The organism is Sphingopyxis sp., assembly GCF_050725615.1.
Lineage (GTDB): Bacteria > Pseudomonadota > Alphaproteobacteria > Sphingomonadales > Sphingomonadaceae > Sphingopyxis.
Genome location: NZ_JBOHHU010000001.1, coordinates 55,174 through 110,905, shown reverse-complemented (window position 1 = coordinate 110,905; position 55,732 = coordinate 55,174). Strand labels below are relative to the sequence as shown.

Below are 55,732 nucleotides of genomic sequence, written 5' to 3'. Positions count from 1 at the left end.
GCCAGCCCCGCCTTGTCGACCGCCCGGACCTGCTTGAGCCAGGGCTGGATCGGTTTGAGACCGAGCTTTTCGACGCGCGCACTGTCGAGGTAGGAACGATAGGCGCGGCCGATCATGCTTTTCTTGTCGCCCTTTGCCGCGTCGAGAATCTCGCGGGTGCGCGTCTGCGACAGGTCCTGCAGCGCTGTGAACATGCCGTAATTGGACTTGTCGTCGGGGATCACCGTCTTCGCGGCCCAGGCGCCATTGGCATAGGCATAAAAATCGTCGCCGGGCTGGACGGTCGTGTCCATGCCGGTCTGGTCGAAACCGAAATCGCCGATCTGCGGCTTGGCGGCGGGCTGTTCGGTGGTGGCCGGTGCGGCCGCCTTTTCCTTGGCGATCGCGGGCGTCGCGGCAAAAAGAAGGGCGCCAAGCGCCGCCGTCGCCAAAAGGCGCTTATGCTGTGTCAGACGAGTCATGATATTCCCCAGTGGTACAGGGCCCCGCGATGGACGCGGAGCGATCTTGCGATGGGAAAATCTATAGGCCGGCGCGCGGCGCGTTCAACCGACGGCCGTGTCGCTCGTCGATGCCTCAAGTCGTTTGTCGCGCGCGCGGTGCAATTTGCGGCGCCAGCGCAAGCGAATCCAATTGTCCCAGAAGATCGACGCGAGCACATAGCCCACCGCCGCGGTGACGACCGAAATCACGAACAGCCCGGCGAAGCCGCCGAGCAGCGCCGGCCCGGCATTTTCGGTCACCCACTTCCACCATTCGCCCAGCGACGCGCCCTCATCGTAAAGGATATAGAGGTCGGACATGCGGGTATGGAGCCCGAACAGCACATTGCCGAGCCAGACCGAGGCGGCGAGGATGAAGGGCGTGGTCAGCGGATTGGACAGAAAGGTCATCGCCGCGCCGATCGGAATATTGGCGCGGAACGGCAGCGCGAGCAGCGCCACCCCCAGGATCTGCACCCCCGGGATCAGGAAAAAAATACCGACGAATAGCCCGAGCGCGGTGCCGCGCCGCACCGAGGTGCGCGAGAAACGCCACAAATGGCTGTGCGCGACGCGGTGCGAGAAGGGCCGGACGAACCGGTTTTCGAGCAATTCCTCGCGCGTCGGCGAATTGCGGCGGATCCAGTTCATCACCGTTGCCTTGTCGCGCGATGCTTCGCGCGAACCGTCGCGAGGCGCGCCGCCGCTCATCCGCGGTCCTTCATCAGCCGCTGCTTGTCGCGCTTCCAGTCGCGTTCTTTGATCGACTCGCGCTTGTCATGCGCCTTCTTGCCCTTGGCGAGCGCCAGCTCGACCTTGGCGCGGCCACGGCTGTTGAAATAGACCGACAGCGGCACCAGCGTCATGCCCTGCCGCGCGACCCCGGCGTGCATCTTGTTGATCTCGCGCCAGTTCAGCAACAGTTTGCGCGGGCGCTTGGGCTCATGGTTCAACCGGTTGCCGTGGCTATATTCGGGGATGTTGGCGTTGATCAGCCACACTTCGCCGCCGGTCACCTCGGCATAGCTTTCGGCGATCGTGCCCTCGCCGAAGCGCAGCGCCTTCACTTCGGTCCCCTGCAGCGCGATGCCCGCCTCGAACACTTGCTCGATGGCATAGTCGAAGCGCGCGCGCCGGTTCTCGGCGACGATCTTTTTCTTGTCGAATTCGGCGGCGGACTGCGGACGGGCCATGACGAAAGCTTATATCACTCCAGCCGCGGACAGCGCGGCATCGACGGCCGTGCGCGATGCAGCGGACGCCGGGATGATAGGTAGGCGCACTTCGGGCGAAAACCAGTCGTGGAGACGCGACAGCGCATATTTTGCCGGCGCGGGCGAGCTGTCGCTGAACATCGCCTGGTGCAGGGCGAACAAGCGGTCGTGCAGCGCCAGCGCCTTGGTCCAGTCGCCCGCCGCGCAAGCGGCGGCGAAATCGGCGCACAGGCGGGGCGCCACGTTTGCGGTGACCGAGATACAGCCGAAACCGCCCAGCACAGCGTGCGGCAACCACAGATCGTCATTGCCGCTGAGCTGGCAGAAATCCCGGCCCGCCCCCGCGCGATGCTCGGTCACGCGCGCCAGGTCGCCGCTGGCGTCCTTGACCGCGACGACGCTCGGAATGTCGGCGAGCTTGCACATCGTCTCGGCGCTGATGTCGGCGACGGTGCGGCCGGGAACATTATAGACGACGATCGGCAGGTCGCTGGCATCGGCGAGCGCCTGATAATGAGCGAGGATGCCCGCCTGGCTCGGCTTGTTGTAATAGGGCGCGACGATCAGCGCGGCGGCGGCGCCAGCGGCCTGCGCGTGGCGCATATGGCGGATCGCGGTCGCGGTGTCGTTCGACCCGCAGCCGGCAATTACGGGAACCCGCCCCGCAGCAGCTTCGAGGCAGGTGTCGATGACCTGATAATGTTCCTCGAACCCCAGCGTCGGGCTCTCGCCCGTCGTCCCGCACGGCACCAGCGCGCTCGTCCCCTCGCCGACCTGCCAGTCGACGAGCCGTTTGAACGCCGGCGCGTCGAACGCACCGTCGCGAAATGGCGTCACCAAGGCGGGAATCGACCCGGAAAACATGCTCGGCTCCTTTACAAAGACTCCACGCGACCGATAGGTAAGGTCGGCGCGCCGCTATTGGACGCCTATTCAGCGCCCCGCAAGGAGTTTGCCGCTAGTATGGCCCTTATGATTTCGTTGCCTTCCGTTTCCCGCCTCGCGCTCGCGGCGGCGCTCTTCTTTCCCACGATCGCGCACGCCAGCGAGCTCACCCCCGAACAAATGGCCTGGTACCGGGCGCAAATGGGTCTCGCGACCGCCTCGGCATCGCCGCCGACGAGCACCAACTCGGTCGGCGACGCGGTTATGGAATGGCGGCGGCTGACCGCCAACACCGGCGCTTCCTTCGATCAGCTGTCGCGCTTCCTGCTGGCCAATCGCGGCTGGCCCGACGCCGACAAGATGCGCGTGCGCGCCGAAAAAGCGATCGCGATCGACAGCTATGACCCCGCGCGCACGCTCGCCTTTTTCCAGACCTATCCGCCGCAGACCGCCAGCGGCCACCTCCGCCTCGCGCTCGCGCTCAACGCATCGGGGCGCCGCGACGAAGCCAATGTCGCGGTACGCCGCGCCTGGACCAGCGGCACGCTCGACGAGGTCGAGACGAGCCGCGCGCTGTCCTTCTTTCCCGGCGCCCTGACGCTCGCCGACCATGACGCGCGCATGGACCGCCTGCTCTGGTCGGGCGCCACCGGCGCGGCCAGCCGCCAGCTCGCCTTCACCTCGCCCGAAAGGCGCGCGGTCTTCGCCGCGCGGCTCGCGATGCGCAGCAATGCCGTCGATGCCGCGCTTCAGGCCGCCGCGGTCGAAAGCGCCAATCCGTCGCTGGCGCGCACCGACGCGGGCTATATTGCCGACAAGGCGACCTGGCTGCGCAAGGCCAACCGCGTCGTCGAGGCTCGCGCGCTGCTCGCCGCCCCGCGCAGCCTCGCCAGCGCGCCGACCGATGCCGAGGAATGGCTCGAAACCCTGCTCACCAACGCGCGCGCCGCCGACAGCGCCGGCGACAAGCTGACCGCCTATAATATCGCGCGCCAGCTCGGCGACACCTTCCCCGCCGGCACCGTCATCCGCGAAACCCCGCTCAGCGTGCGCGACGATTATACCTCGCTCGCCTGGCTCGCCGGCCAGCTTGCCTTCCGCGACCTGCGGCGCCCGGGCGAAGCGGCGCAACTCTACCGCCTCTATGGCGAAGCCGCGCGTTCGGCACAGACGCGCACCAAGGGCTTTTACTGGGCCGGGCGCGCCGCGCTCGCAGCGGGCGATAGCGATTCCGCCAATGCGCAATTCGCCGATGCCGCCCAGCATTATGACCAATATTATGGGCAATTGTCGCTCGAACGGCTCGGCCGCGCGCAGCCGAAACCGACCCCGGTCCCGACGGTCCAGGTCAGCCAGGCCGAAAAGGTCAATTTCGACGACGACCGCCTCGTCCGCGCCGCGCGCGCGCTCGGCGAGATCGGCGCCTGGCGCGAACAGTCCCTGTTCCTGCGCGCGCTCGCTAACCGCGCCCGCTCGCCGTCCGACCATGTCCTTGCGGGCCAGCTCGCCTCGCAAATCGGTCGTCCCGACCTCGGCGTGATGATCGGCCGCAGCGCGCAGGCGAACAGCCTCGACGCGGTCGAGGTCTCGGGCTTCCCGACCGTCCGCGTGCCCGTCGGTCACGAAGGCAATTGGACCTTCATCCACGCGATTACCCGCCAGGAAAGCCAATTCGACCGCCAGGCGATCAGCCATGCCGGCGCGCGTGGCATGATGCAGCTGATGCCCGGCACCGCGCGCGAGGTCGCGGGCAAGATCGGCTTGTCCTATGACGCCGGCTCGCTGACCACCGACACCAATTACAACTTCACGCTCGGCTCGACCTATTTCCAGCAGATGCTCAGCTATTTCGGCGGCAGCTATCCGCTCGCGGTGGCGGCGTATAACGCCGGTCCGGGCAATGTGAACAAATGGCTGCGCGCCAATGGCGATCCCCGCAACGGGACGATCGAGATGGTCGACTGGATCGAAGCCATCCCGATCTTCGAGACGCGCAACTATGTCCAGCGTGTGCTCGAAAATGCCGTCGTTTATGACACGCTGCGCGACCGGCCACTGCCGAGCGCCCCGCTGAGCTTCTACCTCGGCAAGCGCACGCCGGGCTAATCCCGGTGGCGGGGGACAAGACGAACATCATCAGCCCCACGGGCTATGCCGCGCTGCGCGCCGAATATGACGCGCTGCTCGGCGACGAGCGGCCCAAGCTGGTCGAGGTGATCAGCTGGGCGGCGGGCAATGGCGACCGCAGCGAGAATGGCGACTATATCTATGGCCGCAAGCGGCTGCGCGAGATCGACCGGCGCCTGTCCTTCCTCGCCCGGCGGATGAAGGCGGCGCGCGTCGTCGATCCCGCTGCGCAGCCCGACAAGAGCCGCATCTGGTTCGGCGCCACCGCCGAGCTTGCCGACGACGATGACGTGCGGCGCACCGTTACGCTGGTCGGCGACGACGAGGCCGAAGCCGGCGACGGCCGGATCGGCTGGAACAGCCCGCTCGCCCGCGCGCTGCGCGGCGCCGGGGTCGGCGACTTGCGCATCGTGCAACTGCCTGCGGGACCCAAGGAATGGGAAATCATCGCGGTCCGCTACCCCGCCGCCTGACGCTCACTTGCCCAATATCTGATTCATCGATGCACGCAGATCGGACCGCAGGTCGGGGGCGTCAACGGCGCGCATCGCCCATTGCCGCGCCATCGCCGCATTGGCCTCGACCCCCTGCCCCGCCCGATAAGCGAGCGCGACGATCGCCATCGCATTGGCGCGCGCCGTCACGGTCGTCGGATCCTCCTCCGACAGCGTCGAACTGCGTGCGGCGATCGCGCAATCGCTGAACGACTCGGCGACCTGGAGGTTCAGATAGCCAAGCTCGCACAGCCAAAGATTGCCCTCGACATTGCCGCTCTGCGCGATCCCGCGCAGTCGGCCGATCATCTCGTCGCGTTTTGCCGGATTGATCGCGGCAAAGAACATGGCGGCGGGATGCCCTGCCTCGGCCGCCTCGACGAACAGGCGCTCGGCGCCGGCGCGATCGACTTTCCCGAACCCGCCGATCGACAATTGATAGGCAAGATGCGTCTTGGCCTTGGCATAGCCGCTCGCTGCGGCGGCCTGATAAAGGCGTTCCGCCTCGGCGCGATCGGGCGTTCCGGGCGCGCTGCCCATCAGATAATAACCATATTCCAGCTGCCCCGGCGCATAATCGGCAGCCGCCGACCGCTTCAGCCACTCACCCGCCGCCGGCATGTCGCGCGCCACGCCCACACCGAATTCCAGCATATAGCCCAGGATATGCTGCGCCGCGGGGTCGCCGTCCTTTGCCAGCGCCACGATATCGCTCGCCGGGCGCCTTGCCAGCAGCTTGGCCACGATGACGGGCTCGTCCTCGACCGCAAGTTGCGCAAGCGGCAGGTCGAGCGGTGCGATCGGTGCCGGCGCGCCGCGCGTCCGGGCCGCTGCAACCGGCGCGGCGGGCACCGGGGCCAGCGCGGGCGGGGCCGCGACGAATGCCGCGTCGAGTTTCTTCGGTTCGACCAGATAGAGCCCGCCGAGCTTGCGGCCGTAATGAAAGGGTTCCTGTTCGCCGCGCGCCATGCCTTCGGTCAGTTCGGGGACCTCGCTCTCGATTGCGCCGAACATCGCGGTCAGCGGCACCGGCATCGCCAGATAGCGCCCGGCCGCCGCCGCAAAGGGGCTGAGCCGCGACCCGACCGGCGCGTCGTCATAGGCCGGAGCGCCGATCGCCGTCGAATAAAGCACCGCGCCGCGCGGCAGCGACAACAGCCCGATCGGCCCGACCCCACCCTCGGTCGCCACCGCCGGCTGGTCGGCGAGGCGCACGACCGGGTCGGCGGTGCGGCACGCGTCGACCAGGAACAGCGCCACCGCGCCCTCGGGGATGACCTTTTCGGCGACGGTTTCGAGCGAGACGAAGCGGAGATCGAGGTCGCTGCGCCGCGTCATCGGCGGCGCGTCGGTCGGCACCACATAATTTTTCTGCGCATATTGGAAGCCGTGGCCCGCGTAATAGACAACCACCGTTCCGGCCCCAGCCGTCTCGGCGGCGAAGCGGTCGAGTGCGGTCAGCAGCGCCTTCTGCTCGGCGTCGGCGACCACCCGCACCGCATAGCCGGCATCGGTCAGCGTCGAACAGATATGCGCGACGTCGTTGCGGCTGTTGGCGAGCGCCGCCCAGCTATATCCGTCATAGGCGCTGTTGCCGATCAGCAAGGCGACGCGGTCGCCGCGAAGCGGCGCCGTCCCGCATGCGCCGGGCGTCTGTGCCGCCGCCGCCGGAATCAGTCCGCCGAGCAGCAGCAAAAACAGCGCGGCCATCGCGCCCAGCCATGTCGTCCGCGTCATCTGTCTTGCCCCCGCGCTCGAACCATTATTCGCCGCGACCCGTGTCGACGATAGGACCGCACAATGGGGGAGCAAAGAGAAAACGCCCGCCTGTGTCCCGCATCACCGACACGGGCTGGACCTCCGGCTAATCGCTGATAATCAGAGGCGGGTCGAAGGAGAGGCGGTCATGCGAAGTCTGGCGATTGCCGCCGCGCTGTTGCTGTCCGGCGCCGCGCACGCCGCGCCGCAGCCGCCGATCAGCGACGACGTGATCCTCGAGGGCGTTCAGCTCGGCGAGGAAATCGAAAGCCGCGTCGATGGCGACCTCAACGGCGACGGCGATCCCGACACGGCCTTCGTGATCGCCAGCCCCGACTCGCGCGACCTCTATGTCGTGCTCAGCTATCGCACCGAGGTCGATATCGGCCATCAGCCCGGCGGCCAGTTGAAACTGCCCGCCGACGGGCTCGGGCCGGCCGGACTGACGATCAAAAAAGGCGTGCTGGTGATCGAGGATCTGTCGGGGGGCACTACCGCGCTGTCGGCGACCTATCGCTATCGCGCTGACAAGGCCGAGCCCAGGATGCGGCTGATCGGGCTCGACGCGACGGTGTATAGCCGCACCTATGCGCATGAGGGCAATGCGATGAGCTGGAACCTGGTCACCGGCGATGTCGAGACCAAAGTGCTGAGACTGACCGGCGAAGGCGAGGATGCCGGTTATGAGGACGCCTTCGTCCGGCGCTTCAAACGGCCAAACAAACCCATCTATATGAACGACACGCCCGATGCCGAAGAGCAGCTGATCGCTTTTACGAAAGCGAAATGAGCCACCATCGGCTTATTTGAGCAGCGCCGGCACGATCCATGCGATCGACATCACGACAACCGCAGCGATCAGCGAAAAGGCCAGCACATAGCGGACATTATGGCCTTTGACCCCGCCGCTGGCTTCCTCGTCGGTCACTTCGACATGCTCATCGACGACTTTCATGGTGCGTCTCCTTTTCCGGTCCGCCTGATACGCGGGCCTCCCAGGCGCGGTTCCCGCGCCGGCGATGGGGAGAGAGTGCCAGAGGGTCTGTAAGCCGGGTTCTGTCCACCCCGTTTGACCGGGGATAGGCGATCATTCCTCTAGGCGTGCGGTTACCCGAACGCTCAAGCAGTCAACCCGGACGGCGGGACCGGAACCGGTCCTGAGTTGCCTCGTGCCATCCCTATTCGACCTTGCTCCCGGTGGGGTTTGCCGTGCCGCGTCCGTTACCGTCCGCGCGGTGCGCTCTTACCGCACCCTTTCACCTTTCGCCGGGCCGAAGCCCTGGGCGGTCTCTTCTCTGTGGCACTTTCCCTAAGCCCTTCCGGAGAAGGACCCGCCGGACGTTATCCGGCACCGTGGTTTCCGTGGAGCCCGGACTTTCCTCCCCCGGCGGGATACCCCACCGGCGGCGATCGCCCGACCCTCTGGCGTCGCCATCATAGCAGCAACGCAGCACGCTGACGAGAAATCAATCGCCCTCGGGCTGGGGCAGCAGCAGCGCCAACAGGATCGCGCGGCATTCGCCGTCGATCGTGCCGTCGATCAGTTCGGGCCGGAAACGGCGCTGGAACGCCACCGTCGCGGCAAAACCGTCGGTGACGTCATAGCCGAACCGTTCCAGCGCGAGCAGAAACCCGGCGTCGGTCCAGAGCGGATCGGTCAGCTTCTTGGTCGGACGCGGCAGCGCGAGGCGGCGGCGCGCCAGTTCTCCCCACGGAAACAGCTCGCCCGGATCCTGCTTGCGCGTCGGCGCGATATCCGAATGGCCAACGACATTGCCGCGGGTGACCTCGTGGCGGTCCTTGATCAGATGGACGAGGCGGACGACTGCGGCGACCTGCGGCTCGGGGAACGGCACATAGCCCCATTCATGCCCGGGATTGACGATCTCGATCCCGACGCTCGCCGAATTGATGTCGCTCGTGCCACGCCAGTGCGCGCGGCCGGCGTGCCAGGCCCGCTTGTCCTCGGGCACCATATGGGTGACCTGGCCATCCTCGCTGACGACATAGTGCGCCGACACTTTCGCGTCGGGATTGGCAAGCCATTCAATGGCTTCGGTGCCGCTCTTCATACCGGTATAGTGCAGCACGATCATCGAGATGGGCAGCGCGCGCTCGTCGAAATTGGGAGACCAGCGTTCGATAAAATCGCTCATGCGTGTCGCGGCCCGATCGTTGCAAAACCTGCCCTCACCTGCGCCAGCCTCATGCAAATTGCAAGGCGGGTTCAGGCGGCCGCCACGCGCCGCACCTGCTGGTCGGCGGGTTCGTAAAGCCCGCGCAGCCGCGGGCTCGCAACATATTGGTCGGTCTGGCCGAGCACCGTCTCGCCCGCGCCGAGCAGGAGGAAGCTTTGCGGCGCCGCGACCATGCGCAGCCGTCCGAACGCTTTCTGCCGCATCGGCAGCGAAAAATAGAGCAGCAGGTTGCGGCAGAAGATCAGGTCGGCGGGGCTCGCCAGCGGCGGCCGGTCGGTCAGCATATTCTGCACCGAAAAATCGATCCGGCGGCGCAGATCGGCCTTGGCGAGCCAGCCCGCCTCGGTCTGGTCGAACCAGCGCACCATGCGCTGCACCGGTAGCCCGCGCTGGATCTCGAACTGGCTGTAGAGGCCGACGCGCGCGCGGCTGATCGCGTGATAGCTGACGTCGGTGCCGACGATATCGATTTGCCACCCTGCCCATTTCTCGGGCTGTTCGGCGAGCAGCATCGCCAGCGAATAGGCTTCCTGCCCCGTCGACACACCGCAATGCCAGATCGTGATCCGCCTTTTGTCGGCGTTGATGACACGGAGCTGTTCAAGCACTGTCGTCGCAATGTCGTCGAACACACTATGTTCGCGATAGAAAAACGTCTCGTTGTTGAGCATCGCATCGACCGTATCGTCGAGCAGCTGGCGGCTGGTCGAGGTCACCAGCGCCGCGACCAGCGCGTCGAGGTCGGCGATGCCGTGGCGCTGCATCACCGGTTTCAGCGACATTTCGATGCGCCAAATGCGGCTCGGCGACAGGGTTTGCCCGGTGCGCGATTCGAGCACACCCATCAGCACGCGATAGGCCGATTCGCTGGCGGTTCCGCCCATCATGGCCGCGCCCGTCCTTTCAGGAAGCTGCCGAGCATCAGCGCGATCGCGTCGGGGTTCAGCGTCGCCGCCGCGATCCCCGCCTTGGCGACCGCGCCGGGCATGCCCCAGATCACGCAGCTTTCGGGCGCCTGCGCAAAGATCGTGCCGCCCGCCGCTTTCAGCCGCGCCGCGCCATCGGCGCCGTCGCGGCCCATGCCGCTGAGCACCACCGCCGCCGAACGCGCGCCATAAACCTCGGCGAGCGAATCGAACATCGGGTCGGCCGAGGGGCAGCAGCCATTGGGGACCGGGCGCCGGTCGAGCGCGATTTCACGGCGGCGGCCGCTCGCGACGACGATCAGATGCGCATCGCCGGGCGCCAGATAGATATGGTTCTTCTCGACGACCATCCCCGCCTCGGCGACGACGACCTTGCGCGCCGTCATCGTCGCGATCTGCCGCGCGTAAAATTCCATGAAGGCATCGGGCAGGTGCTGGGTGAGCAGGATCGGCGCGGTGATGCGCGGGTCGAGATGGGTCAGGAAACTAGTGAAGGCCGGGATGCCGCCGGTCGACGCGGCGACGGCGATGCATTCGAGCGGCTGGTCGGTGTCGATCGCGACCGCAGCCGGCGCCGCCACGGGCCGCGCGGCGGGGCGAACGAGCGTCTGGCGGTGCGGCGGCAACTGGCCGAGGCTGCGGATGCGGTCGGTGAGAACTTCGGCAAAGCGCCCCGAAAAGCTGCCGCGCCCCGGCTTGGCGAGCGTATCGCTGGCCCCCAGCGCCAGTGCTTCGATCGCGGCGGGCCCACCTTCGATGCAATTGGACGACAGGATCAGCACGCGCGCCTTTTCGGCGCGTTCGAGGATCAGCGGCAGCGCGGTGATGCCGTTCATCCCCGGCATTTCGATGTCGAGCACGACCACATCGACCGGTTCGCACGCCAGAAAGGCCAGTGCGTCCTGCGCCGACGCGATCGACGCGCAAACGCTCAGCCCTTCGGTCTGGTCGATGATCCGCTCGAGGATGCTGCGGACGACCAGGCTGTCGTCGACCAGCATGACACGAACGTCGCGCGTGGCCGGCATCGCATGGTCGGCGACGCTGGCGCGAGGCAAAGGTTGGGAGGCCGCCACCCGCGTGGCCTCAAGCGACGCCGACGAGCTGCAATTTTCCTTCGAGCGTTTCGCGGTCGAACGGCTTCATCACATATTCGTCGGCCCCCGCCTCGATCGCGGCGCGAATATGGTCGATGCTGTTTTCGGTGGTGCAGAACACGACGCGCGGCCGTTCTTCATGCCCATAATCCAGGTCGTTGAACGCGCCGAGAAACTCCATGCCGCTCATCACCGGCATGTTCCAGTCGAGCAGGATCACGTCGGGGCGGTTGGCGCGGCAAAAGGTCAGCGCCTCCTGTCCGTCGGCGGCTTCATCGACCGCAAAGGCCATGCTTTCCAGAATGTGCCGCGCAACCTTGCGGATCACTTTGCTGTCATCGACGACCAGACAGGATTTCGACATAATTTACTCCGTGCCCCCGGGGATCGTGGGGGGATAACCCAAAGGGGTATTCAGGCCGTTAATGTCAGGCCGCCTTCGCGACCGGCAAGGTGATGAAATGCGACGGATCGACGACGAGCAGCGAGGCGCCCTCATGCTCGATCATCGCATCGGCAACCCGCGCCCAGCCGGGCAGCAGCCGACCGGTGACGCGCGTTTCGGGCGCGTCGATGAAGCAGACATCCTCGATCGCATCGGCAAGCAGGGCATAGCCATGGTCGGCGACATCGACGACGATCACGCGCTGCCCCGGCGCCACAGCAACCGGCGGAAGCCCGATCACGACATGCGGATCGATCAATGTGAAGACGCGGCTGCGGAGCGCGAACAGGCCCGCGACGTGCGGCGGCGCGGCGGGAACATGCACCGGCGTGCCCACCGTCACCACCGAATTGATCGCGCGACTGCGCAGCGCGACACGGGTGTCGGCGATGCGCGCGATCAAATAGAGTTTCTCCATCATCAGCTGGCTCCTGCAACGCGGATGCGCAAAGCCTCAAGCAAGGCGCCGCGATCGTAACGATAGATGCTGTCGTCGTCGGGCCCGGTCGCCGCCACCGACGACCGCAGGCGGACGAGCGGGACATCGCCGGCAACCGGCGCCACCGGTCCATCGGCCAGGTAAAGCTGGACGTCGGGCCGTTCGCCCTCGACCGCTTCGCCGCCGCTGATCACCCGGTACCCGGCATGGCGCAGGATCGGCGCGAGGAAATTGTCCGCCCAGCCGTCGGCGTCGTCGGACAGCCGGCACAGCGGCTGGCGCTGCAAGGACGGGGTCTGACCAGCGCCATATTGCGCCATCAGCCAAAAGGGATCGATCAGTTCGACGGGTTCGCCGCCGATCAGCACGACCCCGGCGATCAATCCCGGCGCCGGCGCCGGCTGCACCGCATCGGGCAGCCGGACGATGTCGATCACCGCATCGATCGGATAGCAGAGCACCGAATGACCGTCGTGGAGGCGGAGCAGCTTGACGGCTTCCGGCCCGCTCGGGACGACGGCGGCGTGAACGGCGAAGATGTCGGCGCCGATCTGCGCCTGCACCACACCCGCGCTTTCGAACAGCGCCGCGGCCGGCACTTCCTCGACGCGCTCGATCACCGACAGACGGACGCCGCGTGTGCGACCGCCGACGTCGCGGAACAACAGCAATTGCGCGGCATTGCGCGCGGCGGCGGCTTCGGCGGCCGCTTCGGCGCTCGCATCGTGACTGCGGCCCGCTTCGGATGCATCGACCCCGGCGGCCGCAAGCAACCCCTGGACGTCGAGCAACAGCACCGGGCGGCCGTTATCGGGCAAGGTCGTCCCCGCATAGAGTCCGGTCGCCATGATCATCGGCGCGGCGGGTTTGATCACCAGTTCCTCATGGTCGTGGATCGCCGCGACGCTCAGCGCATAGCTGTGTCCCTGCCCCGGCCGGACGAGGATGATCGCCCGGTCGTCCTGATCCTCGCTCGCGTCGATCTCCGACCCGAGGACATGTTCGAGCCGCAGCAGCGGAAACTGCTCGCCGCGCACGGTGGCGAGTTCGCCGCCGCCGACACGGTCGATGCGCACCGAATCGCTCGTTTCGAGCAGGATTTCGCGGACCGATCCGCGCGGAATCGCGAAATACTGGCCCGACGCGCGAACCATCAGGCCCGAGATGATCGTCAGCGTCATCGGGACGCGCAGCACGATGGTCAGGCCGCGCCCCTCCTCGTTGCGCAGTTCGACCACGCCGCCGATCTTTTCGAGATTGGCTTTGACGATATCCATGCCGACGCCGCGGCCCGAGATGGACGTGACTTTGGCTGCGGTGGAGAACCCGGGACGGAAAATGAGGTCGAGCTTTTCGCGCGGGGTCAGCGCTTTCGCCTCGGCGGCGCCGATGACGCGCGCCGAAATCGCCTTGGCGACGAGCGCGTCGGGCGACAGCCCGCGGCCGTCGTCGCGCACCACGATCTCGATCTGGTTGCCCGACTGGCGGGCCGAAACATCGATGCTCGCGGTGATGCCCTTGCCGACGGCGACGCGCTCGTCGAGATGTTCGATGCCATGGTCGATCGCGTTGCGGACGATGTGGATCAGCGGATCGCGGATATTCTCCATCATCTCGCGGTCGAGTTCGACCTCGCCGCCGCTCGTCGAGAACCGGATCTTCTTGCCGAAATCCTGCGCCAGGTCGCGAACGATGCGCGGCAAGGGAGAGAAGAGCTTGTCGATGCGCTGCATCCGCATCTGGCTGACCGACTGACGCATCCCCGCGATCGAATCCGACAGGCGGTCGAAGGAAGCGATCACCGACGCATCGACACCCGATTCGCGCAGCAGCCGCGCAAATTCGTTGCGCGCGAGCACGATGTCGGTGACCCCGGTCATCACGCTGTCGAGCAAGGGCAGCGGCACGCGGATCGAGCGCCAGCTTTGCAGCTCGGCGTTGATCTCCTCATCGCTCGGCGCCGCGACGGGCTCGGCGAGCGCGACCTTTGCGGCCGGGCCGTCGTCGATCACCGCCAGCGCGCCGATCACGTCGCTGTCATCACCCTGCGGCTCCTTGCCGGTCGTCCCCAGCGCGGCGCACAGCAGCGACAACCGGTCGATGATCGCCAGTACCGCAGTGACAAGCGCGGCATTGGCAGCGCGATTGCCGCGTCGGACCTGATCGAGCGCATCCTCTGCGGCGTGCGACAGCGCGGTGACGCGCGGCAGTGACAGGAAACCCGAACTGCCCTTGATCGTATGGACGAGGCGGAAAATCGCGTCGAGCTGCGCGCGGTCGGCGGGGTCGGCCTCCCACGCGACGAGCGCGCCGCCCGCTTCGGCCAGAATCTCCGCCGTTTCGGCGAGAAAATCGTTCAGCAGATCGTCCATCACGGTATTGGCGCGCCCCAAAATTCTGAGGCATCCACCATGACGAACAATGGTTAAGGAGGGCTTTACCCGCGCCCGCGCAGCACCGCGCCGACGAGCAGCGAGGTCGGCGTTTCACGCGCCAGCATGACGGTGCCGCCATTCTGCGATGCGACCGCCTGGACAAGGATCGCGGGGGCGGTGCGCGACGTCATCGCAGCGGCGCCCTCGCCGTCCTTCAGGATGCGTTCGACATCGGCGTCGAGGAAGATACGCTCGGCCTCGACATGCAGCGCGATTTCGATGCCTCCCCCCCCATTCGCGCCCTGATTCTCGCACCCGATGTCAAGCCGCCCGCCGCGCACCAGCGCGTCGACGAGCAGCAGCGCGAGGTTGAGGACGATCTTCACCGCGGGCTTGGGCAAAGGCTCGGCGCCGATCATCCAGTTGAGCTCGATCGCGCGATCGCCGATGATCCCCTGGATCGCCGACTTGGCCTCGTCGGCGGGCACCAGTTCGCCGAACCCGCCCGCCGATCCGAAGGCAAGGCGAAAGAATTTCAGCTTGTTCGCCGACGTCCGCGCGCTCTGTTCGAGCAACTCGGTGACGCGCGCGCGCATTTCGGGATCACGCTCGTCGGCGAGCAGCTCAAGGCCGTTGGCGAAAGCCCCGACGGGACTGAGAAGGTCGTGACACAGGCGCGAAGCCAGCATCGAGGCGAAATCGACGCGATCGTCGGACATGGATGGCTATGCTCCCCGCGAACCGGCAGTTTCCGGTCGGCCGCTCCTAGGGCAATCGGCCCCCGTCGGGCAAGGGCAGTATCGCGCCGACGTGTCCAGGAGCCGACTATCCTTTGGCCAATGCCAATCGCGCCAGCCGCAGAAGCTCCGGCAACGCGTTTCTCACGTCCGCAATCAGTCGCGCATTTTGTTCGTCACGGTCATCGGCGGGCACGACATAGGGCGGACTCTGGATCGTGCAGGCGGCGACGATTTCCTCACCGGGCCAATTACCGGCGCGCATACTTTCGTTGGCTCCCGTATCAGGACGCGTCGAGACCGCGAGCGCGCCCATGCACAATTCGTCGTCCAGGCGGCGAACATACCAAGGCCCGGCCGAGGCCTGACTCTCCAATTCGACCAACGCTTCGATAGCCTTCAAATCCATCTCGTGATGCCTCATCGTGCCTGGACGGGTTTCGTATCCGCATCGTTCAAGGGGCGCCACCCCCTTGAATTTCGGGGCCGCAAAACCACATTCCAGTCAATGCAGGGGGACGACCAAGTTTTGACCGTGGCGCTCGGCGATAGCGCCGCCGGCTTGCGCCTCGACCGGGCGCTCGCCGAGGCCTTGCCCGATCTCTCGCGCGAACGATTGAAGACGCTCATCAAGGGCGGCCGCGTCGCCAGCACCGACGGGACGATCCTCTGGGATCCGTCGGCCAAGGCCATGGCTTCGGCCACGCTGGAACTCCGGCTGCCCAAGCCCGCCCCCGCCCATAATGTCGCGCAGGACCTCGATCTGGTCATCGCTTTTGAGGACGAGCATCTGATCGTCGTCGACAAGCCCGCCGGGCTGGTCGTCCATCCGGCCGCCGGCAATCTCGACGGGACGCTGGTCAACGCGCTGCTCCACCATTGCGCCGGACAATTGTCGGGGGTCGGCGGGGTGGCGCGGCCGGGCATCGTGCATCGCATCGACAAGGACACCAGCGGGCTGATCGTCGCCGCCAAGCATGACAAGGCGCATGAGGGGCTGGCCAAACAATTCGCCGCGCACAGCATCGACCGCCGCTATCTCGCGCTCGCCACCGGGCGGCCGATCCCCGCCAACGGCACCGTCGACGCCGCGCTCGGGCGCTCGGCGACCAACCGTAAGAAGATGGCCGTGGTCGCCGAGGGGCGCGGCAAGCACGCGATCACCCATTATCGCACGATCGAGCCGTTGAAAGGCGCGACGCTGGTCGAATGCCGGCTGGAAACCGGACGCACGCACCAGGTGCGCGTCCATATGACACATATCGGGCATCCGCTGCTCGGCGATCCGGTCTATGGCCGCGCCAAAAAACCGCTGTCGGACGTGCTGAAAGCGCGGGGTTTCGCGCGGCAGGCATTGCACGCCGCCCATTTGGGCTTTATTCATCCGGTGACCGGTAACGTCATCGCGCTCGACAGCGAATTACCCGCAGATATGCAGGAACTGATCGACATATTGCGCGTTTAGGTTTCGAATGAAAATCTATCTCGACCGCGTGCGGCAAGCGCGGCATCATGGTTCAAGGATTAAGGGAAGACGCTCTCCAATGGCTAACAAAAGCAATGTTCCCGCGACGGTGCCGGCGCTTGGCGGCGAAGCCAGCCTCAACCGGTATTTGTCCGAAATTCGCAAATTCCCCCTGCTCACCCCCGAGCAGGAGTTCATGCTCGCCAAACGGTTCCAGGAACATGGCGACAATGAAGCGGCGGCGCAGCTGGTCACGTCGCACCTGCGGCTCGTGGCGAAGATCGCCATGGGCTATCGCGGCTATGGCCTGCCGGTCAGTGAGCTGATCAGCGAAGGCAATATCGGGCTGATGCAGGGGGTGAAGAAATTCGACCCCGATCGCGGCTTCCGCCTCGCCACCTATGCGATGTGGTGGATCCGCGCCTCGATCCAGGAATTCATCCTGCGCTCGTGGAGCCTCGTCAAGATGGGCACCACTGCGGCGCAAAAGAAGCTGTTCTTCAACCTTCGCCGGATGAAGAACAATCTCGAAGCGTTCGAGGACGGCGATCTGTCGCCCGAGCATCTGACCAAGATCGCGACCGACCTCGGCGTCACCGAAGACGAAGTCACCAGCATGAACCGTCGCATGGCGATGGGCGGCGACACCTCGCTCAACGTGCCGATGGGCGAGGATGGCGACAGCCAGTGGCAGGATTTGCTCGGCGACGAAGGCCCGCTGCAGGATGAGCGCGTCGCCGAGACGCAGGAACGCGACATCCGCCATTCTTTGCTCAACGAGGCGCTCGACACGCTCAACGAACGCGAACGCCATATCCTCACCGAACGCCGGCTGACCGACGATCCCAAGACGCTCGAGGATCTGAGCCAGGTCTATGACGTCAGCCGCGAACGCGTCCGCCAGATCGAGGTGCGCGCGTTCGAAAAGCTGCAAAAGGCGATGCTCAAGCTCGCGGGCGACCGCCGGCTGGTGAACGCCTGATCGGGGGCGAAGGACCGGGGCGACACGACCGGATTTTCCGGATGAAGGAGTGTGTGCCATGCGTTTCCTGACCCTCGCCGCCGCGACCCTCGCCGTCGCCCTTCCCGTCACCGCCGCCGAAGCTCCGGCGAAGGTGACGGTGGAGATGGCGAATTTCAGCTACACCCCCGCCGACCTGCATTTGCAGGCCGGACACAGCGTGACGATCCATTTCATCAACACCGGGTCGGGGGGGCATGACTTCACCGCCGAGGAGTTTTTCGCGGCGGCGACGATGGACGCGGCCAATCGCGCGCACGTCGGCGGCGCGAAAGGCCGCGTCTCGCTCGGCAAGGGTGAAAGCGCCGATGTGACGCTGGTGCCGAAGGCGGGCACTTACAAGGTCCATTGCTCGCACTTCATGCATTCGACGATGGGCATGACGGGCAAGATCATCGTTGCCTGACCCAAGGGTCAAAAGCGCCGGACATACCCCGCATAAAGTTCGACATCGGGGCTGTCGCGGTTGAGGCCAGCATTGACGCCGACATCCCATTGGCTGTCGGCGTCGGGCTGCCAGCCCAGCGACAGTCCGGCGAGCGCCTCGGTGCTGCGACCGCCGGGGTCGTCGTCGCGCGTAAAGGACAATTCGGCGGCCGCCGACACATCCTCCGACACATTGAAACCCAGCCCGACTACGCTGCCATAGGCCAGGTGACGGCCGTCGCCGTCGGCATCGACCGCCGCATCGACATGCGGCGTCACGCCGAGCGAGACCGCGCCCAGATCGAAGCTCGCGGGCACCAGCAGCCCCGCGCCCCAGTCGCCCGCGCCGACGCCCGCACCGCCCACCGGCAGCGTCGCATAGGGCATGACCGCGATCGAGACCCCGGAGCCGTCGGGATTGCGCAGGTTCTGGCGCAGCGCCAGCGTGACGTCCCCGGTCCGGGTCGTGCGGGTCGTGTTGCCGGTCGCCCGATCGCGCTCGCGCACATGGCCGAGCATCGCCCAGCCGATTTGCAGTTCCAGCGAAGGAGTGAGGCCCGCGCGGAGCAACGCATCGCCGAACACCCAGCTGTCGGTCCGGCTATCCACGCCGCGATCGAGCGTCCAGTCGGCAAGACCGATCTCCAGCATCATCCGGCCCGCATCGACCGTGCAGGCCGGCGTTCCAAGGCCCGGCCGGTCGGGGCAAAGGTCGCGTTCCTCCGTCGCAAAAGCCGGCGCACTCACCGCCAGGGCAGCAAACAGCAAGATCTGCCGCAACGGCATCTTATTCCCCTTCGTCTCCCGACCGGTCTTTCTTGTCCCGGAAAGCCGCACCGCGATCAAGCCCGCTTGCCTCCCAGCGTCGAGCGGCTAGTTTGCCGCCCATGGCAACGAAGACCCGCGCGCCGAAGCGCAAACTCCCCTGGTATCTGCGACCGTTCAAATGGCTGCTGTGGTTCGTCATCGTCTCGGCCCTGTGGGTGCTGCTCTATGCCGTCGTGCCGCCGCCGGTGACCGTCACCATGCTCACCGACGGCAATGGCATCACCAAGGACTGGACCAGCCTGTCCGACATCGACCGCAACATGGTCGGCGCCGCGATCGCCGCCGAGGACGGGAAATTCTGCAGCCATGACGGTTTCGACCGCGACGCGATCGAGGAGGCGATCGAACGCAATGCGAAGGGCAAGCGCCTGCGCGGCGGCTCGACGATCAGCCAGCAGACCGCGAAGAATGTCTTCCTGTGGCAGGGCAGCGGCTGGACGCGCTATGTCCGCAAGATCCCCGAAATCTGGTTCACCTTCCTGATCGAAAAGCTCTGGGGCAAGCGCCGGATCATGGAGGTCTATCTCAACGTCGCCGAAACCGGCCTCGGCACCTATGGCGTCGAAGCCGGGGCGCAGCGCTATTTCAAACATGGCGCGAGCAAGCTTACCCCGTCCGAGGCGGCGCGCATCGCCGCGATCCTTCCCCTGCCCAAGAAGCGCGAGGCGGTCAGCCCGTCGGGCTTCACCCGCCGCTACGGCAACACGATCCGCGCGCGCATCGGGGTCGTCCGGCGCGACGGGCTCGACGCCTGCATCTACAAATAGGCTCTATTCCGAAGCGTCGCGCGCCGCATCGGCAACCAGCAGCCCGCCGATCACAAGGACCGCGACCACGCCGATCGCGATCCCCACTTCGGTCGAAAGATTGTTCCGCTCTCGCCGCTCGATCGGCCGGCCGTTGACGAGCAGGCTCTGGTCGCCGTCGAGCGCGATGCCGATCCGGCTTTCGAAGCGCCGGGCCTCACGATCCGACTGGCGGCTGCCGTCAATGTTGATGGTGTCGCGGGAGAGGCGCAGTTCGAGGCGCGGCGCCTCCTTTTGCCGACCGCCGCCCAGTGGCAGCGTGAAGCCGATGCCGACGACGCCCTCGGTGCGCCCCAGCCCCTGATCGCGAAAGCCCCCCGACTGCGCCAGACCGGGCGTCGTCAGCGCCGCAGCGAGCGCCATGGCCATCATCATTCGCATATCGTCCATCCCCCATGTTCGCCTGCCGCCCGCTAGGCCGGTTTCCAGCTTTTCCGTTCTTCGGCTTGCTTGAGCACCTCGAACGCCGCCTGCCCCGCCGCGAAGCGCTTGGCGGCTTCGGCGTCACCGGGTTTGACGTCGGGGTGGCATTCTTTCGCCAGGCTCCGCCAGGCCTTCTTGGTCGCTTCAAAATCGGCGTCGGGTTCGAGGTCGAGTATCTCGAGCGCGCGCATCTCATCCGCGCTGCGGCTGCCGTCGCCCGATCCGCCCCAGGCATAATGCTGCGCCTTGGCATAGCTGCGCGCGCCGCGCGCTTCCTCCGCCGCCCGCGCAGCGGCGTCTTCGGCGCTCAACCCTTCGAAATAGTCCCAGCCACGGTTATATTCGGCGGCGTGGGTTTCACAGAAATACCAGCGGTCGGGACTGTTGGGCGATTTGGGCGCCGGGCAATTGCCGGGGTTGGTACAGCCGTGGCGATCGCAGAGCCGAACCTTCTGCGTCTCGCGCGACGACCCATAGGGGCGCCAGCGAGGAAAACCCCAGTCATCGGATCTCTTGGCGCGGCTCATCCGACCCCATGTAGCAACCGGGGGTCGAAATGGCTAGCCGAGCGCGCTGAACCGCTCCGAAAAAAGCGCTTTCCTAAAAAACATCGCGGTGTCAGCATCCCTTGTCAGGCTCTTTCGATCGTCCATATCCCGGCGATTTTACACGCACCGCCCATCACCGCTTAAAGCGACAAAGGAGACTGTTTCGATGCGCACATGCGTATCTTTTGTCGCTTTAGGACCTCAATCCTTCGGTTGATACCCGAACGCCTTGTGCGCCAACTTGATCGTCGCGGGATCGCGTTCGGGCGGCGTCATCGGCACCGCGGCCTCCAGCGTGTCGGCGATATGGGTCAGCGCGGCGATGCGCCCCGCCTTTTTGTGATTGCCGTCGATCACCTTCCACGGCGCCCAGCGCGTGTCGGTCTGCGCGAACATGTCGTGCATCGCGGCGAGATATTCGGCGCGCTTTGACCGGTTGCGATAATCGTCCGCCCCCGTCTTCCACCGCTTCCACGGATCGTCGAGCCGGTCGGCGAAGCGCTTGTCCTGTTCGTCCTGCGTGATGTGCACGAACAATTTCACCAGATGCGTCTTGCTGCCGGTCAGTTGCGCCTCGAACTCGTTGATCTCGTCATAACCTTTGCGCCACTCGCCCTCGGTCGCATAACCCTCGACACGCTCGACGAGGACACGACCGTACCAGCTGCGGTCAAAGATCGACAATTCGCGATTGCCCGGCAACCGCTTCCAGAAACGCCAAAGGAAGTGCCGCGATTTTTCCTCGTCGGTCGGCGCGCTGATCGGCCAGACCTCGAAGTATCGCGGATCGAGCATCGCGGTCAGGCGGGTGATGATCCCGCCCTTGCCGGCGGCGTCCCAGCCTTCGAACATGATGACGCTGCGTTGGCCGTGCGTGATATGCGCGGCCTGGATGCGTTCGAGCCGCTGCTGAAGCGCGATCAGGTCGTCGCCATAGTCGCCGCCATATTTGGCGCCGGATTCGAAGTCGGACAGGTCGATGGTCATACCGCGACCCTAGCCCAAGCCCGGGCCGATCACCAAGCGACGGTTGCTGCTGTCGCCCTTTGGGACAGCTCGGCGCGCTATCCTTACCGGCCCTGCAGCAACGCCTGCTCCGTACCGGTCAGCAGCGCCCGGCGGCCCCGTCAAAGTTCGGCGGCGACAAGCTCCGCGACGCGTTCGGGCGCTTCCATCGGGATGAAATGGCTGAGCTCGCCCCATTGCTCGTCGCGCACCGCGCCGAGCGCGGCGCCGAGGCCCGGCCAGGTCGGGCTGACCGAGAAATCGAGCGCGCCGCCGCGCTCGCCGGTCCTCGCGCGGATCACGCTGACCGGCGCCGCGATGCGACCGAACCACTGATGGGGTGTCGTGCGTAGCGCGTTCAGATAGACCGATGCTTCAAGCGCGGGCGGACAGGCGAGCTCGAACCCTTCACCGTCCGCTGCCGGTAACAGGCCATCGCGGCAATAGTCGGCAAGCGCTTCGGGGCGCCAATGGGCATAGGGCGGACGCGCCGAAAAATGCGCGTTCATCACTTCCCAGCCGTCCCAGCGGTTCCGCCGCCGCGCGACCGGGTGCTCGGCGGGGTCGGGGATCGGCTGCTCGACGACGGGGTAGAATTCGGACGGCATGATGACCGGGTCGATCAGGAACAGATGCTGGAAGGCCGCGGGCCGCTCGGCCGCCAGACGGGTCAATATATAGCCGCCCATGCTATGCCCGCAGCCGACAAACGTCGTTTCGGCGAAACGGTCGATCAGCGGCAGCAGGAAATCCGCCGTCGCCGCCCAGTCGGACAGCGAGTCCGGTTTCCCGCTGCGTCCATGACCACGGCTGTCGGGCGCAACGACATGCGTCCCGGTCGGCAGCGCCGCTACGACCTGATCCCACAACCGGGCGTGAAAGCCCGTCGCATGAAGCAGCAACACCGACGGCCGGCCGGTAGGCTCGCCCCATTCAAACCAGCAAATCTCGCCGTCCGGCGTCGACAGCCGGTGCTCCCGCGCCGCCGACGTCATGCTCAGCCCTTCGGCCCGTCCACGATGCGGATGCCCAGTTCCTTGAGCTGCTTGTCGCTGACCGGCGCCGGGGCCTGCATCATAAGGTCCTCGGCCTTCTGCGTCATCGGGAAGACGATGACTTCACGGATATTGGGCTCGTCCGCGAGCAGCATGACGATGCGATCGACCCCCGGCGCCGAGCCACCATGCGGCGGCGCACCGAATTTGAACGCGTTGATCATGCCGGCAAAGTTCGTGTCGACATCTTCCTGGCTGTAACCGGCAATCTCGAACGCCTTATACATGATGTCGGGGCGATGGTTCCGGATCGCCCCCGACGACAGCTCAACGCCGTTGCACACGATGTCATATTGATACGCCAATATGTCGAGCGGGTCCTTCGAGGTCAGCGCCTCGAGCTCGCCCTGCGGCATGCTGAAGGGATTGTGGCTGAAGTCGATCTTGCCGGTTTCCTCATCGGCCTCGAACATCGGGAAGTCGACGATCCAGCAGAATTCGAAGCGCGACTGGTCGATCAGCTCCAGCTGCTCGGCGACGCGCGTACGGGCCAGACCAGCGAGCTTGGCGGCCTGCGCCTCCTTGCCGGCCGAGAAGAAAATGCCGTCGTTCGGGCCCAGGCCGAGCGCATCGGCGATCGCCTTCATGCCCTCCTGCCCGTGATTGTTCGCGATCGGGCCGCCGAACACACCATCCTTCTGCGTCGCATAGCCAAGGCCGGGGAAACCTTCGGACTGCGCCCACGAGTTCATTTCGTCGAAGAACTTGCGGCTCTTTTCCGCCGTGTTCGGCGCGGGCACCGCGCGGACGACGTCGCCCGCCTCAACCATCGACGCGAAGCGGCCGAAACCCGATCCCTTGAACAGGTCGGACACGTCGGTGATCAGCAGCGGGTTGCGCAAATCGGGCTTGTCATTGCCATATTTCGCCATCGATTCCCGGTACGGGATGCGCTTGAACGGCAGCGGCGACACGGTGCGCCCCTTGCCCTGCCAGTCGGCGAACTCCTCGAACACCCCGTGCAGCACCGGCTCGATCGCGGCGAAAACATCGTCCTGGGTGACATAGCTCATCTCGAAATCGAGCTGGTAGAATTCACCCGGCGACCGGTCGGCGCGCGCATCCTCGTCGCGGAAGCAGGGCGCGATCTGGAAATATTTATCGAAGCCGGCGACCATCAGCAGCTGCTTGAACATCTGCGGCGCCTGCGGAAGCGCGTAGAATTTGCCCGGATGAACCCGCGACGGGACCAGATAGTCGCGCGCCCCCTCCGGCGACGACGCCGTAAGGATCGGCGTCTGGAATTCGGTGAAGCCCTGCCCGATCATCCGGCGGCGAAGGCTGGAAATCACGTTCGAGCGCAGCATGATGTTGGCGTGAAGCCGCTCGCGCCGCAAATCGAGGTAGCGATAGCGCAGGCGGATATCCTCGGGATATTCGGTGTCGCCGAACACCGGCAGCGGCAGTTTGTCGGCGGACGACTGGACGACGATCGCGCTGGGATAGATTTCGATCTCGCCGGTGGGCAGCTTGGGATTGATCGTCTCGGGCGAGCGTGCGGAAACCTTGCCCGTCACCGTCAGCACCGATTCCGGTCCGGCCGCATCGACGATCGGGAACAGGCTCGACCCGGTCTCGACGATGATCTGGGTCACGCCGTAATGGTCGCGCAGATCGACGAACAGCACATTCGCATGTTCCCGCGTGCGATGGATCCAGCCCGACAGGCGGACCTCCTGCCCGACATCGGCGGCGGTCAGGGCGGCACAGGTGTGCGTACGATAGGCGTGCATTTTTTCGTCTTTCAATCGTCGGGGAGCGCGGGCGAAAGCCGCGCCGATATGGTCGCGCCTAAGGCAGGGCGACGCGCCATTTGTCAAGGGTTGAAGGCCGATTCAGGCGGTCAGGCCAAGCCCGTCGAGGACCGCGCTGCCGAACATGGCGCGGTGCGCGGGATCGGGCATCAACCGGTCGCGCGCGGCGCGCCAACGCTGCAGATCCTCGCCATAATCGGCCGCAACGCGCGCGCCGTCGAGATGACAGCTCTTCGCCCAGTGGCGGGTGAAGGCCACGCCCTCGCGGTCGAGCAGTTCCACCACCCGCGCATAAGCCTCTGCGGTGCGCGCGCTCCGGGGGCCGTCGAAGTCGATCACCGCATTGTGGGTGAAGCGCGCCGGTGCAAGCAACCCCTGCGCCCGCTCCATGAACCGCAGGGTGACCGCCGTCGAGCCGCCGTGGCGCGTGTAGACGCCGCAGATCAGCTCGAACACATGCGGCAAATCACTCCGGTCGATGGTCACCGACGCATTGAACAGGTCGGCGAGCGGCCGATGGGTGTCGAGCCCTTCCCCCCAGGTTCCATGAACCGGCGGATCGTCGACGTCGGGACCCGCCGCATAACCCATCTTCATCGCGAACTGGAGCAACGCGCCGCGCGCCCAGGAATAATCGTCGAGCAGCCGCCCCAGCAGGCTGAGCGCGTCATAGCCGGCGCCCATCTCGCCCGGCGTCGCCTGGTCATAATCGGCACGCCACGGTTCGGCGTACAGAAACCGCAGCATCGCCGGCCGCTTGAACGGCTTGTACGGGTTGACGATCATCTGGACGAAATCGGGGGTGCGATCGAGCGCATAGGCCGCCGAGAAGCGACCGAAATCGCCAACCGCGAGCCAGTCGAGCGCCGCGCGTTCGACCTTGCGGAGATTCTGGATCGGCCGGACGAGGAATTTGGGAACGCTGTCGACGACCAGGGCGGTCACGATCCCCAGCGCGCCAACCGGCAACTGGACCGCCGCGAAGACGTCGTCGTCGCGCAGAACCGTCGATCCCGTAGCGGCGATGAAAGCGTCGCTCATCACTCCCGCCGCCGGCTCGACCCAATAGATACCGCCCGGCGTCACCAATTGCACCGCGCGGATATGATCCTGAATACCGCCGCGCGTGACCATCGAGCCGTGCGTACCCGTCGCCGCCGCGCCCGCAAAGGTCTGGCCGTTGCCTGCGCCGCTTGTCCACAGCGAACGCCCCTGCTCCTCCAGCTTGTCCGAAACCTCGTCGACCAATGTGCCCGCTTCGACGAGCATCAGCCCGGCGTGGCCGATACCCGGCCGCACATCCTCCGCAGCGACACGGAAACAGCGGTTGAAGCGGCGCGTGTGGAGCAACCAGGCGTCGGAACAGATGTTGACGTTCGACGGCGACCAACCCGCTCCCAAGGGCCGCACACGCTTACCCGCCGCACGTGCTGCGGCGAGCCATTCCTGCACCGCCGTCGCCGCCATCGCGAGCTCGTCGCGTCCGCGCGCGGCATCGCCGCTGCGCAGCGCGAATCGCGTCGCATCCTCGCACACTCCGGTGCCGTGATAATTGGTCCAGGACCCGGTCTCGCCGATGGGGACAATCGGCATCACGCGTCTCCGAGCGGCTGGATGCCGGCGTGGGCGCGCCAGGCCACGGTCACGGGGCGCTTCAGCCCCAGCGTGAAGATCGCGGTCAATATCTGCCGACGCGTCGTGTAAACGCGCAGATCGCACAGCCCATGATCGGCCTCGGGCGTCACGAACGGATGCCGCGCCGCCGCAGCAAACCCCCAATATTTCAGCGTGACGACCATCGATTCTTCGTCGAGCGGTCGCGGATTGGCGATCGAGACGAAGATATCGCCCTGCCCCGCCATATATTGTCCGAAGAGTAGTAACAGGAACAGCGCCGCAAGCGCCCATCCGACCCACATCATGCCCCAAATCCCTTCGTGCGTTTCCGGCCGGCGTTCCGGCTCTGCGACCCCGAAGAGGGCGGGCAATTTTTCCTGCCCGTCTGCATCAACTAGCTGTATAGGCGCGACATGCAAGTCCATCCGCTCATCGAAACCAGCGCCGCGCTCGTCGAATTCTGCGACCTCATCAAGGACAGCGATTTCATCGCCGTCGACACCGAGTTCATGCGCGAAAACACCTTCTGGCCCGAACTCTGCCTGATCCAGGTCGCCAACAGCGACCATGCGGCGGCCATCGACCCGCTGGCGAAAGACATGGATCTGAAGCCGTTGCTCGACCTGATGGTCGACAACGAGGACATGCTGAAAGTCTTTCACGCCGGCGGGCAGGATGTTGAAATCATCTTCAATCTGACCGGCAAGACCCCGCACCCGATCTTCGACACGCAGATCGGCCAGATGGCGCTCGGTCAGGCCGAACAGGTGGGCTATTCGAACCTGGTCGAGGCATGGATCGGCATCCAGCTCGACAAGGGTGCGCGCTTCACCGACTGGAGCCGCCGCCCGCTCGACAAGCGCCAGATCGACTATGCGATCGGCGACGTCACCCATCTGGCCAAAATTTTCCCGATGATGCTCAAGAAGCTCGTCAAGACCGGACGCGGCCACTGGCTCGATGAGGAGATGGAAAAGCTCGCCGATCCGTCGAACTACAGCGTCGATCCCGACCAGGCCTGGCACCGCATCAAGATCCCGTCGCGCAAACCCGATGTGCTGGGTCGGCTGCAATCGCTCGCGGCATGGCGCGAACGTGAGGCGCGGTCGAAGAATTTGCCGCGCGGCCGCATCGTCAAGGACGAAACGCTCGCCGACCTCGCGGCGCATCCACCGAAGGATCAGGACGGCCTGGGCCGCGTGCGCGGGCTGTCGGCGACCTGGCGTTCGAACGATATCGGCGGGCGGCTGATGGACGCGCTCGCCAATGCCAAGCCGCTCGATCGCGACGACATGCCCGACCGCGCACCGCGAGGGCCGGGGCTCGGCAAGGAAGGCGTGCTCGTCGCCGATCTGCTCAAGCTGCTGCTCAAGATTCGCGGACGCGAACTCAATGTCGCCGCCCGATTGATCGCGCGCAGCGACGAGCTGGAAGCTCTCGCAGCGGGGCGACGCGACGATATTCCAATGCTGCAGGGCTGGCGTTACGACGTCTTCGGCCATGCCGCGCTTGATCTGGTCGAAGGGCGGATGGGCTTTGCCGTCCAGCACGGCAAGCTGGTGATGAGCAAGATCGAGGCTCCGACCCCGATCGACGCGGCCCAAGACTAAAGCAGCAGCAGTTCGGGTTTGGCGTCGAGTGCCTGCGCGAGGGCACGCAGGCGGCGATCGACCGATTCGCCCGCAAGATGGTGCCAGCCCGCTTCGAGCCTGAGCGTCAGCTTGCCCTTTTCGAGCGCGATGCGGCTCGCCTTGAGTGGCGCCTCGACGCCGCCGGTCAGGCGCTGGGCTAGGCGGATCGCCAGACCCCATTGGCGCGCGCGGGCCAATCTTTCGTCCGTGACCAATGGCCCCATCGCCGGAAAATCGCCGTCGGCCCCGCCGAATCCAGCGTGCAGGGCGCGGGCGAGCAGGATGCGGCCCGGAATGTCGATGCCGCGCCAATTGCCGTGCAGGCCGATCTCGGTGCCGCGATCGGCCCGGAAATCGGGATTCGCCGACCAGGCGACGTCGCTGAGCAGGCTCGCAGCCAGGCGCACGCGGCTGTCGGCGGCATCTTCGCTGGCGAACAGCGGCGCGATCCAGGCGGCCAGCGCCGGACCATGCGGGGCAAAACGCGCGAGACGGCGGCCTTCGAATTCGGCGGCGACGATCAGCGGGTCCTGCGCGCGCGTCTCGGCATCGAGCGCCTGATAGAGCAGGCCTTCGCGCAGTCCCGAAGAGGACACCGTCATTTCGGGAACGTCGATGATGTTGACGAGCGCCGCGAGCAACGCCGCCGCATCGGGAAGCGCGGCGGCGCGGTTCGACGCCATGCCGGGAATGGCTTTCAATTCCTCGAAACTCAGCCGCCGCGTGGCGCGGATCAGGCGACGAAGCGCGGCGCGCGGCAGCGTGTGCTGGTCGAGCACCGCGAGCGGATCCTTCGTCAGTTCAAGGTCGAGGCGCGAAAGCGCGCGCCAAGACCCGCCGACCAGATAGAGCGGCAGCCCGGCGCAATCGCCCGGCCAGCCCTTGGCGCGCAACATCTTGCGGATCGCACGCTCGAACGCCTGCGGCCCGTCCTTGCGCAGCGCGGGAAGGCGCAGCACGCCGAGCGGGAAGCTGTTGCGCCGCCCCACTTCGCCGTTCGACACCTGCGCCAGTTCGAGGCTGCCGCCGCCGAGGTCGACCGCGATGCCGTTCGCGTCGGGGATGGCGGCGATAACGCCGTAACCCGCAGCCTCGGCTTCTTCCTGTCCGGACAACAGGCGAATCTGGAGTCCGGCTTCGGCGGCGCCGGCGATGAAATCGGGGCCGTTGGACGCGTCGCGGACGGCAGCGGTGGCGACGCATTGCACATCCGCGACCTCCATGTGCCGCGCGAGCAGCGCATATCGGCGCAGCGCGAACAGCCCGCGCTCGGCGTCTTCGGGGGCGATCCGCCCATCGATCGCAAGGCCGCGACCGAGGCCTGCGGCGACCTTTTCGTTGAAGATCACCGCCGGCGCGCGCGGCGGGCCTTCATAAACGACGAGGCGGACCGAGTTGGAACCGATGTCGATGACCGCCGAGCGATGGAGTTTGGATTTGGGGGCGCGCTGGGGGGGCAATTTGGTCAATCTTCACGCATATTGAGGAGGAGTGTCGGGACGTCCTGGCGCTGGTGGAGCGCGGTGCCGCGGCCCGACAGCGATGGGTTCGTCATAAAATAATGATGCAAGTTGAATGGTTTGTCGCCCGGATTTAAGCGCACATAGGTGCCGTCGGCTTGCAGCACCCAGCTTTGTTCATTGTCGATGAGGTTCGCGACGAGGACCTGGTCCAAAATCTGGTCGTGGACGGTCGGATTTTCGATCGGGATCATATATTCGACGCGGCGGTCGAAGTTGCGCGGCATCCAGTCGGCGCTGGAAATATAGAGCTTGGCGCGCTGGTGCGGCAGCGCCGCGCCGTTGGCGAAGGCCCAGACGCGGCTATGTTCGAGGAAGCGGCCGACGACCGATTTCACGCGGATCGTGTCGGACAGGCCCGGCACCCCGGGACGCAGGCAGCAGATGCCGCGCACGACGAGTTCGATCGGCACCCCGGCCGCGCTCGCTTCATACAGCTTGTCGATGATGTCGGGGTCAACGAGGCTGTTCATCTTGGCCCAGACGCCCGACGGCAGCCCCGCCTTCGCCGCCGCCGTCTCGGCATCGATCAGCTGCGACAGATGCGCGCGCATATTGAGCGGCGACATGGTGATCATGTCGAGCCGTTCGGGTTCGACATAGCCGGTGATATAGTTGAACAATTGCGCGGCATCGCGCCCCGCGCGCGGATCGGCGGTGAAGAAGCTGAGGTCGGTATAGATGCGCGCGGTCACCGGGTGATAATTGCCGGTGCCGAAGTGGCAATAGGTCTTGTACCCCTGCCCCTCGCGGCGGACGACCATCGAGATTTTGGCGTGGGTCTTCCACTCGATGAAGCCGTAGACGACCTGCACCCCGGCGCGTTCGAGCTGGTTGGCCCAGAGCAGATTCTGTTCCTCGTCGAAGCGCGCCTTGAGTTCGACGACCGCGGTCACCGACTTGCCCGCCTCGGCCGCCTCGATCAGCGCGCGGATCACCGGCGACTGGTTGCCCGCGCGATAGAGCGTCTGCTTGATCGCGACGACGTCGGGATCGGCGGCCGCCTGGCGCAGGAAGGACAGGACGACGTCGAAGCTTTCATAGGGGTGGTGGACGAGGATGTCCTTCGACCGGATCGCCGCGAAGCAATCGCCGCCATGTTCGCGAATGCGTTCGGGAAAACGCGCAGAAAAGGCAGGAAATTTGAGGTCGGGGCGATCGACGTCAACGAGCGCCGATAGCGCCGCCAGCCCGACGAAGCCGTCGATCTTGGCGACGATCGCCTCATGTCCCTGGATATCGGCGTTGAGCACCGCAGCGAGTTCGCCGGGCATGTCGGCTTCGAGTTCGAGCAGGATCACCCGGCCGCGACGGCGACGACGGATCGCGGTGCGGAACAGGCGGACGAGATCCTCGGCCTCTTCCTCCAGTTCGATGTCGCTGTCGCGAATGATGCGGAACACGCCGCGCGAGCGGATGCGGTAACCGGGAAACAGCGTGTCGCCGAACAATTCGATCAGATATTCGATCGGCACGAAGGCCGACGGTTCGCCGGGCACCGGCACGAAGCGCGCGAGCGACGCGGGGATCATCACCAGTTCGCGAATATGTTCGCCGCCGGCCTTGCGTTCGAGGTCGAAGATGACGCCGAGGCCGCGATTGGGAATGAACGGAAAGGGATGCGCCGGATCGAGCACCTGCGGGGTCAGGATCGGGAAAATCTGGTCGATGAAATATTGGCGCAGCACCCCGCGCAATTTTTCGGTGTCGGAGCCCGCGCCATGGACGGTGATGCCCTGTTCGCCGAGCAGGCGATGGAGCAATTGCCATTCGCTCTGCTGCTGGTCGACGAGCCGGTTCACCTCGGCCTCGATCTCGGCGAGCTGCTGGCCCGGCGAGCGGCCGTCGGCCGAAGGATCGTCGATCCCCTGCAGCTGCTGCCCCTTCAGCCCCGCGACGCGGACCATGAAAAATTCATCGAGGTTGCTGCCCGAAATCGACAGGAAGCGCAGGCGTTCGAGCAGCGGATGCGCCGGATTGCGCGCCTCCTCCATCACCCGCCGGTTGAAAGCGAGCCAGCTCAGTTCGCGGTTGAAAAAGCGTTCGGGGCCGAAGGAAGGGCGCGCCGTGTCGGCATCATTGTCTGCGCGTAAGGGGCCGCCAGCTATCGACATGTGTCTTCATCCTGCCTTTCGAGGAGATCGGGATCGATCAGCCCCTGTGACAGTAATGTTTCACGCGTAAGACGAACCCCGACGCGTCGCCCCTGTTCCAGCGAGGCGGCGTCGAGCGCGGCGACGATGCGGTGGAGCGTCGCATAGCTGCGCTCCATGCGCGGGACGATATACGACGCGACCTCGGGCGCGAGCGCCATGCCGCGCTGCGCGAACAGCGCCTCGATCAGGTCGCGCGCCAGGCAATCGTCGGGCTCGCCGATCGTCAGCACGGGCACCGCGCGCAGGCGCGACGCGAGATCGGGGAGCCGGATATCCCAGTCGGCGGGCGGCGCGTCGGCGATGATGAGCAGCGGATCGCCGCTCGCCTGCGCGGCGTTCCACGCGTGAAAGATATCCTCTTCGGACACGCTGTCATGGCCATCGATGACGCGCCCGCCGGTTTCGCGCGCGAACAGCCGACCGATCAGGCTGCGCCCCGATCCGCGCGGTCCGGTGAGCACGGCGGTGCGCACCGGCCAGGTTCCCACATGGCGCAGATAACGGACTGCGTCGGCGTTGCTGGTGCCGACGATCAGCGGGCCGTCATTGCTGCCGCCCGCGCTCCAGTCGAGCGGGAGCGCGATCTGTCCCGACGGGCGCGCCATCAGCGACTGATCCGGAGCGTGCTCCCGCTCGCCTGCACCTTGTAGCCGCGCGCTTCGAGCGCGGCCTTGAGCCCGGCGAGATCGCCGCGGAAGGTCACGCGCATCACCGACATGCCGCCGAGCGCGAGGCTGGTGGTCGAGGCCGACTGGACCCCGGCGACGCCGCCGACGGTCCGCTCGGTCGCCGAAACCGATTCGACGTCGGGCGAGGTATATTGGACGGTGAAGCTCGACACCCCGACCGGCGCGGCGGTGGGCACGCTGCTGTCGGTTTCGGTCGGCAGCGCGTCGGTGTCGGTTTCCGCGACCTCGGGCAGTTCCTCGACCGCGACCGGTTTTTCGAGCACGAGATAGGTGTCGGTGCGCAGCACCCCGGCGGCGAGCGCGTCGGTGTAGAGCCGGTCCATGCGCGCGACCGCTTTTTCCATCATGTCGGGCAGCGCGCGCGGGCTGGGCCCGGTCATGGTGAACCCGCCGATCAGCTTGTTGTCGGGGCCGAAGCGCGCGGTGAAATGGCCGGTGATCGGCCCGCCGGGATAGCTGTATTCGACGCGCGCGATCGGCACGAGCACGTCGGCGGCGCCATATTGGTCGAGAATGACGCGCCACCAGACGCGGCCGCGGCGCCCGACCTGGCCCGAATTGAGCAGCAAGGTGTCGGCGCCGGTGCCCGCGGTGCGGACATAGTCGATCGCGCTCTGCCCGGTATTATATTCGGCCCAGGCGCGCTGCCAGGCGCTGCGTTGTTCAAACACCTGCGGCATGCCGTCGATCGAATAAACCGGGATGACGAGCAACGGCGGCGACCGCAGGGTGCGGCCACTGACGCCCAATATCTGTCCCGCGCGGACGCGGTCGAACTGGACGCCGAGGCGCGCCACATAGCGGCGCGGGCCGATCTGTTCATCCTCGACGACGATCGCGGTGACGATGCCGTCGAGCACCGAATCGCCGAGCGCCGGGCCGTCGGTGCCGTTGGTCTTGCGATATAATTGCGCCCAGCCCTGCCGCTGCGCCTCGCGCCAGCCCTTGGTCCGCGCGTCGTCGGCATTGTCGCCGATGACGTCGACGAGGATGCCGCTGGCCAAGAAATCGCCGCTGCTGTTGATCGGCGTGATCCCGCGATCGCCGCGCGTGATCTGCCCCTCGACCACGCCGACCACCAGAATCGCGGCGAAAAAGGCGAGCAGCGCCACGAAACGCCAGTCGCGCCGCAGCGCGGTCGACAGGCGGAGAAGCGGGGCGAAGCGCCGGGCGTTGGAGGAGGAAGCGGCGGAAATCATCTCTTCTCTATGCTCTGCCCCGAATGCGCGGCCCGGACAAGGAAATCGTGGCATTTGTCGGCTGGACTCGTTAGTCGCGCTGGCCATGGATGCCAAGCAGAACCCGCCCGCCGGTTACACTTATGCGCAGGCCGGCGTATCGATCGACGCCGGCAATGCGCTGGTCCGTGCCATTGCCCCGCTCGCCCGCGCGACGCGCCGTCCCGGCGCCAACGCCGACCTCGGCGGATTCGGCGGCTTTTTCGACCTGAAGGCGGCGGGGTTCAACGACCCCCTGCTCGTCGCGGCCAATGACGGCGTCGGCACCAAGCTGAAGCTCGCGATCGAATCGGGGCGCCACGACGGGGTGGGAATCGACCTGGTCGCGATGTGCGTCAACGACCTGATCGTGCAGGGCGCCGAGCCGCTTTTCTTCCTCGATTATTATGCGACCGCGAAGCTCGACAATGATGTCGCGACCGCCGTGGTCGCCAGCATCGCCGAGGGTTGCAAGCAGGCGGGATGCGCGCTGATCGGCGGCGAGACCGCCGAAATGCCGGGCATGTACAGCGAGGGCGATTACGACCTCGCCGGATTCTGCGTCGGCGCGGTCGAGCGCCATGAGGTGCTGACCGCCGACAAGGTCGCGGCGGGCGACGTGATTTTGGGCCTCGCCTCCTCCGGTGTGCATTCGAACGGCTTTTCGCTCGTGCGGCGGCTCGCAGCCGACAAGGGGTGGAAGCTGGACCGCCCCGCGCTGTTCGACCAGAATATCCTGCTGATCGACGCGCTGATGGCGCCGACGCGCATCTATGTGAAGAGCCTGTTGCCGCTGGTGAAGACCGGCAAGATTCACGCACTGGCGCACATCACCGGCGGCGGCCTGCTCGAAAATATCCCGCGCATCCTGCCCGCGACCCTGCACGCACATGTCGATGCAGATGCCTGGGAGCAGCCGCGACTGATGGCCTATCTGCAGGCGCAGGGGACTATCGAGCCCGAAGAAATGGCGCGCACCTTCAATTGCGGGATCGGCATGGCGGTCGTCGTTGCAAAGGACGATGTCGACGCCGTGACGGCCGCACTGACCGAGGCGGGCGAAACGGTGTTCCGCATCGGGCATATCGCCGAGGGTGCGAAGGGCTGCACCGTGACCGGCGGCGCCGAGACGTGGAGCGCACGCGCGGCGTGGAGCGCCACGCATAATGCCTGAGGCCGCAAAGCCCCCCTCCCGCCTGCGGGAGGGGTTAGGGGAGGGCCTGTTTGGCCGCATTCCTATTAGACATGCCCTCCCCCGCCCCCTCCCGCAAGCGGGAGGGGAGAAGTGAAGGCGCGCGTCGCCGTGCTGATTTCGGGCGCCGGGACCAATATGGCGGCGCTGCTCTATGCCGCGAAGGCCGCCGACTGCCCCTATGAACTGGTACTGGTCGCGAGCAACGACCCCGATGCACCCGGCCTCGCCATCGCCGAAGCCGAGAGCATCCCGACATGGAGTCTCTCGCACAAGGGCATGAACCGCGACGCTTTCGACGCGCTGGTCGACGACCAATTGCGCGCCGCCAACGCCGAGTTCGTCGCGCTGGCGGGCTATATGCGCATCCTGAGCGACGATTTTGTCGGTCGCTGGGCGGGCCGGATGCTGAACATCCACCCCAGCCTGCTGCCGCTCTACAAGGGGCTGAACACCCACCAACAGGCGATCGACGCGGGCGACAAGTTCGGCGGGTGCAGCGTCCATATCGTGACCCCCGGGGTCGACGACGGCCCGGTGCTGGCGCAGACGCCGGTCGCGATCGTCGCGGGCGACAGCGTCGATACGCTGGCGACGCGGGTGCGTTTTGCCGAACATCAGCTCTATCCCGCCACCCTCGCCGCCTTCGTGATGCGCGAGCGCTCGCCCGATTACCTGCGCGGCCGCGTGCGCGAGCTGGCGATGGCGCTGCCCGAGGCCGACGAGGTGACCTCGCACGGCATGCCCTGTTTCGGCATCGTGAAGGGCAAGAAATTCGCCTATTTCACCGAGGATCATCATGGCGACGGCAAGACCGCGATCCTGGTGAAGATCAGCGGCGCCGACGAGCAGGCGGCCTTGATCGAGATGGACGAGGCGCGCTATTATCGCCCCGCCTATTTCGGCGACGGCTGGGTCGGCATCCGGCTCGACCTGGGCGATACCGACTGGGAGGCGATCGGCGAATGGCTGCGCAAGAGCTGGCTCGCGGTGGCGCCGAAGAAGCTGGCGGGACTGATGGGGGTTGCCGAGGAGTTTTGACGATGCGGTTTTTCGCAGGCCTGTTGATCCTCACCCTTTCCGGCTGCGGCATGGCCGTCTCAGACAAACCGATGCTCGAAGCGAGCGACACGGCCGGCGCGCCGCAATTCGCCGACGGCGTGTGGCTGATGCCCGAAATGGACGAAGCGGCGGATTGCGCGGTCGATACCGCAAAGCCGGTGTCGGGGTGGCCCGACTGCGCGACCTGGGCTCTGCACAGGGACGGCCAATGGTTCGCGCGCGACGGCAATAGCGGGATCGTCACCAAGCCGGTGCCGCGCGACGCCGTGATCGTGTCGAACGGCGATATCGCGATCGTCCAGCTCGAATCGGACAAATCGGCCGACGACGGCGGCACGGTCGACCCGACGCCCTACAACTTCATCGCGTTCGACAATGAGCCCGCGGCGGCGGACAAGCTGCGGTCGATCCGGTTCTGGATCGTGATGTGCGGCCACTATACGGAAAGCGACGCGGACGACGAGGATGCCCCGGCGACGCTGGTCCGTTTTCCCGGCTTCGATGAAAAATGCCGGCCGGCGTCGATGCAGGTGCTGCGCGATGCGGCCCGGCTGAGCCGTCCGGCGGCGTCGATCGACCTTCCCGCCTTCCATTGGGCGCGAGCGGCACTGGACTAACAAAAAGGCCGCCGGATCGCTCCGGCGGCCTCTTCGATTTCGCTATCCCGACGGGATCAGCCGACGATTTCTTCGGGCTTGAAGAAATAGGCGATTTCGATCGCCGCATTTTCGTCGCTGTCGCTGCCATGCACCGTGTTCGCTTCGATGCTCTCGGCCAGTTCCTTGCGGATCGTGCCGGGGGCGGCGTCCTTGGGGTTGGTCGCGCCCATGATGTCACGGTTCGCCTGCATCGCATTCTCGCCTTCGAGAACCTGCACGACGACCGGGCCGCTGATCATGAAATCGACCAGTTCGCCGAAGAAGGGGCGTTCCTTGTGCACCGCGTAGAAACCTTCGGCCTGTTCGCGGCTCATGTGGATGCGCTTCGACGCGACGACGCGCAGGCCGGCGCCTTCCAGCATCTGGGTGACCGCGCCGGTCAGGTTGCGACGCGTGGCGTCGGGCTTGATGATCGAAAAGGTGCGAGTGACCGCCATGAGAGAAGCTCCTGCTTTGTTATATTATGATGCGCGCGCCTCTAGCGGCGCTTTTGCTGCACTGCAAGGAAAGAGCGCGGGGTCAGGGCCCCTCGGACCAGCGGCCGCTCTCGTCCTGTTTCCAGAAACGGTTGTCGACCTCGTCCTTCGCCGCGAGGCTTCGCCAGATCGCGCGCGCGTCGTCGATGCGGCTGTTGTCGAAGAGCAGGAAGGTCCGGCCGAAACCGAGCGCCTCGTCGCGCCATTCGCCGTCGGCGAGCGCGAGGTGCGTCGCGCCATTGGGGGCCGGTGCGGCGAGCGTGCCGGCGATCAGGATCGGCTCGATCGCCTCGTCGGGCGAGCCGGCGGCGCCGTGGGGCAGGAAGCTCGCCGGCTGGAGCGTCCACAGCGCCTCGTCGATCGCCTGGCGCTGCATCGCGGGACCCGCGACGACGAGCAGCCGGTCACCATTGCCGAGGACGCGCGACGCCAGCGCGGGAAGCACCCGTTCGACCGGGTCGCGGGTCAGCCGGTAAAAATCGACGCGGGGCATGGATTACAAGACCATCGTCATTGCGAGCGTAGCGAAGCAATCCAGAGCGGTGCGCCTGCTCTGGATTGCCGCGTCGCCTTCGGCTCCTCGCAATGACGAGGTTAGGTGCATCACCCTTCGAAATTCGCCGCAATGAAGCGATCGAGCAGCCGCACGCCATAGCCGGTCGCGCCCTTGGCATAGACCGGGCCGTCCTTGTCGTGCCAGGCCATGCCCGCGATATCGAGATGCGCCCATTGGACGCCGTCGTCGACATAGCGCTTCAGGAACTGCGCGGCGGTGATCGAGCCGCCCTCGCGCGGGCCGATGTTCTTCATGTCGGCGATCGGGCTGTCGATCAGCTTGTCGTAAGCGGGCGACAAGGGGAAGCGCCACAATTTGTTGTTCGACGCCTCGCCCGCCGCCAGCAACTGATCGGCGAGGCGGTCGTCGTTGGCGAACATGCCGGCATATTCATGGCCGAGCGAGATCACCATCGCGCCGGTCAGCGTCGCCAGATCGACGATCACCGACGGTTCGTAGATTTTCTGTGTCCAGGTGATCGCATCGCAGAGGACGAGCCGCCCCTCGGCGTCGGTGTTCAGCACTTCGACCGTCTGCCCCGACATGGTGGTGACGACATCGCCGGGGCGCATCGCATTGCCGTCGGGCATATTTTCCACCAGGCCGACGATGCCGACGACATTCGCCTTGGCCTTGCGACCCGCGATCGCCTTCATCGCGCCCGCGACGGCGCCCGCGCCGCCCATGTCCCATTTCATCATGTCCATGCCCGGCCCGGGCTTCAGGCTGATGCCGCCGGTGTCGAAGGTCACGCCCTTGCCGACGAAAGCGATCGGCTTCGCGCCCGCTTCGCCGCCGTTCCAGCGCATCGCGAGCAGCCGCGGCGGACGGGTCGAGCCCTGCGCGACGCCGAGCAGCGCGCCCATGCCGAGCGCCTTCATCTGGCGTTCGTCGAGCACCTCGAGCTCGACCCCCAGGTCTGCGAGATGCTGGCAGCGTTCGACGAAGCTTTCGGGATAGAGGATGTTGGGCGGCTCGGCGACGAGCGTCTGGGTGAAGGCGACGCCCGCAGCGATCGCCTGCGCCTCGGCCCAGCCCGCCGGGGCGCTGCCGCCCGGCGCGGCGATCACGATCGTCGTCAGGCTGGGCTTCGCATTGTCGGCGAGCCGCGTGCGATAGGTGTCGAGACGCCAGTTGCGCAGCAGCGCGCCCGACGCGAAGGCGAGGATATCGTCGGCGTCGACCGCTCCGGCATTGGCAAAGTCGACATGGACCGTCGTCACGCCGCTCGTCTGCAGTTTCGCGGTCAGCGCCGCGCCGGCACGTTCAAGGTCATGCGCCGCACCTTCGCCGAGCCCGATGAGCAGCAGCCGTTTCGCCTTGTCGCCGTCGACCGCCGCGGTTTCGGTGATTGCCCCCGCCGCGCCGTCGAAACGCGCCTGCGCCGCAGCGGCGCCGAGCAGCGCGTCGAGCGCGCTTGCGCCGCCCTTGCGGACCGGAAAGGCGACGACGTCGGCAGACGCATCGATTTGCGCGACAAACTGAATGTCCATCCTGTGACTTTCTTATGCGATGATTGATTGGAACGTGCCGGACCGATAGGGGTTTCGCTTGCGAGTTGCAAAAACAAAGCTGTCGGTCCAACCGGGGGCGGACGCGACAAAGGTGTGGGACAAAGTGATTCAATGACGGGGACTTTGTTCCAAGGGGGCAACCGGCCGCTGTGGCTTGCGACCGCCAGCGTGCTGGCCCTGCTGGCGGTTCCGGCCGCCGCGCAGACCGGCGCCGAACCGCCGGTCGTGCCCGCGCCGCAGGGCGAACCCGCGCTTCAGACGCCCGATGTTTCGACCGCGACCACCGACGCGCCGGCTGTCACGAGCAACCAGCAGGTCGGCTTCGCCGCCGACAATCTCAATTACGACAGCGACGCCGATGTCGTGGTCGCCGACGGCAATGTGCAGATGAACCGCGAAGCGATCCAGATGCGCGCCGACAAGGTGACCTGGAACCGCAAGACCGGCGAGGTCGTCGCCGAAGGCAATGTCGCGATCGCCAATCCCGAAGGCGACACTGCCTATGGCGACCGCATCGTCCTGACCGACACGCTGCGCGACGGTGTCGTCGAGAATATGCTGGTGGTGCTCGACAACGGGTCGCGCCTCGCGGCGGTGAAGGGCACGCGGTTCGACAATGGCAATATCGAACTCGAAAATGCCGCCTACACCCCCTGCCCCGTCGAGGATAATGCGGGTTGCGCCAAAAATCCGAGCTGGCAGATCCGCGCCGTCAAGGTCATCTATGACAAGGCGAAGGACAAGGTCCGCTACAAGGGGGCGCGGGTCGAGATTTTCGGCCTGCCGCTGATCCCGCTACCCGGACTCAGCCATTCGATCGGCGGCGGCGCGACGAGCGGGCTGCTGGTTCCCGAAATCCGGCTCGACCGGTCGAACGGGTTCGAGATCGCGGTCCCATATTACCTCCGCCTCGCGCCCGACCGCGACGTCACGATCACCCCGCATCTTTACACCGGCGCCGCGCCGATGATCGAAGGCGAGTTTCGCGCGCTGACCGATATCGGATCGTTCCGGATCAACGGCTATGGCACCTACAGCTCGGTGGTCCCGCTCTCGGGCACGCCGTCGCAGGGCAATGACAAGTTCCGCGGTTACCTGGAAAGCGCCGGGCGGTTCCAGCTGAGCCCGCATTGGAGCATCACCTACTCGGGACGGATCGCGAGCGACCGCACCTTCCTGCGCCGCTATGACATCACCCGCGACGACCGGCTGCGCTCGACTTTCGAGGTCGAACGGATCGGCGGGCAGAGCTATTTGTCGATCGCCGGCTGGGCGACGCAGACGCTGCGCGCCGGCGACCGGCAGGGTCAGCAGCCGGTGGCGCTGCCGATCCTCGATTATCGTCAGCGGCTGACCGACCCGGTGTTCGGCGGCCAGTTCGAACTGCAGGTCAATACGCTGGCGATCGGTCGCACGGCGGGACAGGATACGCAGCGCGCCTTTGCCGGGGTGCGCTGGGATTTGCGGCGGCTGACCTCGCTGGGGCAGGAAGTCACCTTCACCGCGATGGTGCGCGGCGACATCTATCACAGCGACGAGAATCTGCTCACCGCCATCCCCGGCTATCGCGGCAAATCGGGCTGGGAAGGTCGCGGCATCGCGGCGACGGCGATCGATGTGCGCTGGCCCTTCATCGGCGAATTTCTGGGCGGCACGCAGACGCTGACCCCGCGCATCCAGTTCGTCGCGACCCCGCAGCTCAAGAATCTGGACATTCCGAACGAGGACAGCCGCGCCTTCGACCTCGAGGACAGCAACCTGTTCGCGATCAACCGTTTCAGCGGCTACGACCGGTTCGAGGATGGCGCGCGCGTCACCTATGGCGCCGAATGGAATTACAGCCGGCCGGGCTTCAACATCAACAGCATCATCGGGCAAAGCTACCGCCTGTCCGACAAGCCGAGCCTGTTTCCCGACGGCACCGGGCTGACCGACAAGACGTCGGACGTCGTCGGACGCACCACCGTCGCGTACAAGGATTTCCTGCGACTGACTCACCGCTTCCGGCTCGACAAGGACAATCTGGCGGTGCGCCGCAACGAGTTCGACGCGACGATCGGCAGCCGATCGACCTATGCCGTCCTCGGTTACTCGCGGCTCAACCGCGACATCACGACTGTGGCCGAGGATTTGCAGGACCGCGAAGAAGCGCGCGTCGGCGGCCGCGTCGCCTTTGCCCGCAACTGGTCGATCTTCGGCTCGGCGATCGTCGACCTGACGAGCGCGAACGACGATCCGCTGAGCGTGTCCGACGGGTTCGAGCCGATCCGCCACCGGCTCGGCGTCGCCTATGACGACGACTGCCTGTCGATCGCGCTGACCTGGCGCCGCGACTATATCGACACCGGCGACGCGCGGCGCGGCAACAGCTTCTCGTTCCGCGTCGCGTTCCGCAACCTGGGGTTCTGATATCCGGCTTCGCTCAGCTTGCGTTCAGCGTTTGGCAGCTAGCAGGGCCGCTGTTATGATGCGCAATCGCGCGCTTTGCGCTGGACCAGCGGGCGTGTCCGCTGATACGGAGCGGTCCGGAACCTCTTTCATAGGGTAAAAATGACCAAATTCTCGACCTTGATCGGCCTGGTAACCGCCACGTCGCTGAGCGTTTCGCCGGTGCTGGCGCAGACCGTGCCCGATGGCGACGTGCCGACCACCAGCCTGAATATCCCGGGCAATGTCCAGATTTACGGCGATGGCAAAGCCAATGTCTATCGCCCGTCGGCGACGGTGAATGGCGAGATCATCACCGCGACCGACATCGAGCAGCGCATGGGGTTGATCCGCGTCGCGAACAACAATCTGGAACTGCCGCCCGAGGAATTGCAGCGGCTGCGCCAGCAGGTGTTCAGCAACCTGATCGACGAGAAATTGCAGATTCAGGAAGCCAAGGCCGCCGACATCACGATCGACGAGAATCTGATCAACGACCAGTTCGCGCGCCTCGCCGCCCGCTACAAACAGACCCCCGAGCAGTTCACCGCCTATCTGGCGTCGAAGGGATCGTCGGCGGGCGCGGTGAAGCAGCAGATCCGCGGCGAATATGCCTGGGATCGCCTGCTCGCACGCAATATCCAGTCGACGACCAACGTATCGACTGAAGAGGTCGAGGCGGTGGTCAAGCGGATGAACGACGCCAAGGGGCAGGACGAATTCCACCTCGCCGAAATCTATCTGACCGCGACCCCCGAGACGGTTCCGGCGGTTGCCGAGAACGCGCAGAAGATCGTCCAGGCGCTCCAGTCGGGCGGCAGCTTCGCCGCCTATGCGCGCCAGTTCTCGGAAGCCTCGACCGCCGTGGTCGGCGGCGACCTGGGCTGGGTCAAGGGCGGACAATTGCCCGATTCGATGGCCGACGCCGCGCGACAGATGCAGCCGGGCCAGCTCGTCGGGCCGATCGAGGTGCCGGGCGGGGTGTCGATCATGCTGATGGTCGACCGGCGCCAGGTGCTGACCGCCGATCCGCGCGATGCGGTGCTCAGCCTCAAACAGATTTCGCTCGACTTCCCGGCCGGCACGACGCCCGCCAGGGCATCCGAACTGGCCGGCCAATTTGCCGAAGCGACGCGCAGCATTGCCGGTTGCGGCGGCGCCGATGCCGTCGCCACCAGCCTGGGCGCCCAGGTCGTTGCGCGCGACGGCATCGCGATGCGCCAGTTGCCCGCGCCGCTGCAGGCGACCTTGATGGACCTGCAGGTCGGGCAGACCACCCAGCCGTTCGGCGCCGCGAACGAGGGCGTCAGCGTCCTCGTGCTGTGCGGCCGCGAACTGCCGAACACGGCGACCGCGCCGAACCTCGAGGAAATCGAGGGCCGGTTGCTCGAGGAAAAGGTCAACAAGCGCGCCCAGCGCTATCTGCGCGATTTGCGCCGGGACGCGGTGATCGACTTCAGCTGATGCCCGATACAAGCGCCCCGCGTCCGATCGCGGTCACCCTGGGTGACCCGGCCGGCGTCGGACCCGAAGTTGCCGCCCGCGCCTGGGCGGCGCGCAAGGATCATGCCCTGCCACCCTTTGTCGCGATCGGCGATATCGCGTCGATCGCTGCGGTGTGGCGCGGTCCGGTCGAGCGCGTCGGCGACATCGCCGAGGTGGCGCCGATATTCGACGACGCCCTGCCGGTCTGGCACCTCGAGGATAGCGGGCCCGTGGTTCCCGGATCGCCGAGCAAGGCGGGGGCGACCTGCGCGCTGCACGCGCTGGAGACCGGCATCGGGCTGACGCGCGGTCAGGCGACCGGCGCCCTCGTCACCGGACCGGTGTCGAAAGCGCAGCTTTACGGCATCGGCTATACGCATCCGGGGCAGACCGAATTCATCGCCGAACGCTGCGGCGTCACCGCAACCAATGCGGTGATGATGCTCGCGGGGCCGAAGCTGCGCGTCGTGCCGCTGACCGTGCATGTGCGGCTGGCCGACGTGCCCGAGCGGCTGACCAGCGAGCTGATCACGGCCAAGGGCCGCATCGTCGCTCGGTCGCTGAAGCGCGATTTCGGGATCGACAAGCCGCTGCTCGCGATCGCCGGGCTCAACCCGCACGCCGGCGAGAGCGGCGAGATGGGCGACGAGGAACTGCGCATCATCCGCCCCGCCGTCGAGCAATTGCTGGCCGACGGCATCGCCATCGAAGGGCCGCTCGCCGCCGACAGCCTGTTCGCGCCGCATGTGCGAACCCGCTATGACGCCTTGCTCTGCTGTTACCACGACCAGGCGCTGGCGCCGTTCAAGGCGCTGCATTTCGACGACGGCGTCAATCTGACGCTCGGCCTGCCGATCGTCCGCACCTCGGCCGACCATGGTACCGCGTTCAACATCGCCGGGACCGGCGCGGCCGACCCGGGGCCGACGATCGCGGCGATCCGCATGGCGGCGGCGCTGGCGACGATGCGCGAGCGCAACTGCGCACCGGCGGCGTGAAACCGGCGCCGACCCTGCCGCCGCTGCGCGAGACGGTGCGCGCGCACGGATTGCAGGCGAGCAAGGCGCTGGGGCAGAATTTCCTGTTCGACGAACAATTGCTCGACCGCATCGCGGCGTTGCCGGGCGACCTCGACGGCGCGACGGTGTTCGAGGTCGGCCCGGGTCCCGGCGGGCTGACGCGCGCGTTGCTGCGCGCGGGGGCGAAGGTGATCGCGGTCGAGCGCGACGACCGCTGCCTGCCCTTGCTCGGCGAACTCGGCGACGCGTTCGACGGCGCGCTGACGGTGATCGCCGATGATGCGATGGCGATCGACGCCGACGCGCTGGCGGGCAGGCCTTATCATATCGTCGCCAACCTGCCCTATAATGTCGGCACCGCGTTGTTCACGCGCTGGCTGGAGCCGGCGGAGTGGCCGCCGACATGGCTGTCGCTGACCCTGATGTTCCAGCAGGAGGTCGCCGAGCGCATCGTCGCCAAGGTCGATACCTCGGCCTATGGGCGGCTCGCCGTGCTCGCGCAGTGGCGTTCAACGCCTCGCATCGCGATGAAGGTCCACCGCTCGGCCTTCACCCCGCCGCCCAAGGTGATGTCGGCGATCGTCCATGTCGTACCGGCGGAGCAGCCCGAAGGGGTCAAGCCGGCGATCCTGTCGCGGCTGACCGCGCAAGGTTTCGGCCAGCGCCGCAAGATGCTGCGGCAGAGCCTGAAGGGCATGGCGGGCGCGATTGAGGCGCTCGAGGCGTGTGGGATCAAGGCGACACGGCGCGCCGAGACGGTCACGGTGGCGGAATGGGTCGAGCTGGCGCGGGTGCTCAGCAAATAAGCGCGTCGCCCCCGCGAAGGCGGGGGCCGCTACAGTTCTGTATCAACGCGGCTGCTTAAACCGACGGCGCCCCCCGCCTTCGCGGGGGCGACGGTTAATTCTGGCTGGTGGTGACCACGGTCTTCGGCACCAGCGCTTCGGCCGCGATCACGCGTTTCTCGGCGCTGCTTCCGATGGTCTTTTCGAGTGCCGCGACCTGCGGGCATTTCTCGGCGCAGATCCGTTTGGCTTCGGCGAGCTTTTCGCGCGCGAGTTCCAGCGCGCCCTTGTCGGCGAGCGCCTCGCCCTGCCCGGTCAGCGCGACGATGTCGGTCGGTTCGAGCAGCAGCGCCTCGCGATAGAGGCCGATCGCCTTGCCCGGCAGGCCCTGCGCGCGCGCGACCTGCGCCAGCGCGATGATCGCGCTGCGGTTGCGCGGATCGGCGGCGAGCGCCGATTCATAAAAGTCGGTGGCGGCGACGAGATCGCCCGAACGCTGTGCCTTCACACCCTCTTCCTGCAGTCCGATCGAGACCGGCAGAATGTCGTTGTCGGCACGCTGCGCGTCGGACGCCGTCGGCAGGCTGGCAAGGACAAGACCGGCGCTGATCGCCAGGAAACTGATGCGCATCGCATTCTCCCATCGCTTCATTGCCGGGGATGCTAACATGGCGACGTCAATCGGGCGAGGAAAAATCCGTCGCAGCCGTCATGGCCCGGAGTCAGCAGAAAACCGCGCCCCGCCGGGCGTCCGACGCCGTCGGGCAGGATGTCGGTGTCGGCGGTCCAGCCGGGATGACGGGTCAGAAATTCGTCCACCTGGGCGCGCCCCTCGCGTGCGATGATCGAGCAGACGGCATAGAGCAATTTGCCGCCGGGCGCCACCAGATCGGCGCCGAGTGCGAGCAGCTTCGTCTGGTCGGCGACATGGCGGTCGAGCCGTGCGGGGGTGGAGCGCCAGCGCAGTTCGGGGCTGCGGCGCCAGGTGCCGCTGCCCGAACAGGGGGCGTCGACGATGACGCGATCGGCCTTGCCCATGCGATCGGCGAGCATCGCGACTTCCTGCCCCGGATTGAGCAGCAGCGTTTCGATCTGCGTCGCCCCGGCGCGGTTGGCGCGCGGCGGCAGTTGCTGGAGCCGCGCGCGGTTGGTGTCGCAGGCGAGGATGGCGGCTTCGTCGTTGATCGCCGAGGCGATGGCGAGCGTCTTGCCGCCCGCGCCGGCGCACAGGTCGACGATGGTCTGCCCGGCCTCGGCGGCGAGCGCGACCGCCGCCAGCTGACTCGCGGCGTCCTGCACCTCGAACTGGCCCTCGGCATAGGCCGCATGCTGGACCGCAGCGGTTTCGCCGGGCAGGCGCCAGCCGTCGGCGAGGCCAGTGATCGCTTCGCCGTCGGGAAAGATCGTCGCGAGTTCGGCGCGGCTCGAGTGCAGCCGGTTGGCGCGCAGGTCGAGCGGGGCGCGCGCGAGCATCGCCGCGCATTCAGCCTTGCCGACCAGCGGGTCGAACAGCTTGAGCAGCGCAGGCGTGGCGAGCCCGGTTTCGGCGCGCGGTTCGTCGGCGGTGATGACGGCGGGCCCGTATGCGGCGCCGTCGAACAGCACGGCGAGTTCGGGGTCGGCGTCAGCGAGCGCGAGCATCGCGGCGCGGCCCGATACGGGCGCCGACCGCACATTGCGGATCGCATCGTAAACATGATTGCGGATCGCGCGGCGGTCCTTCGACCCCGCATAGCGGCGCGCGCGCATCGCCTCGGCAAAGATCGCGTCGGCGGGCGGTCCGCCATCACGCGCGGCGGCGGCGATGGTATCGAGGATTTCGATCGCGGTCTGGACGCGGGCGGCGGGGGTCATCGGCTTCGGCCTTCCTTGGGGTCTGACGACATCAGGTTTGACCGTAGCCTGAGCCTGTCGAAGGGCGCCTATCCGAGAAGCACCCTTCGACAGGCACAGGGTTACGGTGTTGTATTCCACTCCGCCCCGGTCATCGGGATTTCGGTCGTAAAATACTCAACCGACCGGATAATTCGGCGCCTCGCGGGTGATCGCGACGTCGTGGACATGGCTCTCGCGCAGACCGGCGCCCGTGATGCGGACGAATTTCGCGCGTTCGCGCAGGTCCTTGAGGGTGCGGCTGCCGGTATAGCCCATCGCCGCCTTCACCCCGCCGACAAGCTGGTGGATGACGTCCTTCGCCGGGCCCTTGAACGGGACCTGGCCCTCGATGCCTTCGGGAACCAGCTTCATCTGGTCCTTGATGTCCTGCTGGAAATAACGGTCAGCCGAGCCGCGCGCCATCGCGCCGACGCTGCCCATGCCGCGATAGCTTTTATAGGTGCGGCCCTGGAACAGGAAGGTCTCGCCTGGCGCCTCGGCGGTGCCCGCGAGGAGCGAGCCGACCATGACGCTCGACGCACCCGCCGCCAGCGCCTTGGCGAGGTCGCCCGAGGTGCGCAGACCGCCGTCGGCGATCACCGGCACGCCGAGCTTCGCCGCCGCCTCGACGCTGTCGAGGATCGCGGTGAGCTGGGGCACGCCGACGCCGGCGACGACGCGGGTGGTGCAGATCGAGCCCGGGCCGATGCCGACCTTGATGCCGTCGGCGCCGCAATCGATCAGCGCCTTGGTCGCGTCGCCGGTCGCGACATTGCCCGCGAGCACCTGAACGCGGTTCGACAGTTTCTTGATGCGCGCGACCGTTTCGCCGACGCCCTTGCTGTGGCCATGCGCGGTGTCGACGACGATCAGGTCGCATTCGGCCTCGAGCAAGGCCTCAGCGCGTTCGACGCCGCTGTCGCCGGTGTTGGTCGCCGCCGCGACGCGCAGGCGGCCACCGCCGTCCTTGGTCGCGTCGGGGAAATTGACCGCCTTTTCCATGTCCTTGACCGTGATCAGGCCGATGCAGCGATAATCATCGTCAACGACGAGCAATTTTTCGATGCGGCGCTGGTGGAGCAGTTTGCGCGCCTCGTCCTGCCCGACGCCGGGGCGGACGGTGGCGAGATTGTCGGCGGTCATCAGCTCGCGCACCGGCTGCCCCGGGTTGGCGGCGAAGCGCACGTCGCGGTGGGTCAGGATGCCGACCAGACGGCCGCCGGTCTCGACCACCGGGATGCCCGAGATTTTGTGCTGGTCCATCAGCGCGGTGGCGTAGGACAAAGGCGCGTCGGGGGTGATGGTGATCGGGTTGACGATCATGCCGCTTTCGAAGCGCTTGACCTGGCGTACGGCGGCGGCCTGTTCCTCGATCGTGAGGTTGCGGTGGAGGACGCCGATGCCGCCGATCTGCGCCATCAGGATCGCCATATCGGCCTCGGTCACCGTGTCCATCGCCGACGACAGGATCGGAATGTTGAGGCTGATCTCGCTGGTCAGCTGGGTCTGCAGATTGGCGTCGGAAGGCAGGATATCCGACGCGCCGGGCACCAGCAGCACGTCGTCGAAGGTCAGGCCGGTGATGATTTCCATGAAGGTGCCACTTTCTGCTCTTGGCGGCGCCCGCTCCCGCTTTTCGGGGCGGCACACGCGATTCGATTGGTGGCGGCCCATGTAACCAGTCGGCGCGGCGCGCGCCAGTGGGCGGCACGGGATTATTTCGCGGCGCAGCACGGCGGCGGTGCGGACCGGTATCGCGGAACGCCGAAGCGCTCGCGACACCGGTCCTGGATGCCGTGCTCAGCGGGCGAGCAACAGGATCGACGCCCCGATCAACAGCGTGAAGATCAATATGAACTTCACATAATCGGCAAGGCGCAAGGTCAGTGCCCCGCTATGCTCGGCGCGAAACGCCGCGATATTGTCGCGCAGCTCGCTGTTGCCGGTGACGAGGCCAACGTCGATGTGCCGCCCCTTCCGCAGGAAGGTCAGGGCTTCGTTCGCCTCTTCGGCCGAAATGGCGGGGTAGCGGCGGAAAATATCTTCCGCGCGCTCGGCCGGGGTCCGCGCAGCGGGCGCGGTTTCATTCTGGATCGTCATGGTTTTTCCAACATCTGGGTCCCCCGCAAGCGGAAGACCGGCAATCGTCGTGCCGCCAGGCGGCGGCGTCGGGATGGTCAGATGGCGATCGCGGGCGGCGCGCGCGCCGAGTAGGGCGCGACGGCGCCGCCGGATCGGCGCGGCTGCGGGCGCGGGGGTGCGGCGCGGTTTTCGGTGACGGCGACCGGCGCCGCGAACCGGATGACGGGCGGCAGGATTGCCGGATCGGGACCCGCCGCATCGCGGCGATCGACGCCGTCGAGACGGCCCGCAACGGTCAGTTTGACGGCGGCGCTGCGCAGAACATGCGGCGGCGCATCGTTCAGCGCGCGCCAAGTCGCCTGTTCGGCCCGGCCGCTCAGCGCCTCGATGCCGATCGTATCGCGCCCGACCGCGAGCGCGCCCATCGACACGACCGCCAGCCAGGCGAGCCAGGTACCGATGCGGCTGCGGCCGAGGGAATCGATCAGGATCATGCGGTTGGGGAGATAGGCTTTTGGGGGTGAACGGGGTCCGAACGCCCCTAGGGCTTGCGGCGGCCGGGGTAAAGCCGGGGCCCGACAATCGGAAGATAGTATAACAACTGAGGGTTGCGGAGCGAAGCCGTTCGGTGCATCGCCGCCGCGACGAACGGGATGATCGAATGAGCGATTACAGGCAGGCGCTGACCGCCGCACAAAATTATCGCGCCGCAGCGCAGGCCGCGCTCGGGGCGCGGCTGGACCATAGGCCGATCGATCGCGAACAGCGCGCGGCGCATGGTTTTGCGTGGATCGCCACGACGGTCGCCGCCCTCGACGCCACCCTCGACTGGTATGAGGCGGGCAGCCGCCAGCGCGCCGATGCGCTGGTAACCCACCTCGCGTTCGCCGAGGGGATCGCGCAGCTCGTCGGCGGCTTGCCGATGGGGCAGAACGAGATTTTCCGGCCCGCCGACCTGGGGCTGACCGACGCGGCGGCCCGGCTGGCGGAAGCTTGCGCGGCCTTGCTCGATAGCGATCAGGCGGCGAAGCGCGCCGAACTGGTCGCGCTGCTCGCCGATGGGCAGTGGCCGAGCGAGACGCTGCACGACGCCGACCTCGATGCGATCCGCGACCAATATCGGCGCTTTACCGATGCCGAGATCCTCCCGCACGCGCATGGCTGGCACCTTGCCAATGCGCTGATCCCCGATGCGACAGTGGCCGCGATGGCCGAGCTCGGGACGTTCGGCATCTGCATTCCCGAGGAATTTGGCGGGCTCGGCCTCGGCAAGCTGGTGATGTGCATCGTCACCGAGGAATTGTCGCGTGGCTGGATCGGCACCGGGTCGCTCGGCACACGATCGGAAATCGCCGGCGAGTTGATCGTGCTCGGCGGCACCGAGGCGCAAAAGGCCGACTGGCTGCCACGCATCGCGAGCGGCGAGGTCTTGCCGACGGCGGTGTTCACCGAACCCGATGTCGGTTCCGATCTCGGTTCGCTCCAGACGCGGGCGAAGCAGAATCCCGACGGCGACTGGGTCATCGACGGCGCGAAGAGCTGGATCACCCATGCCGCGCGATCGGACCTGATGACGTTGCTCGCGCGCACCCTGCCCGATGCCAAAGGCTATGCCGGGCTGTCCATGCTGCTCGTCCCCAAGCCACGCGGCAGCGAGGAGGTCCCCTTCCCCGCCACCGGCATGACCGGCAGCGAGATCGAGGTGCTCGGTTATCGCGGGATGCGCGAATATGCGTTGCAATTCGACGCGATGCACGCCCCCGCCGACGCGCTGCTCGGCGGCGAGGAGGGCCAAGGCTTCAAGCAGTTGATGCGCACCTTCGAGGGCGCGCGCATCCAGACCGCCGCGCGCGCGGTCGGGGTCGCGCGGCGCGCGCTCGAACTCGGGCTCGACTATGCGACGACCCGCAAGCAGTTCGGCCAGCCGATCATCCATTTTCCGCGCGTGTCGGACAAGCTGGCGATGAGCCTCGTCGATTTCGTCACCGCGCGCGAGCTCTCCTACGCCGCCGCACGCGCGAAGGACGGCGGCAAGCGCTGCGATATCGAGGCGGGCATGGCGAAATTGCTCGGCGCGCGCGCGGCCTGGTCGAACGCCGACGCCAGCCTGCAGATCCACGGCGGCAACGGCTATGCCATGGAATATGAGATCAGCCGCGTGCTGTGCGACGCGCGCATCCTCAACATCTTCGAGGGTGCGGCCGAAATCCAGGCGCAGGTGATCGCGCGCGGCCTCGTCGGGGGCCGCAACTGATGGCGGACGGCAGCGAGCCTCGTCCCGCTCCCGTCTCGCCGCTCGCGCCCTTTCAATTCCCCGCCTTCCGCGCGATCTGGATCGCCAATCTCGCGTCGAACATGGGGTCGATGATCCAGTCGGTCGGCGCCGCCTGGCTGATGACCGAGCTGACGCAGTCGCATTTGCTGATCGCGCTGGTCAATGCCGGGGCGACGATCCCGATCCTGCTGCTCGGCGTGTTCGCGGGGGCCATCGCCGACAATTATGACCGGCGGCGGGTGATGCTGTGGGCGCAGATCGCGATGCTGATCGCGTCGGCGGCGCTCGCGTTCGTGACCTTTATCGGCGCGATCGGGCCGCTGTCCTTGCTCGCCTTCACGCTCGCGGTCGGCTGCGGCACCGCGGTCAATTCGCCGGCCTGGCAGGCGTCGGTGCGCCAGCAGGTCGGCCACGCGCATCTGCCGCAGGCGATCGCGCTCAACAGCATCGCTTTCAACCTCGCGCGCAGCGTCGGGCCGGCGCTGGGGGGCCTGCTGATCTCGCTGACCGGCCCGGCGCCCGCCTTCGCGCTCAACACCTTGAGCTATCTCGCGCTGATCATCGTGCTGCTGCGCTGGAAGCCCGAAACCGAACCGCCGCAGCGCAGCCCGATGCTCGCCGCGATCGCGACAGGCTTGCGATTCTGTGCCCAGTCGGACCCGGTGCGCCGGGTGCTGATGCGCGGCTTTTCCTTCGGTTTCGGCGCGGCGGCCTTTCAGGCGCTGCTCCCCTCGCTCGTCCGCGATCAGCTGAGGGGCGGCGAACTCGACTACGGGCTGTGCCTCGGCGCCTTCGGGCTCGGCTCGATCATCTGTGCCTTGTGGGTCGGGGCGGTACGGCGGCGCTGGGGCAGCGAGACCGTCGTCAGCGTCGCGACGCTGACCTTTGCGGCGGCGCTGGTCCCCGTCGCGCTGACCGACCAGCTCGTCGCGGTGCTCGCGGCGGCGTTCGTCGCCGGGATGGCGTGGGTCGGCACCTTGACCTCGCTCAACGTCGCGATGCAATTGCGCTCGCCCGACGCGATCCTCGGCCGCTGCCTGTCGATCTATCAGGCGGTGACCTTCGGCGCGCTGGCGCTCGGCGCCTGGGTCTTCGGGATGATCGCCGACCTGTGGACGCTGCCCGCAGCCGTGCTGGCCGGCGGCGGCTGGCTGGCGCTGTCGGTGCCGATCCTCCACGCCATCGCCCCGATGCCCGGCCGCGACGAAGGGCGAATTTCACCGTAGCTCCCCTCCCTGAAGAAGGGAGGGGAAATTACGCCTGCGCGTTTTTCCAGTCGCGCTTGATCTTCTTGGCGAGGCTCCATTTGTGGACCTCGGTCGGACCGTCATAGATGCGGAAGGCGCGGATTTCGCGGAACACCTGTTCGACGATCGTCTTGTCGGTCACCCCGGTGCCGCCCATCACCTGAACGCAGCGGTCGGCGATGCGCATCAAGGCTTCGGACACCGCGACCTTCGCCATCGAGCTTTCGGCAGTGCCGAGGTCGCCGGTGTCGAGCACCTCGGCGCACCAGCGGATCATCAGCTCGGCCTGTTTCAGGTCGATCAGATTCTCGGCGAGCATGAAGCCGACGCCCTCATGGTCGATCAGCGGCTTGCCGAAGGCGGTGCGGCGATTGGCATAGTCGGTCGCGATCTCGTGCGCGCGTTCGCACGCGCCGTGCCAGCGCATGCAGTGCGACAGGCGCGCCGGCGACAGGCGGATCTGGGCATATTTGAATCCCTCGCCCGCGTCGCCCAGCATCTGGTCGGCGGGGACGCGGAGATTGTCGATGATCACGGTGGCATGGCCGCCGGGCATCGAGCTGTCGATCGTGTTCGGTACATGCTCGATGCGGATCGCCGGGTCGGGCATGTCGACGAGGAACATGCACGCGCCGCCGCCCGCGACGACATCCTCGGCCTTCGCCATCACGATGCCGACCTTCGCGCCGTCGGCGCCGGTGATGAAGCATTTGCGGCCGTTGATGACCCAGTGGTTGCCGTCGAGGCGGCAGGTCGTCTTCATCATCGACGGGTCGGAGCCCGCCCCGCCCTCTTCGGCGGGTTCGGTCATAAAGAAGGCCGAGCGCGCATGACCCTCGACCAGCGGCTTCAGGAAACGCTCTTTCAGTTCGGGGCTGCCGACCTTGCCGAGCAGATACATATTGCCTTCGTCGGGCGCGGCGGTGTTGCACGCAAGCGGGCCGAGCGGCGACAGGCCGGATTTCTGGAGGACATAGGCGGTCTCGACCTGCGTCAGATGGTCGCCATCGCCCAGGATATGCGGGGAAAGGACGCCGGCGGCGCGCGCCTTGGCCTTGAGTTCGTCGACGAGCTCGTCGGTCGGGGCGCCGTGATGGTCGCGGCGCGGGTCGCTTTCATATGGTGCGACGATGGTGCGGACGAAGGTTTCGACGCGGGCGCCGATATCGAGGGCACGCGGCGAAACACTCGCGGCGGCGGCTGGCTGGCTCATTTCCTGGCTCCCCATATAGTCGGGGCCCCGTTGGATCATTTGCGCGGGCGGGGCAAGCGCTTCGCGGGTCCATTGACGGAAAACAGTGAACGCCCCGGCCGTGGGGGGCCGGGGCGTTCGATCAGGCTAATTAAGGGACCAACCAAATATAGCCTGAATTTCTGTCCTGCGGACTTAGCGCAGCAGGTTCATCACGCCCTGCTGGCTCTGGTTCGCCTGGGCGAGCATCGCGGTCGATGCCTGGGCCAGGATGCCGGCCGCCGCGAGCTTCGTCGATTCCGCCGAAAAGTCGGTGTCTTCGATGCGCGACTTCGAGTCCGCCAGATTCACGACGGTCGACGTCAAATTGTCGACAGTGGCTTCGAGGCGGTTCTGCTGGGCACCCAGGTTGGCGCGTTCGGTGGCGACCGTCTGGATCGCGGTGTCGAGCGTGGCGAGCGCGCCCGACGCACCGGCAGCGGTCGAGAAGTCGAGAGCATCGACGCCCAGGCCAGCCGACTGCATGTCGGCGATGGTGATGTTCACGACTTCGCCGTCGTTGATGCCGGTCTGGATGTCGAGAGCAGCGGTGCCATCGAGCAGCGCGGTGCCGTTAAAGGTGGTGCGCGTCGCAACATCGTCGATCTGGGCGATCAGCGCGGTGACTTCGGTCTGGATCGCTTCGCGGTCGTCGTCGCCCAGCGTGCCGGTCGAGGCCTGAACAGCCAGTTCACGCATACGGACGAGCATGTTCGAAATGCCGCCCATCGCGCCTTCGGCGGTCTGCGACAGCGAGATACCGTCGTTCGAGTTGCGGATGGCCTGGTTCAGACCGCGGACATTGGCGTCCATGCGGGTCGCAATCGCGAGACCGGCGGCGTCGTCCTTGGCGCTGTTGATGCGCTTGCCGCTCGACAGGCGTTCCATCGCCTCCGACTGCATGCGACCCGCAACACGCGAGTTGTTCTGGGCGCGGAGCGCGCTCACGTTGGTGTTGATAACAGTCATATGTTCCCTTTCCGGCCCCCCAAGGGCCATTCCCGTGGTGTGCGGCTCGGCGAGCTTCACGATTGCAGTAACGGCGGGCGGCGGCGGGGGTTAAGCGCGGCGCGTCAAAAAAACGCCGGAAGCGGTTAACCGCGCGCTTATCGTGCAATCAATCCCTTGTTTTCCTTATGATAAAATTATTGGCACGCGCTTTGCATTACTCTTGGCGTGCGGCGCGATGCCGCCTCGAGGACGGATGATTATGAGCACGATTGACCCGAGCCGGCTGCTGCAGATGCGCAGTTCGATCCTCAATCAGAACCAGGCGCTGCAACGCGCCGCGGGCCGTGGCGCGGCCGGCGGCGTCGAGGGCGGCAACGAAACCGCCGATTTCGGATCGGCGATCTCGGCTGCGCTGCAACAGGTCAACGCCCAGCAGGCGAAGGCCAGCGACCTCAGCGAAGCCTATGAGCGCGGCGACACCCACGACATCGTCAGCGTGATGATCGAGCGGCAGAAAGCCTCGCTCGGTTTCGAGACGACGTTGCAGGTCCGCAACAAGCTGCTCTCCGCCTACCGCGACATTATGAACATGCCGGTTTGATCCGATGGCCGACGCTCAGATGCTCACCCCCGTCGACGATGGCAGCGCGAACCGCCTGCCCGTCCCCGTCATGGGCGGCCGCCTGGCCCCCGTGCAGCAGTTCATCCGCCAGCCCGCCGTCCAGCGCGCGCTGCCCGCGATCGCCACCACCGCCGCGATCGGCATCGCCGCACTCGCCTATTTCGCGACCGCCGCGTCGCCGCAGACGCAGCTGTTCGCCGGCCTCGCCGACGCCGACAAGTCGGCGGTCGCCGACGCGCTGACCGCACAGGGCATCGCGCACACGATCGACCCGACCACCGGCGCGCTGACCGTCGACGCCGACAAACTCCACGCCGCGCGCATCGCGCTCGCCGGCCAGGGCCTGCCCAAGGCATCGGCCGACGGCAGCGAGATGATCGGCGCGCTGCCGATGGGCGCGAGCCGCGCGATCGAAGGCGAAACGCTGCGCGGCGCCCGCGAAGCCGACCTCGCCCGCACGATCGAGGCGATCGACGCGGTCAAGGGCGCGCGTGTCCATATCGCCGCCGCCGAACCCAGCCTGTTCGTCCGCGAGGACAAGCCCGCGACCGCATCGGTGATGCTGACGCTGCAGAACGGCCGCACGCTGTCCGATGGCCAGGTGCAGGCGATCCGTTTCCTCGTCGCCTCGTCGGTGCCGGGCATGAACGCCGACCAGGTGTCGGTGATCGACCAGCGCGGCGCGCTCCTCTCCGACAGCGCGACGTCGAGCGACATGCAGGCGTTCCAGCTCCAGACCCAGATCGAGGACCGCTTCCGCCGTGCCCTCGACAGCCTGCTCGGCCCGATGCTGGGCGCCGGCAATTACAGCGTCGAAGTCCACGCCGACGTCGACATGTCCGAAAGCCAGGCGACGCGCGAAAGCTTTCCCGAGAACGACCGCGCGCTACGCAGCGAACAGGTGACGCGTTCGGTCAGCGGTCAGGGCAATGCCCC

The 55,732-nt window shown here is 66.6% G+C and carries 55 protein-coding genes and 1 other RNA gene (2 of these 56 running past the window's edge); 19 read left to right on the top strand and 37 right to left on the bottom strand.

The genetic code is table 11. From position 1 onward, the window contains the following. The 4 genes from ACREB7_RS00565 to dapA all read right to left on the bottom strand — a co-directional run. A protein-coding gene (locus ACREB7_RS00565; protein ID WP_431590356.1) for a M13 family metallopeptidase crosses the window boundary here: on the bottom strand, nt 1-461 show its 5' end (the start). The gene continues 1,603 nt to the left of window position 1, outside the view; 461 of the gene's 2,064 nt are visible here — the first part of the coding sequence; it begins with the start codon at nt 459-461; its stop codon lies beyond the left edge, outside the window. 84 nt (nt 462-545) lie between these two features. Next, a complete protein-coding gene (locus tag ACREB7_RS00560) occupies nt 546-1,193 on the bottom strand; it encodes a DUF2062 domain-containing protein (protein ID WP_431590355.1) in 648 nt (215 codons plus the stop codon). Next, nucleotides 1,190-1,675, bottom strand: a complete 486-nt coding sequence (smpB, locus tag ACREB7_RS00555; protein WP_431590354.1) for an SsrA-binding protein SmpB — start codon at nt 1,673-1,675, stop codon at nt 1,190-1,192. Before smpB ends, ACREB7_RS00560 begins: the two co-directional genes overlap by 4 nt. Nucleotides 1,676-1,684: 9 nt before the next feature. Continuing rightward, the gene (gene dapA / locus ACREB7_RS00550) at nt 1,685-2,560 is read right to left on the bottom strand and encodes a 4-hydroxy-tetrahydrodipicolinate synthase (protein ID WP_431590353.1); all 876 of its coding nucleotides are present in this window, start codon (nt 2,558-2,560) and stop codon (nt 1,685-1,687) included. A 99-nt stretch (nt 2,561-2,659) separates the two neighbouring features. On the opposite strand from dapA, the gene ACREB7_RS00545 reads away from it, so the two are divergent. Both ACREB7_RS00545 and greB read left to right on the top strand, forming a co-directional pair. Then, a complete protein-coding gene (locus ACREB7_RS00545) occupies nt 2,660-4,687 on the top strand; it encodes a transglycosylase SLT domain-containing protein (RefSeq protein ID WP_431590352.1) in 2,028 nt (675 codons plus the stop codon). Between the two features lie 5 nt (nt 4,688-4,692). Continuing rightward, on the top strand, nt 4,693-5,181 hold the full coding sequence (gene greB, locus ACREB7_RS00540) for a transcription elongation factor GreB (protein ID WP_431590351.1): 489 nt from the start codon (nt 4,693-4,695) through the stop codon (nt 5,179-5,181). Between the two features lie 3 nt (nt 5,182-5,184). On the opposite strand, the gene ACREB7_RS00535 is transcribed toward greB, so the two are convergent. Then, nucleotides 5,185-6,939 (bottom strand): caspase family protein, encoded by a 1,755-nt coding sequence (locus ACREB7_RS00535; RefSeq protein WP_431590350.1) that lies wholly within the window; start codon nt 6,937-6,939, stop codon nt 5,185-5,187. A gap of 169 nt (nt 6,940-7,108) precedes the next feature. On the opposite strand from ACREB7_RS00535, the gene ACREB7_RS00530 reads away from it, so the two are divergent. Beyond that, nucleotides 7,109-7,750 carry a hypothetical protein gene (locus ACREB7_RS00530; protein WP_431590349.1) on the top strand — a complete coding sequence of 214 codons (642 nt, stop codon included), beginning with the start codon at nt 7,109-7,111 and terminating at the stop codon, nt 7,748-7,750. 12 nt (nt 7,751-7,762) lie between these two features. On the opposite strand, the gene ACREB7_RS00525 is transcribed toward ACREB7_RS00530, so the two are convergent. The 10 genes from ACREB7_RS00525 to ACREB7_RS00480 form a co-directional block, all read right to left on the bottom strand. Beyond that, a complete protein-coding gene (locus ACREB7_RS00525; protein ID WP_431590348.1) occupies nt 7,763-7,915 on the bottom strand; it encodes a hypothetical protein in 153 nt (50 codons plus the stop codon). A 74-nt stretch (nt 7,916-7,989) separates the two neighbouring features. Next, an RNA gene (rnpB, locus tag ACREB7_RS00520) (RNase P RNA component class A) lies at nt 7,990-8,386 on the bottom strand. 40 nt (nt 8,387-8,426) lie between these two features. Further along, complete coding sequence (locus tag ACREB7_RS00515; protein ID WP_431590347.1) at nt 8,427-9,116, bottom strand: N-acetylmuramoyl-L-alanine amidase; 690 nt, start codon at nt 9,114-9,116, stop codon at nt 8,427-8,429. Between the two features lie 71 nt (nt 9,117-9,187). Then, nucleotides 9,188-10,045, bottom strand: a complete 858-nt coding sequence (locus tag ACREB7_RS00510) for a CheR family methyltransferase (RefSeq protein ID WP_431590346.1) — start codon at nt 10,043-10,045, stop codon at nt 9,188-9,190. Beyond that, nucleotides 10,042-11,142 carry a chemotaxis-specific protein-glutamate methyltransferase CheB gene (cheB, locus tag ACREB7_RS00505; protein WP_431590345.1) on the bottom strand — a complete coding sequence of 367 codons (1,101 nt, stop codon included), beginning with the start codon at nt 11,140-11,142 and terminating at the stop codon, nt 10,042-10,044. The genes ACREB7_RS00510 and cheB overlap by 4 nt, the downstream gene beginning before the upstream one ends. 28 nt (nt 11,143-11,170) lie before the next feature. Next, nucleotides 11,171-11,545 (bottom strand): response regulator, encoded by a 375-nt coding sequence (locus ACREB7_RS00500; protein WP_077146261.1) that lies wholly within the window; start codon nt 11,543-11,545, stop codon nt 11,171-11,173. Between the two features lie 64 nt (nt 11,546-11,609). Further along, on the bottom strand, nt 11,610-12,047 hold the full coding sequence (locus ACREB7_RS00495; RefSeq protein ID WP_431590344.1) for a chemotaxis protein CheW: 438 nt from the start codon (nt 12,045-12,047) through the stop codon (nt 11,610-11,612). Beyond that, complete coding sequence (locus ACREB7_RS00490; protein ID WP_431590365.1) at nt 12,047-14,437, bottom strand: chemotaxis protein CheA; 2,391 nt, start codon at nt 14,435-14,437, stop codon at nt 12,047-12,049. The genes ACREB7_RS00495 and ACREB7_RS00490 overlap by 1 nt, the downstream gene beginning before the upstream one ends. A 65-nt stretch (nt 14,438-14,502) precedes the next feature. Further along, nucleotides 14,503-15,159, bottom strand: a complete 657-nt coding sequence (locus ACREB7_RS00485; protein ID WP_431590343.1) for a histidine phosphotransferase family protein — start codon at nt 15,157-15,159, stop codon at nt 14,503-14,505. Between the two features lie 106 nt (nt 15,160-15,265). Further along, nucleotides 15,266-15,586 carry a hypothetical protein gene (locus ACREB7_RS00480; protein ID WP_431590342.1) on the bottom strand — a complete coding sequence of 107 codons (321 nt, stop codon included), beginning with the start codon at nt 15,584-15,586 and terminating at the stop codon, nt 15,266-15,268. A gap of 99 nt (nt 15,587-15,685) precedes the next feature. Here ACREB7_RS00480 and ACREB7_RS00475 point away from each other — a divergent pair, with 99 nt between their 5' ends. From ACREB7_RS00475 to ACREB7_RS00465, 3 genes are all read left to right on the top strand, one after another. Beyond that, the gene (locus ACREB7_RS00475) at nt 15,686-16,642 is read left to right on the top strand and encodes an RluA family pseudouridine synthase (RefSeq protein ID WP_431590341.1); all 957 of its coding nucleotides are present in this window, start codon (nt 15,686-15,688) and stop codon (nt 16,640-16,642) included. A gap of 79 nt (nt 16,643-16,721) precedes the next feature. After that, a complete protein-coding gene (rpoH, locus tag ACREB7_RS00470) occupies nt 16,722-17,624 on the top strand; it encodes an RNA polymerase sigma factor RpoH (RefSeq protein ID WP_431590340.1) in 903 nt (300 codons plus the stop codon). Between the two features lie 58 nt (nt 17,625-17,682). Next, nucleotides 17,683-18,069 carry a cupredoxin domain-containing protein gene (locus ACREB7_RS00465; protein ID WP_431590339.1) on the top strand — a complete coding sequence of 129 codons (387 nt, stop codon included), beginning with the start codon at nt 17,683-17,685 and terminating at the stop codon, nt 18,067-18,069. A gap of 8 nt (nt 18,070-18,077) precedes the next feature. On the opposite strand, the gene ACREB7_RS00460 is transcribed toward ACREB7_RS00465, so the two are convergent. Beyond that, the gene (locus ACREB7_RS00460) at nt 18,078-18,875 is read right to left on the bottom strand and encodes a transporter (RefSeq protein WP_431590338.1); all 798 of its coding nucleotides are present in this window, start codon (nt 18,873-18,875) and stop codon (nt 18,078-18,080) included. 101 nt (nt 18,876-18,976) lie between these two features. Between ACREB7_RS00460 and mtgA the strand changes: the two genes are divergently transcribed. Continuing rightward, nucleotides 18,977-19,684, top strand: a complete 708-nt coding sequence (mtgA, locus tag ACREB7_RS00455) for a monofunctional biosynthetic peptidoglycan transglycosylase (protein WP_431590337.1) — start codon at nt 18,977-18,979, stop codon at nt 19,682-19,684. 3 nt (nt 19,685-19,687) lie between these two features. On the opposite strand, the gene ACREB7_RS00450 is transcribed toward mtgA, so the two are convergent. From ACREB7_RS00450 to ACREB7_RS00420, 7 genes are all read right to left on the bottom strand, one after another. Continuing rightward, on the bottom strand, nt 19,688-20,086 hold the full coding sequence (locus ACREB7_RS00450; RefSeq protein ID WP_431590336.1) for a hypothetical protein: 399 nt from the start codon (nt 20,084-20,086) through the stop codon (nt 19,688-19,690). A 50-nt stretch (nt 20,087-20,136) separates the two neighbouring features. Further along, entirely contained in the window at nt 20,137-20,673 is a 537-nt protein-coding gene (locus ACREB7_RS00445) for a J domain-containing protein (protein WP_431590335.1), read from the bottom strand. Between the two features lie 222 nt (nt 20,674-20,895). Continuing rightward, entirely contained in the window at nt 20,896-21,681 is a 786-nt protein-coding gene (locus tag ACREB7_RS00440; RefSeq protein ID WP_431590334.1) for a polyphosphate kinase 2 family protein, read from the bottom strand. Nucleotides 21,682-21,821: 140 nt separating this feature from the next. Then, complete coding sequence (locus tag ACREB7_RS00435) at nt 21,822-22,694, bottom strand: alpha/beta hydrolase (protein ID WP_431590333.1); 873 nt, start codon at nt 22,692-22,694, stop codon at nt 21,822-21,824. A gap of 2 nt (nt 22,695-22,696) precedes the next feature. After that, nucleotides 22,697-24,487, bottom strand: coding sequence for an aspartate--tRNA ligase (gene aspS, locus ACREB7_RS00430; RefSeq protein WP_431590332.1), 1,791 nt, complete (start codon nt 24,485-24,487; stop codon nt 22,697-22,699). Nucleotides 24,488-24,589: 102 nt separating this feature from the next. Further along, entirely contained in the window at nt 24,590-26,101 is a 1,512-nt protein-coding gene (locus ACREB7_RS00425; RefSeq protein ID WP_431590331.1) for an FAD-binding protein, read from the bottom strand. Then, complete coding sequence (locus tag ACREB7_RS00420; protein WP_431590330.1) at nt 26,101-26,430, bottom strand: hypothetical protein; 330 nt, start codon at nt 26,428-26,430, stop codon at nt 26,101-26,103. Before ACREB7_RS00420 ends, ACREB7_RS00425 begins: the two co-directional genes overlap by 1 nt. 108 nt (nt 26,431-26,538) lie before the next feature. On the opposite strand from ACREB7_RS00420, the gene rnd reads away from it, so the two are divergent. Then, on the top strand, nt 26,539-27,735 hold the full coding sequence (rnd, locus tag ACREB7_RS00415) for a ribonuclease D (RefSeq protein ID WP_431590329.1): 1,197 nt from the start codon (nt 26,539-26,541) through the stop codon (nt 27,733-27,735). Here the strand turns inward: rnd and ACREB7_RS00410 are convergent. Genes ACREB7_RS00410 through ACREB7_RS00395 form a run of 4 tightly spaced genes read right to left on the bottom strand, consistent with a single transcriptional unit; the run spans nt 27,732 to nt 33,320 of the window. After that, the gene (locus ACREB7_RS00410; RefSeq protein ID WP_431590328.1) at nt 27,732-29,225 is read right to left on the bottom strand and encodes a Ppx/GppA family phosphatase; all 1,494 of its coding nucleotides are present in this window, start codon (nt 29,223-29,225) and stop codon (nt 27,732-27,734) included. The two genes, rnd and ACREB7_RS00410, sit on opposite strands and share 4 nt — an antisense overlap. Further along, a complete protein-coding gene (locus tag ACREB7_RS00405; protein ID WP_431590327.1) occupies nt 29,222-31,390 on the bottom strand; it encodes an RNA degradosome polyphosphate kinase in 2,169 nt (722 codons plus the stop codon). Before ACREB7_RS00405 ends, ACREB7_RS00410 begins: the two co-directional genes overlap by 4 nt. Beyond that, nucleotides 31,381-32,037, bottom strand: a complete 657-nt coding sequence (locus ACREB7_RS00400) for an HdaA/DnaA family protein (protein WP_431590326.1) — start codon at nt 32,035-32,037, stop codon at nt 31,381-31,383. Before ACREB7_RS00400 ends, ACREB7_RS00405 begins: the two co-directional genes overlap by 10 nt. Beyond that, a complete protein-coding gene (locus ACREB7_RS00395) occupies nt 32,037-33,320 on the bottom strand; it encodes a heavy-metal-associated domain-containing protein (protein ID WP_431590325.1) in 1,284 nt (427 codons plus the stop codon). Before ACREB7_RS00395 ends, ACREB7_RS00400 begins: the two co-directional genes overlap by 1 nt. A gap of 85 nt (nt 33,321-33,405) precedes the next feature. Here ACREB7_RS00395 and purM point away from each other — a divergent pair, with 85 nt between their 5' ends. From purM to ACREB7_RS00380, 3 genes are all read left to right on the top strand, one after another. Next, complete coding sequence (gene purM, locus ACREB7_RS00390; protein WP_431590324.1) at nt 33,406-34,512, top strand: phosphoribosylformylglycinamidine cyclo-ligase; 1,107 nt, start codon at nt 33,406-33,408, stop codon at nt 34,510-34,512. 111 nt (nt 34,513-34,623) lie between these two features. Beyond that, nucleotides 34,624-35,571 (top strand): phosphoribosylglycinamide formyltransferase, encoded by a 948-nt coding sequence (gene purN / locus ACREB7_RS00385; protein ID WP_431590323.1) that lies wholly within the window; start codon nt 34,624-34,626, stop codon nt 35,569-35,571. Between the two features lie 2 nt (nt 35,572-35,573). Then, the gene (locus ACREB7_RS00380) at nt 35,574-36,209 is read left to right on the top strand and encodes a hypothetical protein (protein WP_431590322.1); all 636 of its coding nucleotides are present in this window, start codon (nt 35,574-35,576) and stop codon (nt 36,207-36,209) included. Between the two features lie 56 nt (nt 36,210-36,265). Here ACREB7_RS00380 and ndk read toward each other — a convergent pair whose 3' ends face one another. The 3 genes from ndk to ACREB7_RS00365 all read right to left on the bottom strand — a co-directional run bounded on the left by ndk (nt 36,266) and on the right by ACREB7_RS00365 (nt 38,776). Next, the gene (gene ndk / locus ACREB7_RS00375) at nt 36,266-36,688 is read right to left on the bottom strand and encodes a nucleoside-diphosphate kinase (protein WP_431590321.1); all 423 of its coding nucleotides are present in this window, start codon (nt 36,686-36,688) and stop codon (nt 36,266-36,268) included. 82 nt (nt 36,689-36,770) lie between these two features. Beyond that, nucleotides 36,771-37,220, bottom strand: a complete 450-nt coding sequence (locus tag ACREB7_RS00370; RefSeq protein ID WP_431590320.1) for a DNA polymerase III subunit chi — start codon at nt 37,218-37,220, stop codon at nt 36,771-36,773. A 110-nt stretch (nt 37,221-37,330) separates the two neighbouring features. Then, the gene (locus ACREB7_RS00365) at nt 37,331-38,776 is read right to left on the bottom strand and encodes a leucyl aminopeptidase (protein ID WP_431590319.1); all 1,446 of its coding nucleotides are present in this window, start codon (nt 38,774-38,776) and stop codon (nt 37,331-37,333) included. 132 nt (nt 38,777-38,908) lie between these two features. Here ACREB7_RS00365 and ACREB7_RS00360 point away from each other — a divergent pair, with 132 nt between their 5' ends. From ACREB7_RS00360 to rsmA, 4 genes are all read left to right on the top strand, one after another. Further along, nucleotides 38,909-41,206: an LPS-assembly protein LptD gene (locus ACREB7_RS00360; RefSeq protein ID WP_431590318.1), complete on the top strand. Its 2,298-nt coding sequence runs from the start codon at nt 38,909-38,911 to the stop codon at nt 41,204-41,206. A 141-nt stretch (nt 41,207-41,347) separates the two neighbouring features. Next, a complete protein-coding gene (locus tag ACREB7_RS00355; protein ID WP_431590317.1) occupies nt 41,348-42,688 on the top strand; it encodes a peptidylprolyl isomerase in 1,341 nt (446 codons plus the stop codon). After that, a complete protein-coding gene (gene pdxA / locus ACREB7_RS00350) occupies nt 42,688-43,707 on the top strand; it encodes a 4-hydroxythreonine-4-phosphate dehydrogenase PdxA (RefSeq protein ID WP_431590316.1) in 1,020 nt (339 codons plus the stop codon). The genes ACREB7_RS00355 and pdxA overlap by 1 nt, the downstream gene beginning before the upstream one ends. Continuing rightward, nucleotides 43,704-44,534: a 16S rRNA (adenine(1518)-N(6)/adenine(1519)-N(6))-dimethyltransferase RsmA gene (gene rsmA / locus ACREB7_RS00345; RefSeq protein ID WP_431590315.1), complete on the top strand. Its 831-nt coding sequence runs from the start codon at nt 43,704-43,706 to the stop codon at nt 44,532-44,534. The genes pdxA and rsmA overlap by 4 nt, the downstream gene beginning before the upstream one ends. Before the next feature lie 94 nt (nt 44,535-44,628). Here rsmA and ACREB7_RS00340 read toward each other — a convergent pair whose 3' ends face one another. The 5 genes from ACREB7_RS00340 to ACREB7_RS00320 form a co-directional block, all read right to left on the bottom strand. Next, a complete protein-coding gene (locus ACREB7_RS00340) occupies nt 44,629-45,144 on the bottom strand; it encodes a hypothetical protein (RefSeq protein ID WP_431590314.1) in 516 nt (171 codons plus the stop codon). A 32-nt stretch (nt 45,145-45,176) separates the two neighbouring features. After that, nucleotides 45,177-46,367, bottom strand: coding sequence for an RsmB/NOP family class I SAM-dependent RNA methyltransferase (locus ACREB7_RS00335; protein WP_431590313.1), 1,191 nt, complete (start codon nt 46,365-46,367; stop codon nt 45,177-45,179). A 156-nt stretch (nt 46,368-46,523) separates the two neighbouring features. Next, entirely contained in the window at nt 46,524-47,981 is a 1,458-nt protein-coding gene (guaB, locus tag ACREB7_RS00330) for an IMP dehydrogenase (protein ID WP_431590312.1), read from the bottom strand. Nucleotides 47,982-48,188: 207 nt separating this feature from the next. Next, the gene (locus tag ACREB7_RS00325; protein WP_431590311.1) at nt 48,189-48,488 is read right to left on the bottom strand and encodes a hypothetical protein; all 300 of its coding nucleotides are present in this window, start codon (nt 48,486-48,488) and stop codon (nt 48,189-48,191) included. A gap of 77 nt (nt 48,489-48,565) precedes the next feature. Beyond that, nucleotides 48,566-48,964 (bottom strand): hypothetical protein, encoded by a 399-nt coding sequence (locus ACREB7_RS00320; protein WP_431590310.1) that lies wholly within the window; start codon nt 48,962-48,964, stop codon nt 48,566-48,568. Nucleotides 48,965-49,131: 167 nt separating this feature from the next. Here ACREB7_RS00320 and ACREB7_RS00315 point away from each other — a divergent pair, with 167 nt between their 5' ends. Both ACREB7_RS00315 and ACREB7_RS00310 read left to right on the top strand, forming a co-directional pair. After that, nucleotides 49,132-50,724 (top strand): acyl-CoA dehydrogenase family protein, encoded by a 1,593-nt coding sequence (locus tag ACREB7_RS00315; RefSeq protein ID WP_431590309.1) that lies wholly within the window; start codon nt 49,132-49,134, stop codon nt 50,722-50,724. After that, the gene (locus ACREB7_RS00310) at nt 50,724-51,971 is read left to right on the top strand and encodes an MFS transporter (RefSeq protein WP_431590308.1); all 1,248 of its coding nucleotides are present in this window, start codon (nt 50,724-50,726) and stop codon (nt 51,969-51,971) included. The genes ACREB7_RS00315 and ACREB7_RS00310 overlap by 1 nt, the downstream gene beginning before the upstream one ends. Nucleotides 51,972-51,999: 28 nt before the next feature. Here the strand turns inward: ACREB7_RS00310 and ACREB7_RS00305 are convergent, their stop codons facing one another. Beyond that, nucleotides 52,000-53,205, bottom strand: coding sequence for an acyl-CoA dehydrogenase family protein (locus tag ACREB7_RS00305; protein ID WP_431590307.1), 1,206 nt, complete (start codon nt 53,203-53,205; stop codon nt 52,000-52,002). 174 nt (nt 53,206-53,379) lie between these two features. Further along, nucleotides 53,380-54,192 carry a flagellin gene (locus ACREB7_RS00300; protein WP_431590306.1) on the bottom strand — a complete coding sequence of 271 codons (813 nt, stop codon included), beginning with the start codon at nt 54,190-54,192 and terminating at the stop codon, nt 53,380-53,382. 241 nt (nt 54,193-54,433) lie between these two features. Here ACREB7_RS00300 and fliE point away from each other — a divergent pair, with 241 nt between their 5' ends. After that, a complete protein-coding gene (fliE, locus tag ACREB7_RS00295) occupies nt 54,434-54,775 on the top strand; it encodes a flagellar hook-basal body complex protein FliE (protein WP_431590305.1) in 342 nt (113 codons plus the stop codon). 4 nt (nt 54,776-54,779) lie between these two features. Further along, on the top strand, nt 54,780-55,732 hold the 5' portion of the coding sequence (gene fliF, locus ACREB7_RS00290) for a flagellar basal-body MS-ring/collar protein FliF (protein ID WP_431590304.1). Its footprint extends 703 nt past the window's final position; 953 of the gene's 1,656 nt are visible here — the first part of the coding sequence; its start codon is at nt 54,780-54,782; the stop codon falls past the right edge of the window.

Bases quoted from the DNA above. Each gene is read 5' to 3' on its own strand.
- ACREB7_RS00560 (WP_431590355.1), bottom strand. From the start codon at position 1,193: ATGAGCGGCGGCGCGCCTCGCGACGGTTCGCGCGAAGCATCGCGCGAC.
- smpB (WP_431590354.1), bottom strand. From the start codon at position 1,675: ATGGCCCGTCCGCAGTCCGCCGCCGAATTCGACAAGAAAAAGATCGTC.
- dapA (WP_431590353.1), bottom strand. From the start codon at position 2,560: ATGTTTTCCGGGTCGATTCCCGCCTTGGTGACGCCATTTCGCGACGGT.
- ACREB7_RS00545 (WP_431590352.1), top strand. From the start codon at position 2,660: ATGGCCCTTATGATTTCGTTGCCTTCCGTTTCCCGCCTCGCGCTCGCG.
- ACREB7_RS00535 (WP_431590350.1), bottom strand. From the start codon at position 6,939: ATGACGCGGACGACATGGCTGGGCGCGATGGCCGCGCTGTTTTTGCTG.
- ACREB7_RS00530 (WP_431590349.1), top strand. From the start codon at position 7,109: ATGCGAAGTCTGGCGATTGCCGCCGCGCTGTTGCTGTCCGGCGCCGCG.
- ACREB7_RS00525 (WP_431590348.1), bottom strand. From the start codon at position 7,915: ATGAAAGTCGTCGATGAGCATGTCGAAGTGACCGACGAGGAAGCCAGC.
- ACREB7_RS00515 (WP_431590347.1), bottom strand. From the start codon at position 9,116: ATGAGCGATTTTATCGAACGCTGGTCTCCCAATTTCGACGAGCGCGCG.
- ACREB7_RS00510 (WP_431590346.1), bottom strand. From the start codon at position 10,045: ATGATGGGCGGAACCGCCAGCGAATCGGCCTATCGCGTGCTGATGGGT.
- ACREB7_RS00500 (WP_077146261.1), bottom strand. From the start codon at position 11,545: ATGTCGAAATCCTGTCTGGTCGTCGATGACAGCAAAGTGATCCGCAAG.
- ACREB7_RS00495 (WP_431590344.1), bottom strand. From the start codon at position 12,047: ATGATGGAGAAACTCTATTTGATCGCGCGCATCGCCGACACCCGTGTC.
- ACREB7_RS00490 (WP_431590365.1), bottom strand. From the start codon at position 14,437: ATGGACGATCTGCTGAACGATTTTCTCGCCGAAACGGCGGAGATTCTG.
- ACREB7_RS00485 (WP_431590343.1), bottom strand. From the start codon at position 15,159: ATGTCCGACGATCGCGTCGATTTCGCCTCGATGCTGGCTTCGCGCCTG.
- ACREB7_RS00480 (WP_431590342.1), bottom strand. From the start codon at position 15,586: ATGGATTTGAAGGCTATCGAAGCGTTGGTCGAATTGGAGAGTCAGGCC.
- ACREB7_RS00475 (WP_431590341.1), top strand. From the start codon at position 15,686: ATGCAGGGGGACGACCAAGTTTTGACCGTGGCGCTCGGCGATAGCGCC.
- rpoH (WP_431590340.1), top strand. From the start codon at position 16,722: ATGGCTAACAAAAGCAATGTTCCCGCGACGGTGCCGGCGCTTGGCGGC.
- ACREB7_RS00465 (WP_431590339.1), top strand. From the start codon at position 17,683: ATGCGTTTCCTGACCCTCGCCGCCGCGACCCTCGCCGTCGCCCTTCCC.
- ACREB7_RS00460 (WP_431590338.1), bottom strand. From the start codon at position 18,875: ATGCCGTTGCGGCAGATCTTGCTGTTTGCTGCCCTGGCGGTGAGTGCG.
- mtgA (WP_431590337.1), top strand. From the start codon at position 18,977: ATGGCAACGAAGACCCGCGCGCCGAAGCGCAAACTCCCCTGGTATCTG.
- ACREB7_RS00450 (WP_431590336.1), bottom strand. From the start codon at position 20,086: ATGGCGCTCGCTGCGGCGCTGACGACGCCCGGTCTGGCGCAGTCGGGG.
- ACREB7_RS00445 (WP_431590335.1), bottom strand. From the start codon at position 20,673: ATGAGCCGCGCCAAGAGATCCGATGACTGGGGTTTTCCTCGCTGGCGC.
- ACREB7_RS00440 (WP_431590334.1), bottom strand. From the start codon at position 21,681: ATGACCATCGACCTGTCCGACTTCGAATCCGGCGCCAAATATGGCGGC.
- ACREB7_RS00435 (WP_431590333.1), bottom strand. From the start codon at position 22,694: ATGACGTCGGCGGCGCGGGAGCACCGGCTGTCGACGCCGGACGGCGAG.
- aspS (WP_431590332.1), bottom strand. From the start codon at position 24,487: ATGCACGCCTATCGTACGCACACCTGTGCCGCCCTGACCGCCGCCGAT.
- ACREB7_RS00425 (WP_431590331.1), bottom strand. From the start codon at position 26,101: ATGCCGATTGTCCCCATCGGCGAGACCGGGTCCTGGACCAATTATCAC.
- ACREB7_RS00420 (WP_431590330.1), bottom strand. From the start codon at position 26,430: ATGATGTGGGTCGGATGGGCGCTTGCGGCGCTGTTCCTGTTACTACTC.
- rnd (WP_431590329.1), top strand. From the start codon at position 26,539: ATGCAAGTCCATCCGCTCATCGAAACCAGCGCCGCGCTCGTCGAATTC.
- ACREB7_RS00405 (WP_431590327.1), bottom strand. From the start codon at position 31,390: ATGTCGATAGCTGGCGGCCCCTTACGCGCAGACAATGATGCCGACACG.
- ACREB7_RS00400 (WP_431590326.1), bottom strand. From the start codon at position 32,037: ATGGCGCGCCCGTCGGGACAGATCGCGCTCCCGCTCGACTGGAGCGCG.
- ACREB7_RS00395 (WP_431590325.1), bottom strand. From the start codon at position 33,320: ATGATTTCCGCCGCTTCCTCCTCCAACGCCCGGCGCTTCGCCCCGCTT.
- purM (WP_431590324.1), top strand. From the start codon at position 33,406: ATGGATGCCAAGCAGAACCCGCCCGCCGGTTACACTTATGCGCAGGCC.
- ACREB7_RS00380 (WP_431590322.1), top strand. From the start codon at position 35,574: ATGCGGTTTTTCGCAGGCCTGTTGATCCTCACCCTTTCCGGCTGCGGC.
- ndk (WP_431590321.1), bottom strand. From the start codon at position 36,688: ATGGCGGTCACTCGCACCTTTTCGATCATCAAGCCCGACGCCACGCGT.
- ACREB7_RS00370 (WP_431590320.1), bottom strand. From the start codon at position 37,220: ATGCCCCGCGTCGATTTTTACCGGCTGACCCGCGACCCGGTCGAACGG.
- ACREB7_RS00365 (WP_431590319.1), bottom strand. From the start codon at position 38,776: ATGGACATTCAGTTTGTCGCGCAAATCGATGCGTCTGCCGACGTCGTC.
- ACREB7_RS00360 (WP_431590318.1), top strand. From the start codon at position 38,909: ATGACGGGGACTTTGTTCCAAGGGGGCAACCGGCCGCTGTGGCTTGCG.
- ACREB7_RS00355 (WP_431590317.1), top strand. From the start codon at position 41,348: ATGACCAAATTCTCGACCTTGATCGGCCTGGTAACCGCCACGTCGCTG.
- pdxA (WP_431590316.1), top strand. From the start codon at position 42,688: ATGCCCGATACAAGCGCCCCGCGTCCGATCGCGGTCACCCTGGGTGAC.
- ACREB7_RS00340 (WP_431590314.1), bottom strand. From the start codon at position 45,144: ATGCGCATCAGTTTCCTGGCGATCAGCGCCGGTCTTGTCCTTGCCAGC.
- ACREB7_RS00335 (WP_431590313.1), bottom strand. From the start codon at position 46,367: ATGACCCCCGCCGCCCGCGTCCAGACCGCGATCGAAATCCTCGATACC.
- guaB (WP_431590312.1), bottom strand. From the start codon at position 47,981: ATGGAAATCATCACCGGCCTGACCTTCGACGACGTGCTGCTGGTGCCC.
- ACREB7_RS00325 (WP_431590311.1), bottom strand. From the start codon at position 48,488: ATGACGATCCAGAATGAAACCGCGCCCGCTGCGCGGACCCCGGCCGAG.
- ACREB7_RS00320 (WP_431590310.1), bottom strand. From the start codon at position 48,964: ATGATCCTGATCGATTCCCTCGGCCGCAGCCGCATCGGTACCTGGCTC.
- ACREB7_RS00315 (WP_431590309.1), top strand. From the start codon at position 49,132: ATGAGCGATTACAGGCAGGCGCTGACCGCCGCACAAAATTATCGCGCC.
- ACREB7_RS00310 (WP_431590308.1), top strand. From the start codon at position 50,724: ATGGCGGACGGCAGCGAGCCTCGTCCCGCTCCCGTCTCGCCGCTCGCG.
- ACREB7_RS00305 (WP_431590307.1), bottom strand. From the start codon at position 53,205: ATGAGCCAGCCAGCCGCCGCCGCGAGTGTTTCGCCGCGTGCCCTCGAT.
- ACREB7_RS00300 (WP_431590306.1), bottom strand. From the start codon at position 54,192: ATGACTGTTATCAACACCAACGTGAGCGCGCTCCGCGCCCAGAACAAC.
- fliE (WP_431590305.1), top strand. From the start codon at position 54,434: ATGAGCACGATTGACCCGAGCCGGCTGCTGCAGATGCGCAGTTCGATC.